This is a genomic window from Thermococcus sp. (assembly GCF_015523185.1).
Taxonomy (GTDB): domain Archaea; phylum Methanobacteriota_B; class Thermococci; order Thermococcales; family Thermococcaceae; genus Thermococcus.
On sequence record NZ_WAKV01000030.1, the window covers coordinates 1 to 48,478 of the forward strand.

Below are 48,478 nucleotides of genomic sequence, written 5' to 3' on the forward strand. Positions count from 1 at the left end.
AAGCGCGCCGCCGAGTACCTCGGCTATGAGGACGAGCCCTATGACGCTTTGCTCGACCTCTTCGAGGAGGGACTGACCACTAAAGAAGTCGAGAGGATGTTTGACAAGCTGGAGAAGGAGCTCAAGCCCCTCCTTGAGAAGATAATGGAAGAGGGCAAAGTTCCAAGGGAGCACCCGCTTGAGAAGGAGAGGTATGAGAAGGAGCAGATGGAGCGCGTTAACATATGGATTCTCAAGAAGTTCGGCTTTCCGCTTGGAGTCCGCTCAAGGCTCGACGTCTCCGCTCATCCATTCACGACAGAGTTCGGTATAAGAGACGTTAGGATAACCACCCGCTATGAAGGCTACGACTTCAGGAGGACGATTCTAAGTACGGTTCACGAGTTTGGGCATGCACTCTACGAGCTCCAGCAGGATGAGAGGTTCATGTTCACGCCGATAGCAGGTGGCGTTTCCCTTGGAATCCACGAGAGCCAGAGCCGCTTCTGGGAAAACATAATCGGAAGGAGTAGGGAGTTTGCTGAACTCATCTATCCCGTCCTCAAGGAGAACCTACCCTTCATGGCGAACTACACCCCTGAGGATGTGTACCTCTACTTCAATATAGTTAGGCCGGACTTCATAAGGACCGAGGCTGATGTAGTTACCTACAACTTCCACATACTGCTCCGCTTCAAGCTCGAGAGGATGATGCTCAACGAGGGCGTTAAGGCGAAGGACTTACCCGAGCTCTGGAACGAGGAGATGGAGCGTCTCCTAGGAATAAGGCCTAAGACCTACGCGGAGGGAATCCTCCAGGATATCCACTGGGCGCACGGAACGATAGGCTACTTCCCGACCTACAGCATAGGTACGCTCCTCGCGAGCCAGCTCTACTACCACATCAAGCGCGACATCCCGGACTTCGAGGAGAAGATAGCCAAGGCCGAGTTCGAGCCGATTAAGGCCTGGCTCAGGGAGAAGATACACCGGTGGGGAAGCATCTATCCGCCGAAGGAACTCCTAAAAAAGGCCATCGGCGAAGAATTAAACCCGGACTACTTCATCCGCTGGGTAAAGGAGAGGTACCTTTGATTTTCTTTTTCTATTATCTGTTGGGGCAATGCTTGAATATGATGCATGCACACAATATATTGGTGAGAGCATGGTAAAGACGATAACGATTTCTGATGATGTTTACAACGAACTCGTTCGAATTAAGGGTAAAAAATCCTTCAGCGAGCTCTTTAGAGAGCTTTTGCGGGAGAGAAAGGGAAACGTTGATGCCCTGCGTCGCCTCTATGGAATTCTGAGTGAAGAAGAGTACCTGGAAGCGAAGAGAAAGCTCAAAGATATCGAGGAGGAGTTTGAAAAATGGGGGCAGTCCTTGAGACAAACGTGATAATCGAGATTGCCAGGGGCAACCGTGAAGTCTTTGAAAAAGTCACTGCTCTGGACAACTCCTTTTGAATAACTGCTACAACAAAGTTCGAAATTCTTGTGGGAATGCCTAAGAAAGATGAGCTTATATGGCTTGAAACGCTGATTGAGCTTCCCTTTGATGGAAATGTGCTGAGATGGCGTCGTATCTTCATAAAAGGCTGATGAAGCATGGAACACCAATGTCATTCAGGGACCTTTTCATTGCTTCCATTGCCATTGTCAATGGCATGCCAATAATAACCTTGGACGAGGATTTCAAAGTTTTAAAGGAACTGGGGTTTGATGTTCACGTTATTTAGATTACTCAATCCACGCGACCGGTTCGACCTCTATAGCTACCACCCCGTACTTTTTCTCTTTCTCCTCTGAATAAAATCTCCTGTAGACCTTAACACCCTCTTCAATGCTCTTCACTCCGGGCAAAACGTTCTCAAGGCCCTCCTTTTCCAGCATTTCCCTGAAGGATGAGTAGACCCTCAGGTCCTTTACAACACACACCAGTTTGTTCTCGAAGACTATCTCATCTCCGGGTTTTATGGCCTGCCTCTTCTCATCGTACAAACGGCCCTCGATTTTCTTTTTTCCTTCTGCTATTGCCTTCAGGTACTCCTCTTGGAGACCCATCTTCCACCTCATAGTCTCACCTCACAGCAGGGCCTTAATCAGACTGGGGCTGACCTTTATGAGCTTTGCGAGAAGTTTTGGCCTCTTTAGGAGGGCCTTTGCGGTTCTGAGATGGTCGTCGAAGTCGGCCTGGGTTTCTATGACCTCCCTGGCCTCTTCGCTTCCGAGAACCTCAAAGATTCTCTCTATTGCATCTTGGTCGAGTCCCGTGAAGAGCCTCCTGAACTTAAGCCCAAAGCTTATCTGTCTTCTCACCCACGAGCAGTAGTCCCAGTACTTCTCGGGTTTCCCTTCGTAGAGGGCTTTTTTCAGGTTCTCGGCACATAGCATGCCATAAACTATTCCCCCGGCTGTCGTTGGCTTAATCTGGAGTGCTGAATCACCGACAAGTGCAACGTTTCCCTTAACCCAGGGCTTTCTCCATCCGAAACCAACCGGGCCGGCCTTGAACTCAAGTATCTTCGTTGGTTCTAGCCTTCTCAGTCTTAAAAACCTGCTCAGGGCTTCCATTTTTCCAAAGGTCCCAACCCTGGCAGTTTCCCCATCAATCGGGGTGACCCACGCGAAGAAGTCGGGCGTTATCTCTTTGTTGACCCATACCTCAACGTTTCTCCTATCGAAGCTCCCCAGAACTTCAACCTCGTAACCGCTCAGGAATTCTGCCCGGGTTTTGGTCCCGATGACCTTCGCCACGGTGCTGTTCACGCCGTCGGCTCCGATGTAGAAGTCTGCCTTAACCTCAAGCGTCTCCCCCATGTGCTGAAGAACGGCCTTTCCGTTCCTGAATCCTCTGAAGGTCGTGCTCATCAAATAATCAGCTCCTTTTTTCATAGCTCTCTTCGCCAGTTCCCTCTCTAGGGTCTTCCTGTCCACGAGGTAAGCCTGAGGACTCTTCCTCCCTATCGAAAAGCTCTGGATTCGTGAGTAAAATGTTGCACCGTATAGTTCGTTTAGAATGGCTTTTTTCGGCAGATTGAGTCTCTCGTAGTTTTCTGCCCCTATTATGCCGGTGCAGGCCTTTCCTCCGAAGGAGCTCTTTTTCTCGACAACGGCAACGCTGTAGTCCCTCGCGAGAAGGTTTGCCAGATAATTCCCAACGGGTCCGGCACCGATGATTAGGATGTTGTACCTCATCCTCACCCCTCGCCTGGAGTAGCTTTTAAACCCTAAAAACCTACCCTTTTCCGGTGGTTCCATGAAGGTTCTCGTTACAGGCTTCGAGCCTTTTGGCGGTGAAAAAATCAACCCCTCATGGGAGGCCGTGAAGGCCCTGCCCGATGAGCTCGGCGGTGCAACTCTCGTAAAGGTTCAGCTTCCAGTTTCCTTCAATGGAGTCAGGGAGCTCCTGCCGAGGCTCATAGTTAAGGAAAAGCCGGATTTCGTCCTCCTCACCGGCCAGGCTGGAGGAAGGCCCAACGTAACCGTGGAGAGAGTTGCGATAAACGTGATGGACTCAGAAATGCCGGACAACGACGGTTTCAAGCCGGAAGACGAGCCGATCTTTGAAGGGGCGCCGAGCGCTTACTTTGCTACCATACCTATAAAGCGCGTCGTCAAAACCCTTAGAGGGGCAGGGATTCCGGCCGGGGTGTCGAATACCGCCGGTACCTACGTCTGCAACACGGCGATGTTCACCGCTTTGCACACGGTAGCAGTATCTGGGATGGAAACGAAAGCGGGCTTTATCCACGTTCCCTTCAGCCATAACCAGGCCCTCGAAAAGCCAAGGCCATCTATGGCTCAGGAAACGATAAACCGTGCCATAGAGCTTTCCATTAGGTCACTCCTTGAATAGCTCGTTGAAGTCTATCTCGTAAACGACGGAACCGTTGAAGCTCTGGGCCTCTTTGAAGCGTGCTATCAGAGAGCTGAACGTCTCAACTAAGGCACCTCTAATTTCGCTCATTATTTTTTCGGCCTCTTCCCTCGTGCTCGCCTTGAAGATCTTTCCAGTCAGCTCGTTGAGGCTTAGCCCCTCGCCCATGACCTTAACCTTTGGGTCGAAGCCGTCAACTATCGTCTTCAGCTCCTCGTCCAGGTCGAGCTCCCTGACGCTTACCAGGTACTCCCCCGTCAGAATATCGTACTTTTTGTCAAAGACGAGGCGCATCTTCACACTATCACCCCGGGATTGAATATAACTCCGGTTCTAAATAACGGTTTTGGTGACCTAAACCTAAGGGTTAAAAAGATACCGTCCCTCAGTTTGCTAGAGGGTGGTGCTCATTCTCATAATCGGCCTTGACGTAATCGGCGAGAACCCGAGGCGCTTTGCAGTGGTGAGCTGGTACAACGGAAAACTTGAGCGAAAGGGCGAGTTCACTCTGTACAGGCTAATCCGGTTTATTCGCACTAAAAAGCCCGATATAGTGGCTATAGACAGCGTTACGGAACTTGGAGACGATTTGAGAATGTTTCTCAGGGCACTTCCCCCGGGAACCAAGCTCGTTCAGGTTACCGGAAGGCCCGGCGAACAGCGAAGTTTGCAGAGCCTCGCTAGGGAACACGGGATAAGAACGAGCGACCGCTTTGACCCATACGAGGAGGCGAAGCTTTCAGCCCTGCTCGCGAGCAAAGGTATAGGCTACGAGGTTCTGGCTTTTGAGGATGAAGTCATAGTGAAGGTTACCCGGGGAAGGAGCCATGGCAAAGGAGGTTGGAGTCAGGACCGCTACAGGAAGAGGGTGCACAACCTAGTGAGGGACAAGGTGAGAGAAATTGAAGACAGGCTGAGAAGAGCTGACATACCCTTTGACCTTGAGACCGAGGAAAAGGACTACGGCTTAGCCAGGGGCGAGTTCAGGGTTTACGCGAGCAGGGAAGAGCTGGCCGGTATCGTCAGGCCGATGCGCGGTGGGGACGTTGAGGTCAGGATTTATCCGGTGGAAAGGGCCGAGCTCGGTTTTGCCCCGCTCAAGGGAGAGGAGGCTATAAAGGAGCGGAAAAGCATTATAGTGGGCATAGACCCGGGGATAACAGTTGGAATAGCCGTCATCGACCTGAACGGGAACATAATCGCCCTCCACAGCGAGAGGAACATGCCCGTCGGCGAGATCTTCAGGTTCATAAGCGAGATTGGGCATCCGGTTATAGTTGCCACGGACGTTTCTCCGGCCCCGGGATTCGTCGAGAAGATAGCGCGCTCCTTTAAAGCCAACCTCTTCGTCCCGCGGGAGAGCCTCAGGGTTGATGAAAAGAACGAACTCCTCAGGAACCTTGGAATAAAGGTCGAGGATGACCACCAGAGGGACGCTCTGGCTGCAGCTTACAAGGCCTACCTCAGGCTCAAGCCGAAGCTTGAACACGTTGAGGCCAAGCTCCGCGAGGCCGGGCTGAGCAAGAGGGCCGATGAGGTTAAGGCTCTGGTCATTCAGGGCTACAACCTCGGCGAGGCGATGCAGAGGGTAACCGCTAGGCGGGAGGAGAGGAAGCCCGAACCCCAGACGGAGGAAACGACGAGCGTTGACATGAGGCCTTACCTTAGGAAAATCAGGGAGCTGGAGGAGCGGATAGAGCTCCTCGAGCGGGAGAACGAGGAGCTGAGGGGCATCATTAGGGAGCAGAGGAGAACCATCGAGAGGCTCGAAAGGAGAATAGCGGACTATGACGAGGAAGTGAGGAGAAAGGTCCTCCGCGAGAGGGAGCTTGAGGCGAAGGTGAAGCGCATCGAAGTCCTTGAGAAACAGCTGAAGGAAGCAAAGGCTGTAATAGAGCGCCTCAGCAGGGATTTGGTCAAGGTCAAGAGAATGAACGTGGTGGAGGTTCGCGGTAGTGCAGTACCTTTAAAGGTTCTTAGGACCCTGAGCTGGCGCGAGCTCGAGAGGATTGAGCGTGAGGTTGGTTTGAGACGGGGCGATGTCCTCTTCGTAATCAACCCAGCTGGAGCTGGAAAGGCCATAGCAGAGGAGCTTGTCGAGAAGGGGATAAGGGCTTTGATAACAGAGAAGTCCCTCCCGGAGCCCGTCAAAGAGGTTCTGAGAGATTCCCACGTGCCATTCTTCACGAGCGAGGAGCTCGACGTGAAGAGGGTTGACGAGTTTGCAGTTGTCGAGAGGGAGACCCTTGAGAGGGCCATCGGGGAACTGCTGGAACGCTGGAAGGAAGAGGACGAGGAGAGGGAAGCCGAGAGGTTCCTGAAACTTGTTGAGGAGTACAGGATTGAGCGCATTAAAGAACTCAGGAGAAAGGCAGAGGAGGAGTCTATAAACTAGGTATTTTTAACCCCCTGCTCTGGCTAACCTTAGCCTCTCCATGAAGCGTTCAATTTCCTCGGGAGTTCCCTCAATTAGGGTCCTGTTTAAGGTTATACCGTTCCTTTCGGTTTTTCCTAGGAGAACCAGCTCGACCTTTGCTTTACTCCTTTTCTTGAGTTCTTCGAGCTCTTCAATGCTTATCGGCGTCTCAATAACCCTCAAGAAGGAACCCCCACAGCGGGACGATTTTGATTCCATCAACCTTTTTCTCGGCATCCCACGTTACCAACACTGCCTTTTTCCAGTGGAAGAGCTTCCTTACCTTTTTCAACGCCCTGAGCTTGCGTTTCATGGTCTCGGGGTTTGAAACGTCGTAGCTAACCTGAATTAGCGTCTCTTCATCCGGCAGGACAAAGTCAATCTCCCAGTTGTCCCCAAGGGCGTAGTTCACCTCTTTTCCCCTCCTTAAGAGTTCAATGAACACTGTGTTTTCCATGAGCCTTCCGAAGTTCTCGCTGAACTTTATGCTCAGGAACGTTATGAAGGCGCTGTCAACGAAGTACACCTTTTTGGGATGCTGGATTCTCAGCTTGACTTTTGGGAAATAGACCTCAACTGGAAACGCGAAGTAGCACTGTGTACCGATACTTTATAAAAGTTGTTTAGTATGCTAAACAGGTGTTTATAAAGAGCTGTTCAGTGCAATGACCACCTCACTCAACCCTGAAGGTTATTCCCTTTTCCCTCGCTTTCCTCTCGACCTGAAGGCGGAACTGGCAGGCCTTGCATATCTCCCCTGTTGTAGGCTGTCCACATATCTTACAGCGGTTAAGTTCGCTGGTTTTCTTGGTGTATGTCTTCGCGATGAGCGGGAAGAGCTTGTCGTAGCTCCGCAGGATTTGATACTTCGTTCCCGGGTGTCTCTCCTCCATCTCGTTGAGCCAGTCCCTTATCTCCGCCCTGAATGCTTCAACTGCGTAGGGGCACTCGCTAAGGTCAACCTCAATGTTGTTCAGAACAGCGTAGAGGACTATCTCTTTCTCTGGAATCTCACGGAGGGGCTTTATCCTCGGAACTAACTCTGGGTGGATTTCCTCGTAATAGGGACCGGTTCTTCCGAGTCTGGCTATATCCCCGCGGAGAATGTTCATTATGAACATCTGGACTTCATCATCAAGGTTATGGCCTACCGCTAATTTATCCGCCCCGACGTCCTTGGCCGCGTAGTTTAAAAGCCACCTTCTCCAGACGCCACAGTAGGAACAGGCACCGACTCTTTCACCCTTCTCGAAGCTCCCCATTATCTCGACTGTCTCGTCCAATGTAAAGCCGATGTATTCCTTGAAGGAATAAATTCTGTGCTCTATGCCGAGTTTTTTCGCGTTCCTCTTCGCTATCTCCACACTCGGTGGTCTGTACCCGGCTATGCCCTCATCTATCGTTATAGCGACGAGCTCAAAGGGGAACTTCTCGCGGAGCTTTGCTAGGAGGTGCATCAGAACCACGCTGTCCTTCCCACCGGAAACTCCAACCGCTATCCTCTCGCCCTTTTCGATTAGGTGGTACTTCTTGACTGTTTCCTTGAACTTCTTCTCCACCATCTCGTTAAAGTGCTTGTGGCAGTAGTAGAGTCCGCTGTAGCGTGCGTGGTAAACCGCTGGCCTTTCGCACTTTGAACACTTTGACATGGGTTGCCTTACGAAAATGCTTTTAAAAAGATTGGGTCTTTTCCTTATCCGGGCGAGAGCATGGGGTACAAAGTGTTCAAAACTGGATTGTTACATCTTGACAGAATGCTGGGAGGGGGTATCATAGAGGATGGTACCCTGCTTGTGGTGTATTATACTGGCTCATATGGATGGGCTCTAGGCGTTGAAATATTTAAGTCGTTTCTGTCAAAAGGATGGTATGGTATTGTGGCTAACTACTCTTTACCCTATGGTTTGCTTAGAAAGTATGCAATGGCCGTTCGTTTTGCACTTCAAACCCTAGGCAAAGAGGAACGACTAGCTGTTATAGACGTCTTTGGTTCAGTTAACGGAATTCAGCCTAAAGAATCCTTTGTCTATTCCTTTGGTCAGATTGACGGGAGTACTTTTCTGCCCAAGATTCTCGCTCTCTATAAGAAGATGATAGAGGGGAGGCCAAAGAGGATAGGCATTACCGTAACTGTCGATGGTTTTGTTGAGATTTTTGGGGAAAATACTGGCATGAAGATTCTCAAAAGGAACATGGCTCTAAAGGAGAACTTTCCCCGTTCCAAGGGTGAGGAAGTTCTTAATATCTTCCTCGTGAACAGGGATAGAGTTTCCCCTAGGTTCCTATCGTGGCTCTCACAGTATGCGGAGCACATTGTTGAATTTAAGCCGACTTCACGGCCGGGTGTTGAGGAAATTCGAGTTGTTAAATCTCTTCTTCCGGACTTTGAGCCGTCAGGGGGGATATTCAAATTCAAAAAAGGAATGGTGGAGATACTTCCTACCTCGCGAGATTGAGTATGGCAGGTATGACGTTAACGGCCAGGAGGAACAGCCCGATTCCAATTGTGGCGTATCTAATGGGCTTGGCCACTTTCTCTGGCAGGTACTCCTTTATAACGTCGTCTAGCATTCTACCCCCGTCCAGTGGAACCAGCGGGAAGAGGTTCATGAGACCTATCCCGATGTTTAGGAGGTAAATCCAGTAGAGAGAGAAAAACAGTGGAAGTATAAGCCAGTCATGTCCAATCTTCGACTTCACGTGCTGGGTCGGTCTTATCCCTATGAAGCCCTTGCCAGGGTTTTCGGGATTTTCGGCCAGCGTGAGCTTGAGGTTCATCTCCTTTCCATTTCTAATAACGGTGAGGGTTATGGTTTCTCCGGGCTTCGTCTTGTTCATAAGCGATATAAACTCCTCCATTGTTTTAACGCTCTGTCCGTTTATTGCAACTATAACGTCTCCCTTGTGGAGGATGCCATCCGCCGGTGCGCCCTTGATGACCTCACTAACCCCTATACCATCGGGCACAAGGAGAGGGGTCACTGCGTAGCTGAGAATGAGGGCTGTTATTATTGCCGTCGTCACGTTCGCCATCGAACCGGCCCCGTAAACCCTGAGCCTGGAGCGCAAAGGAGCTTTTGAGAGCTTCTCCTCGTCTGGCTCCACAAAGGCTCCCGGTATTACGGCGAGTAGAACTAGGCCAACCGATTTGAGGGGAAGCTTTTCGGCCCTCGCTACAACACCGTGGCTCAACTCGTGGACGACCATAACCACGGCGAGGCCTATGAGGCCGTACCAGAGGGGAATCGTCACACCTGGTATTACCAGCTGAACCCCTGCGGGGCTCTTCTTCGTCTGGAGGGTCTTCAAAGCCGTCATGAGAAGGGCATAGAAGACGTAGACCATTCCCATGTAGCCGAGGGCTATCCCTATGTCACCATAAACCTTCCAGAACCGGGGGTTGAGCTTTGAAAGCCTGTCTATGAAGCCAAGGAGCCTCTTGGTCCTCCACATGGCGATTAGAAAGTCAACGCTTAACCCCTCTTCCTTTTCTATGGGCTCTCCCGTTTCGGGGTCTATCTCCTTCTTTCCGAACAGGGAGTAGAGAACGAGCCAGAAGACGGTTATCGCCATTATCACTATAACCGCGGTGCTCACCATGGTTCAACACCCTTTTTCCGCTGGGCTAATCTCATTAGATGGTCTTATAAACGTTAGCGGACAAATCCGTGGCGATGGAGAGTTTGAGAATAGCCTTCGTCTACGACGTTATCTACCCCTGGGTTAAGGGTGGAGTTGAAAAGAGAATCTACGAGCTCGCGGTTAGGTTAGCAAAGTCCCACGAGGTTCACGTTTACGGTTACAGGCACTGGGAAGGGAGTTCCGAAGTCGAGCGTGATGGGGTTTACTACCACGGCACGGTTCGCGTTAGTAATCTCTATTCTGGCGGAAGGCGTTCAATACTCCCCCCTTTACTCCACTCCATCTCCCTCGTTCCCCTGCTCAAAGGTGAGCGCTTTGATGTTATAGACTGTCAGGCGAGCCCGTATTTGCCGGCACACTCTCTTAGAGTTCTCGACAAAGAGAACGTCTTTATAACTTGGCACGAGTTCTGGGGGGGCTACTGGCTTGACTACCTCGGGTGGGCTGGTTTAATAGGGAGAACCATTGAGAGGGGCCTGTTCTCCTTCGAGAGGCACATCTCTGTTTCCCAAAAGACGAGGCTTGACCTAATCGGAGCGGGCCTTAGAAAGCCAATCTATCTTGTTCCCAACGGGATAGATATTAATCTGATTCGTTCGGTGAAGCCTGCTGAACTTAAATCTGACTTCATATTTGTCGGCAGGCTAATTCCGGAGAAGGGTGTTGATTTTCTACTAACTTCGTTGGCCCTCCTCAAAGGCGAATTTCCTGACTTTAGGGCTATCATTGTCGGCGACGGTCCGGAGAGAAGAAAACTTGAACTTCTTGCGCGGGAGTTGGGGATTAAGAAGAATGTTATCTTCACGGGCTTTCTGGAGGATTACCGGGATGTCCTCTCGCTTATGAAAGCCTCCAAAGTTTTCGCCTTTCCCTCAAGAAGGGAGGGATTCGGTCTTGTCGTTATGGAGGCGATGGCCTCTGGAATCCCAGTTGTTACAGTGGAACACCCGATGAACGCCTCGAAGTACCTTGTCGAGAACGGGAAGAACGGCTTTATCGTTGATAACAGTCCAAAAGCGTTCGCACAGGCTCTCCTCAGGGCATATGGGAGTTCCAGAAAGTTCGGCCTCTTTGCGAGGGAAAAAGCCAAACATTACGACTGGGGCGATGTTGTAAAGATGCTCCTCAGGGTCTATCGGGGTGAGGGCTGATGAGAATTTGCCTAATCGTCAGGCGCGTTAATACGAAAGCTGGGGGGATAGCGGTCTACACGAGAAACCTAATGAAGAGACTGGCGAAAGAGGGGCATGAGGTTGAACTTTCTCCTCCCGAGAGGCTCTTCTACCTTCTCTGGCAGTTTTTTAAAGTCCCCCTCTGGCTCGTTCGTTCTAGGTGTGACGTTTACCATGCCGTCGGCGTTATCGAGGGGATAGCGCTCCCCCTTCTCAAGCCAAAGACCGAGAAGAGGATAACCATCCACGACCTAATACCCCTGAAGCATCCGAGAAAGGGTCTAAAGGGTTTTCTGGAGAGGTTTTTCATCCGTCTCGGCCTCCTCTCGGCGAGAGGATACGACATTGTTTACGCCGTGTCCCATCTCACCAAGGTTGACCTTGTCCGCCTCGGAGGGATTTCAGAGGATAAAATCCGTGTTGTTCACCAGCCGATAGACGAGCGCTTTTTCACGGTTCCAAGGGGAGTGGGTAAGTTTAAGGAGCAGAGGACTTTCACGATAGGCTACATCTCAAGGATGGACTACCACAAGAGGCATGCTCTGCTCGTTGAGCTCTTCAAGCGCTGGAACAACCCGAGCGCTAGGTTACTCCTCGCCGGAACAGGGGAGGAGTTTGAGAGGGTTAGAGGGCTTGCTGAAGGCGACAAACGGATAAAACTCCTCGGTTTCGTCCCTGATGGGGAGCTGATTGAGTTCTACGACTCTCTGGACGTTTACGTTCATGCATCAAAGTACGAGGGCTGGGGACTGCCGATATTGGAAGCTTTGGCGAGGGGAAAGCCCGTTGTGGTTTTTGATGATGCGGAGATTCCAAATGAAGTAGCAACTTTTTGTTTGAGAATGTCTCCAATGAGTTTTAACTTGGAGCTTGAGAAACTTTTTGAAAACAGAAAACAAGCTAAAAAGCTCTCCATTTTAAAATCAAAAGCCTTGAGAACTCTTCTTCACTAATTTTCCTCTTGACATTATTTCTTTCTCTTATAGCTCTTGGAAGAGCTGAGAGAAGCATCAAATAACCCTCAGCAACTGCTTTTATTTTTCTTCTCAAGATAAAGTTGTAGAGGGCATATACAACGTTACCTAGAACGTATAGGGGAGCGTACTTCTTTGGAAGGTTAATTATTGCACAAAGCAGATGGCCCTTGAGGGAATGGGAAACTACCAAGTCACTGATTTCAAGTCCTTTTGTACTTTTTCCCCCATAATGATAAGCTACTGCAGAGGGTTCATAGATTAACTTTTCCCCTGCCCACCTTATTCTCGATGCTAAATCGGTGTCCTCATAATAAAGGAAAAATAGCCTGTCGTTGAATAATCCTGCTTTTTCAAGTGTCCGAGAAGAATAAAGAGAACATGCTGCACAGACTGTGGAGACTTCTTCCCGATTGTTGAACTCTCTAGACGGTTTAAACTTTCCCCTATCAAAGCTGTATCCGTTTTTTGAATATTCCCCACCCGCGCTGTCAATTAGATGGGGATTTCTCGCCCAAAGAATTTTGGGAGTAACAACACCTGCCTTGAGGGTTTCTGCACTCTCAACTAGTCTAGAAAGGGTTTTGGGAGCTACTAGGGCGTCATTATTGAGAAGAAGGATATAGTCCGGTTTAAGAACGGTAAGAGCGAATTTAATCCCAACGTTGTTTCCTCCACCGAACCCATAATTTTTTCTGTTTCTAATTAAAATAAGTCTTCTGTCTGGGTCTATCTTTCTATAGAGGGCCTTGTTGAACTTTCCTCTCTTGGCTTCTCCCTCCGACAGTTCAAAGATGTGGAGAGGTTTGTTGAGTGAGTTCATTGTAAGGTACTTGGAAGTTAGTCTTATGTTGCCTACTGAATACTCTTTTATTTTTTTAACTGATTCATCTGTGGACGCGTTATCAACAACTATAACGTCATAATCTTCAAAATTGGAGCGATGAACCGATTCTATTGCCTCGATTGTGGCTTGCCAGTTGTTCCAGTTTAATATAATAATTGAAACTCGTAATGGCATTGAATCACCGATATTATTATAAGTTTTCTATTCTAAAAGTCTGTTGGTGGCGGATTTAATGGACAATGCTGTAAAGTCAGGAAGAATAAATTTGTGCAAAATCATTTCATTTCCTGTTGTTCATGATTATCGGGGAAATCTGACCTTCATAGAACAATATAAGCACATCCCATTTGAGCTGAAACGGATATACTATCTTTACGATGTCCCTACGGGCGCCGTAAGGGGAGGTCATGCCCATATTTCATTAGAGCAAGTAATAATTGCAGTAAGTGGCAGTTTTGAAGTCGTGATTGATGATGGATACCGGAAAAAGAGTTTCTTCTTGAACAGGCCTCATTATGGGCTTTATATCCCTCCGGGAATGTGGAGAGAATTAGTAAACTTTTCATCTAATTCCGTTGCTTTAGTGTTGGCTTCTGAAATTTATGATGAGGACGATTACATCCGGGATTACGACACATTCAAGCGCATGGTCAGGGAGGGGGTTTGGGATGAGTCTGATAGGAGAGTTGCAAAAAAAATATCAAGACTATAACGAGCGCTTGGTAAGAATAAGAAAAAAACTTGAGCAAAAGGGAGTTTTTATTCATCCTAATGCTCTCGTTGAGAGTGAACACGTTGGAGAAGGAACAAGAATCTGGGCATTTGCTCATGTTCTTCCGGGTGCAAAAATTGGTAGAAATTGCAATATCTGTGACCATGTATTTGTGGAAAACGATGTTATTGTGGGTGACAATGTTACAATAAAAAATGGCGTTCAACTATGGGATGGGGTAAGAATAGAAGATAATGTATTCATTGGACCAAATGTAACCTTCACAAACGATTTACGGCCTCGGAGTAAAGTGTATCCTCCTAAATTCATCAAAACATACATAAAGGAGGGGGCAAGCATTGGAGCAAATGCTACCATAATATGTGGTGTGACAATTGGACGGTGGGCAATGATAGGTGCTGGCTCTGTTGTTACTAAGGATGTGCCGGACTATGCATTGGTTTATGGTGTTCCTGCAAGGTTACGGGGTTGGGTTTGCGAGTGCGGGAGAGATTTAGAGTTTAATGAAAAAGGATACGCAAAATGTGTCTGTGGAAAAGAATATAAAAAAATCATAGATGAAACTGGTAACGAAAAAGTGGTGAGAATGTTATGATACCGCTGGTAGACCTAAAACGGGAATACCGGGAGATTAAGGAGGAAATAGACCTTGCAATAGGCAGGGTTCTTGAGAGAGGATGGTTTATTTTAGGGGAAGAGCTTGTAGCTTTTGAAAGGGAGTTTGGCCAATACATTGGAACAAAGCATGTGATTGGTGTGAATTCTGGTTCAGATGCATTATATCTTGCTGTAAAAGCCCTAGGCATCGGAAAGGAAGATGAAGTTATAACGGTTTCTCATACTTTTATCTCAACTGTTGACGCTATTACGAGGAATGGTGCTAGACCGGTATTTGTTGATATAGATCCTGAGACATATACGATGGACGTATCCCAACTTGAGAATGCAATTACCGAAAGAACAAAGGCCATCATCCCGGTGCATATTTACGGTCATCCTGCTGACATGGCTCCTATAATGGAAATAGCAAATGATTATGGACTGTATGTGATAGAAGATGCAAGCCAGGCTCATGGAGCGGAGTATAAAGGAAAAAAAGTTGGTAGTATTGGGCATGTGTCTTGTTTTAGTTTCTATCCAACCAAAAACCTTGGGGCATATGGTGATGCCGGTGCGATAGCTACAAATGATGACGAACTTGCTGATAAATTGAGAATGATGAGAAACTATGGGTCGCCTCGGAAGTATTATCACGAGTTTGTGGGTGTTAATAGTAGACTCGATGAGATTCAAGCGGCTGTTTTGAGAGTGAAGCTGAAGTATCTGGATAAATGGAACCAAAGAAGAAGGAAAATCGCTCGGGTATATAAAGAGCTCTTAATAGATACAGATATAATCACGCCTATTGAAAAAGAATGGGCTAAACATGTTTACCATCTATATGTTGTTCAACATGACAAACGGGATGAACTTGAGAAGTGTCTCCTTAGTAAAGGTATACACGTTCAGATACATTACCCTGTTCCAGTTCATCTTCAACCTGCGTACACTAAGCTTGGTTTCAATGTTGAGCTACCCATTACAGAACGTGTGTCCCAAAGAATACTATCAATCCCAATGAGTCCTTGGCTTAGTGAGGAGGAAGTAAAATACGTCGCGGAGGCTATTAGGGGGTGTCTTGTTGCCAAGTAAACTCAAAGTCACTTGCATAATGCTTGCAAGAAATTTAGTTTCTCAGGGATATCCATTTTTAGAAGTAATTCTGTCTGTGCTTCCTTATTGTGATGAGCTGATGATATGTGAGGGTTATAGCGATGATGAAACTTATACAATCTTGAAAAAACTTCAAGAGATGCATGAGGATAAAGTTTTTATAGTTCGGAAGAAGTGGGTGTCAAATAAAAGAGTAAAATCTCATGTTTTTTCGGATCTCTTAAATAAGATTATAGAAGAAAGTTCTGGTGACTACATTTTAAAACTTGATCCTGACCATTTTTTTGAGAGGGATACAATAGAGTATTTATTGTTCCTAGCAAGTATGTACCGTAATATCAAGATTTTCTATGTTCCCTACCTCTATTTTGTTGGGAATTGGGTTATTAAGCCTGAACTATGGGCTCCTACTTTTTTCAAAAAAGATGACCATATTAGACTACTTGGGGATAGTGGCAGTGTGTTTTTTACCCCCTTAGGGATTTTGGAGAGTATAATAAAAAACATACGACATCCCTTGAATGTTTTAAAGTCAATTCATTACGCGTATGTGCCTAAACCTGTGCATCATTACTACGCAATTTTCCCAGGGAATTACATTAGAAGAATAGAGGAACACAAAAAGTTTTACAACAAACACAATTGGGCATACTATGATGAGATATTAAAAAGAATAAAAGGAATTAGAGATTGGGATACTTTCTGGAGAATTATAGCAAAGGAACTTGTTGAAAAGACATGGGAGTGGTACGGCCCTAGAAAGGTTACAAAGTACACTGGTGAGTTGCCAGCCCTTATAAAGCCTCTCTGGGGAGAGTGGAAATATCGTGTCAGATTTGAACTAATATCAAGCGAGGGTAGTGAGGATGGGGGAGCTACCTAACTTAATAGTTATCATATTAGATACCCTCAGGAAAGACTACGACATTCCTGTTAGAAATGTGTTGGAAAAGTTCGGATTTGTTTCCTATGAGCGGGCAATAGCTCCCGCCCCTTGGACTATTCCAAGTCATGCTTCAATGCTCACAGGACTGTACCCCGCTTTTCATGGGGCTCATGAAACAAAAAATAGAAAGATACCGAGTGTTAAACTCGATAAAAAGGACAATCTACTAACGTTTAAATTAAAGGAATTTGGATATAATACCGCTCTATTGACGTCTAACTTTTTCGTTCATCCTCATTTTGGCTTTGTTGGATTTGATAATGTCTATTATGTCCCACCAATACCTGAGATAAAGTTTTTGTCGGATTCAGATAGGGAAATACTTCGAAAAATTGTTCCGAATCAGAGCAACTTCCGGAATATATTTTTAGAGCTAGTGCGAAAGAACCACTACGGATTACTCTTAAAGGGCGGTGCTCAATACTTAATGCAGATATTTTATAAACATTTTTTTGCACTGTTTAAGCATTGGCCAACTGAAAAAGGAATATCACAAATTATATCTTACTTAAACAGGTATCTTTCCAAAAATAAGTCCGAGAATATGTTCATCTTTATAAATTCAATCGAAATGCATGAACCCTATCTCGTCAACGACAATTTAAAAATCCTATCTGATAACCTAAAGACGAATTCTTTGGACATGGGTCTAGTGACTGCATGGAGACAAAGGTATGTAACGGAATCTGAGTATCTTGGGAAAAAACTATTTGAGTTGCTTTCTGTTTTAAAAAAGCACAATGTCCTAGATAACTCTCTTGTTGTTGTAACGAGTGATCATGGTCAGTTGCTTGGAGAGCACGGTAGAATTGGTCATGGGAATTTTTTATATGATGAGCTATTAATGGTTCCTCTCTTTATAAAATATCCCCAATGGATGTCCCCTAACTTGGATAAAACAGTGGTTCAGGGCTCTTGGATTAGTTTAACGTCACTGAAATCCCTTATTACACACGTTGCTCTTGGTAAAATACCTTCAAAAAAGGTGCTGTTCTCTGATACTGTTTTTGCGGAGTCCTATGGGATTGCAGGGAGGGTCTCTATTAATTCAAAACGAGAAAAACTATTTGTCAAAAAACTCGAAAAGTATCGTATTGCAGTGTATCATAGAGCATTCAAGGCAATCTTTAACGTTAATGATTGGAAGTTTGAATACATTAAGCCGTATGACCCGACAACAGAGATTGATGATATCATTCTGAGACACATGAAAAGAGAAATTACAAAATTTTTGCGAGTGGTTACATCCACCAAGATATCCTCCATACGCTAGGATATCTCGTCCCTTGCGAGTATGGAAAGTAGTCTCCCTTTGAAGGGTTTTATAGCATCCTCATCCTTTATAGGATTGAGTTCATTTTTATCCCTATCAAGAGAGAATAACCATTCAACTTTGTCATCGGGGGCATGGAGTAATTTCCAATCCTTTACAATAAATGCCTTCTTTTCATAGCCATAACCAGTAGCCTCGCTAAGAAGGAACTTTTTTGGTCGTTTAAGAAGAGACCGCCCGTCTGTTTTGTATGGGAGCTCGACTTCCCATAAATCCATGATTGTGGAAAATACATCAACAAGGGAACGTCTTTTAATTTTAACATTTTCTATTGGCCCTTCAATTGCAAGGGGAACTTCTATAATCTCCCTGAAGACATTATGACCATGTCCTACGCCATAAATTCCTCTAGGGTCATAGAAGTATTTGGCTTCAAGTTTCGAATGTTCCCAGAACTCTTCCCCATGATCGGCCGTAAAAATAATGAGAGTATCCTTTAGCAATCCTGCCTTTTCAAGGCCATTATATAGTTCTTCAAACAGCCAGTCTACGTATCTGATAGTATTATCATATAGGAGAATTTTATTCTCCTTAAACCTTTCAAATTCCTCACCTTTTTGTTCTTCTATGCGCTGAAATGCCCATCTCTCAATGTTTGGTATGTTCTCAACTTCCCCAAAATAGTTCCTGAACTCCTTTGGGGGATTGAGAGGTTCGTGAGTATCTCCGAGATGGATATATGCAAAAAAGTTTTTGTTTTTTTCTTTTTTGGCCCATCTTAAAAAGTCATTTACCAACGTAATTCCCCTTGTTTCTCCTGGATAAATTTTTACAGGACTCCTTCCCCTCATAGGGAAGGACGCAACGTCTATGGAAGTCGCAAAATATACATCATAACTATTTAAGGCACTAATCTCTGGTATTGTTAAATACTTCCGTCTTATCCCTTTAATGTTCCTTGGATTATCAAAGTTTCTAAGCTTAGAGTGGATGTAGGCACCATGATTATGGGGATACATTCCGGTCATAATTGATGCAACAGAGGGGTGGGTCCAAGGTGCCGCGGATACTGCTTTTCCTTTTATCGAAAGAGAATTCAAAAAGGGAGTTGTATCTCGTTCATAGTTGTTGAGGCTAGTGTTTTTAAATCTCATGCAGTCCGCGACGACTATAATAACGTTGAATTTATTTCTTATCTTTACATTTATATCTTTAATATTTTTTATCCTGTTTCTAAATGCATTGTTGTATTCTCTCTCCTTTTTCATTTTATATCCAAGATGTAAGACTCTCTTTATTGGTTTAGCACGTAAGGCAAGATTTTTCACTGACATTGAATATATCCTCCTTGAGGTATCTTTTTAGACCATCTTTCCATGAGGGCATCTTGAGATTGAGCCTGTGGAGTTCCATGTTTTCAAGTGCCGAAAATTTTGGCCTCCTAGCTGGCCTGTTGAGCTCACTTGACTTTATGGGTTTTATCTTAACGTCCCATCCTAAGATTTCAAATATCGTTTTAGCGAACTCGTACCATGAGCAGTAGCCTTCGTTGACCATGTGATAGATTCCCCACTCAGGCGAGATTTTCAGAAACTCCTTCAGAGTCTTTGCAACGTCCATAGTATATGTTGGGCTCATGAACTGGTCGTTCACAATTTTCAGCTCATCTCCCAGCTTTGCTCTTTCAATAACCCAATTTACAAAGTTGCCACCCTTTCCCCTGGCTCCAGCCTTCCCGTACAGGCTTGCAACCCTGATAATATAGTACTTTTCGGAATAATTCCTCGTAAAAATCTCTCCGGCATACTTGCTGGTTCCATAGATGTTTATTGGATTTGGGGCGTCTTCCTCAGTATAAGGTTTTCTTTTCTTGCCGTCAAAGACGTAGTCTGTGCTGATGTAGACGTTGATGGCATCAATATCACGGGAAATCTTGGCAACGTTCAGCGCACCGATGGCGTTGACGGCAAAGGCCTTCTCCGGATAAAGTTCGGCGTCATCAACCCTCACATATGCGGCTGTGTTGATGATAATGTCAGGCTTCAGCTCTTTCAGCACCTTCATGGTCTCGGGAACAGTAACGTCTAAGTCTTTATGAGTCAGTGGGATAACATCAAAAGACGGGTCTTCTCCGAAGACTTCCACTAGATCTGTCCCAAGCTGACCGCTGGCGCCGATTATCGCAACCCTCATCTAATCACCTCAAAAGACCCATCCTCGCTTAATTGCCTCCTTTAGTGTTGGCCATTTCTTGTCTTTTTCCGAGACTATTGGATTATCAACGGGCCAGTTTATGCCTAACTCTGGGTCGTTCCAGATTATTCCGCCTTCATAATCTGGTGCATAGACGTTGTCCACCTTGTAGACTACTTCAGCAACGTCACTCAGCACAACGAAACCATGAGCGAAGCCCCTTGGAATGTAGAGCTGCCACTTGTTGTGCTCGGAGAGTATGACCTCTATATATTTGCCAAATGTTGGCGAGTCCCTTCTTAAATCCACGGCGACATCGTAGATAACCCCTCGTATGACTCTAACAATTTTGGCCTGAGCGTAGGGCTCGCGCTGGAAGTGGAGACCTCTTAAAACACCGTATTTCGAGCGAGAGTGATTGTCTTGAATGAATTCTCCTTTTATTCCAGCTTTCTCAAAATCAGGTTTTTTGTAAGTTTCCATAAAAAAGCCCCGGTCATCTTCAAAAACACGGGGTTTGATTAGGATAACATCTGGAATTTCAAGATGTCTGAACTTGAATGACACTTTCACCACCCTATTTTCCATGGTGTTGGGTGGAGAATCTTCTCGTTTACCAGTGGCCTCCACCACCATTCGTTTTCAAGATACCACCTGACCGTCTTCTCTATGCCTTCCTCGAAGCTATACCTTGGCCTCCACTTCAAATCCCTCGTTATCTTCCACGAATCGAGCGAGTACCTTAAATCGTGTCCGGGCCTGTCTTCAACAAACTCTATTAGCGACTCATCCTTTCCGAGGAGTTTGAGAATTGTTTTAACGACTTCAATGTTTGTCTTTTCATCTCCTGCAGAGATGTTGTAAATTTCCCTTGACTCGCCCCTGAGCAGAACGGCCTCGATTGCCCTCACGTGGTCTTCGACGTAGAGCCAGTCCCTCACGTTCTCCCCGGTGCCATAAATTGGGACTTTCAGCCCCATGCTGGCCCGTATAATTGTCTTGGGGATGAGCTTTTCCGGGAACTGGTAGGGGCCGTAGTTGTTTGTACAGCGTGTTATAGATGCGTTCAAGTTGTAGGTTCTCGTCCAGCCGAGAACAAGAACATCGCTTGCGGCTTTGGTTGCGGAGTAGGGTGAAGAGGGCATCAACGCGTCCTTTTCGGTGAATGAACCCTTCACAATGTCCCCATAAACCTCATCAGTGCTGATGTGGACAAATCTAACTTCTGGATTCTCCTTTCGTATTGCTTCGAGAATCGTATAAGTGCCGATTACATTGCTCCTCAGGAAGTGCTTGGGACTTGAAATGCTCCTGTCCACGTGGCTTTCGGCGGCGAAGTTCACGATAGCGTCAACCTTCTTCACGAGTTCCCTCATCAGCTCAAAGTCCGTTATATCCCCCTTAACAAAGGTGTACCTTGGGTCGTTCTCTATATCCTTCAGGTTCGCCGGATTTGAGCCATAGCCGAGCTTGTCAAGGTTTATTACTTCCCAGTCATCGTGTTTCTCAAGTATGTAGTGGATAAAGTTACTCCCTATGAAGCCCATTCCTCCTGTTACTAGGAGTTTCATTCTTCCACCTCACAGGATTATGCGCGAGTTATCGCCTACGACGAGCTTCTTTCCAAGTGGGTGGGTTTCACTCTTTAGGATCTTAACCCTTCTCCCGATAAGGCTCTCGACGATTCTACCTGCGTTTCGTATTTCAGTATCTTGAAGCACGATGGAATCTTCTATCTCGGTGTTCTCAATAACAACGTTGTCACCAATGCTCGTGTAGGGTCCTATGTAGGAGTTCTTTATCCTGACGTTCATTCCAATAACAACAGGACCCTTTATCACCGTGTTCTCGTCTATTATGGTGCCCTTGCCAATGACAACCCTTCCATGGATTCTGGCTTTAGTTTCAACTTCGATGTTAGTTTTTATGTCATCCAGTATGAGCCTGTTTGCCTCAAGTAAATCCTCTGGTTTTCCTGTGTCCTTCCACCAGCCAGTGACTTTTGTCCAGCCCACCTTGTAGCCGTGGTCTATGAGCCATTGGATTGCGTCGGTTATTTCAAGCTCGTTTCTCCATGAGGGTTTTATGCTTCTAACGGCCTTGTGAATAATGGGCTTGAAGAAGTATATACCAACCAGCGCAAGGTTACTAGGAGGAACCTTGGGTTTTTCAACGAGTCTCTTTATTGTTTTTCCATCTTCACTCAGCTCTGCAACACCGAACTGCTGGGGATTCGGAACCTCTGTAAGGAGTATGCTCGCGTCGTAGTTTCCTTTCTCAAAGTGTTCTTTGTGTTTGACTATGCCCTCCTTGAGGATGTTGTCTCCGAGGTACATGACGAAGTCTTCATCTCCAAGGAAATCCTTGGCGACCAGAATTGCATGTGCCAGGCCTTTGGGTTCGCCTTGGTAAATGAATTCTATTTTGGCGTCCCATTTTCTGCTTAAGACTGTTTTTTTAACCTGCTCTGCGTTGGGTCCGACGATGATTCCAATTTCATCTATTCCCGCTTCTATAACGTCCTCGATAGCGTAGAACAGGACTGGCTTGTTGGCGACGGGAATCAGTTGCTTCTGTTGGGAATAAGTTAGGGGTCTTAACCGAGTGCCGTAACCACCTGAAAGGATAAGAGCTTTCATGACTTTCCCCCCGAGTTATTTATCATTGGGTTATTTTGGAGATTCCTTGTTTATGTGATGTGGTTTCTACTAAAAACTTATCCTTCTTAATCAACTGCTAAACCTTTTAATGAGTCTTGCTATGAGACCTGCCCTTACGCCAAACTTTTTTTCAGCAAGTTTTATTATATCAACGTCAACTTTGTCGAAGGCTCCACTAACGAGAATAACTGCATAGAATGTAAGGGACACCAAAAACGTGTACATAACTGCGGAGAATATGCTCTCCGCTTTAAGGAAAAGTGCAACCCCTGTCATGGCGATTCCCGTTATGAGAATTTTTACGTAATTCTTCTCAAAGGGGTGTATCCCTCGATTGGCAAGCACTATGCTTTTATATATATTGGCGACAACATATGAAACTGCCGTGGCTATTGAGGCACCTACCATTCCATAGAGCGGTATCAAGATGTAGTTCAGAACTATGTTAAGCGTTGCCCCTATGAGGTTTCCCTTCATATCCTCACTAGGTTTCCCCATCGTGATTAGGGTTAACCCGTTGGGACCAACTATCGAGTGGAACATGAAGCCAACAGCCAGGATTATCATAGGTTTCCAGGCAGATACGTACTGTTCCCCGAAGAACGTCCTCAGAACAGGTATTGGGTAGGCAACTATGAGTATAAACAACGGGAACGTTAGAAGAACCACCCATTTTGTTATTGAAACGTAGAACTTTCTGATTTTTTCGATTTCACCCCTTGAGTAAAAACCCGTTGTAAGTGCGGTGTATATGACTGTAAAAGAGGCTAGAAACACTGGTATGAACCTCGTTATTGGGCCCGCGGCGTTGTAAATTCCGACTATTTTATCCCCCAAGAAGTGCCCGAGCATTAAAGTGTCGGTCCATGTCATTATGAATGCAACCAGATTGGAGGCCATGAGGGGTATTGAAAAGAGAACCAGGAGCTTGGCGAGTTCTTTTGAGAACATTAACCCTCCCGGCAGGATGTTTTTTCTGAGAAGGTCCTCCGTGAGAACTGTGAGAAGAATGAGATACGTCGTTAGGAATGCGATTGGAACGTAGGTTATTTTTCCTGCCACGAGGATTACGATAACAGTCAGGAGAAAGTACGTCAGCGGCATGCCTATCTTTCCGTAGAACAGAAATTCCCTGACCCTACCAAACCCTTGTGTTGTGGCTATCATTATATTAAAAACAGCGTTCAGGGGAAGTGCAAGGGCCAGAACTCCCAGCATTTCTGTGAAGAGCTCCCCTCCCCCGATGTACGCCGGTAAAATACCCTTTATAACCTCAAGAACCAGCAGGCCTCCGGTGGAAGTCAGGGTTATCAGAATCAGCCCCGTGGATATGAGCTCTGGCGTTTTTTCCCTTCTGGTGTTGAGAAAATAGGAGACCTGCCTCTGGATTCCCATGGGAAAGCCCAGCATGACAACAACGAGGGTTATCGTGAAAACGGTCATCGCCAAGTTGTAGGTTCCATACTCCTTGGGACCGAAATATCGGCCTATCACGGCCCTCACTAGAAATCCTAACACCGCCGAGACAACCATTCCAACCAATGCTATTGCCCCGCCTCTCGCGGCCCTTCCAAGCTCGGTTACAACCTCGTCGCTCATGTTCTCACCGTCACGTGAGCCTTTTGATTACTATTGCCAGCCCAATGAGGAGTATTATCAGATTAATGGCCTTTTTCAGTTTTTCCTTATCAACCCAGGCATTGACGTGCGTTCCGAGGTAGACTCCTGGGATGGTTCCAATGATAAGTGCTCCGGCTAGGAAGTAATCAACACTCCCCATACTCGCGTAGCTCAGGAAACTCATTGCCGACAACACCAGCCCATAGAGAATCGTCGTCCCGACGACTTCCTTGGGGTTAATACGTGCGATGTTCATAAGGGTGAAGCTGACTATTACCCCAGCCCCAACGGAGGTGAACTGAACCGTTAAACCAACGATGAAGCCGAGAAGATAAACGTAGGCCCACCTCGGCTTTACAGGAACCTTTATTTCTCCTTTCAGGATTCCCAGCGTTGCAGTTATTATTAGAATCGACCCGAGAACGAGCGTTAGGTAATGGTTGAGGATTTCCGTTGGAATGTGTCTCACGGCGTAGCTCCCTATGAGAACCGCCGGAACGCTTCCTGCAAGGAGCCGGAAGGCTATGTCCTTCCTCACGTGCCCCCTCTTCCCGTGGAAGAAAACTCCAAAGACCCTTGTGACGGTAGCGTAGAGCAAATCGGTTCCAACGGCCGTTAAGGGCTGGACGCCAAGAAAAATGAGGGTGGGCGTCATCAGCGAACCCCCGCCCACGCCGGTGAGACCTATGAGGAACCCAACGATGAAACCCAGAACGATGAACGTTATCACTAAACCACCTCACAGGTAACCGAGCTCCCTGACCTTCTCTATTACTGCATCTACCTCCTCCTCTGGTGTCATCTTTGAGCTGTCCACCTTTACCTCCGGGTTCTCAGGCTCCTCATAAACCCCGTCATAACCTGTTAGACCTCTAATTTCACCCTTGATGGCCTTTGCGTAGAGTCCCTTGGGGTCGCGCTGGATTCTGACCTCCAGGGGGGCGTAAACGTAGACTTCGATGAAATTCCCTATCTCCTTCCTCGCGTACTCGCGGACGGCTTTGTAGGGTGAGATTAACGAGACTATCGCTATAACCCCGTTCCTGCTGAGTAACTTTGCCATGTGGATGACAACTCGGTTGTGCAACTCTCTGGCCTCTCTGGAGAACCCAAGGTTCGGGTAGAGTGTCTTCCTGATTGTGTCGCCATCGAGTATTTCAACGCGGTAGCCCATCTCCTTTAATCTTTTTGCGAGTTTCACCGCTAGAGTTGTCTTTCCTGCACCGCTTGGGCCTGTAAGCCATATCGTGAAGCCTCTCTCAAGGTTCTTCATTTTTATCCCCAGTATTAAGCCCATTAAGGACTTAAAAAATTAAGGGACTCACGGGAGGATGCTTTGTCCCCTCAGCCTCTCCGCCTCCTCCCTCAGGCCAAAGAGGTTAAGTACTGTTGGTGCAACATCGTAGATTGTGAGCTGTGTCTGCTTCTTCTCATCTAATCCGGGCAGGTAGAGCGAGAATACGCCAACCTCTGAGTGGTTGGCATCATCTGGACCGGTATCGTTCTCCGGGAGATAGTTGCTCTCCCAGCCGACGGTTCCAGCGGCACGCCAGTTCAGGTTGTCGAAGTAGACCATTATGTCAGGCTTGCTACCCCTGGTGACAGGATAGATATCCTCTGGATAGTAAACTCTGTTGTCCCACTTCTCGCCGTTTGGCCCCCTAATTGAGCGTATAAGCTCAGCAACCTCGTCCCTTACCTCATCGAATTTGCTCTTCGGAACCTTTCCGAAGAGCTCCCTGCCCTTTACGTTGAGGAAAACTCTGGAGTAGTAGCCGCCCCATCCCCACGCCGTCGTTTCCTTCCAGTCCACCTTTATCTGCTCGAAGCGTTTAATCTTCCCGTCGTGGAGAACCTCCGGGTTCTTTACCTTCAGGAGACCCTCCTCGGCAAGCCACTGGTTGACGGCGAAGTTTCCGTGCATGGCCTTTATTCCGTGGTCTGAGACTATCATAACAGCGGTTTCGTCGAGGTCTATCAACTTCAGTGTCTTTCCGATTTCCCTGTCCAGAAGCTTCCAGTAGTCTGGAATAACGGTCTCGTATTTGTTCCCTTTTCCAGGATAGAGGTGGTGGTTCGGGTCGAAGTAGCGCCAGAAGGCGTGGTGAACCCTGTCGAGGCCAATCTCGACAAAGTGGAAGTAGTCCCACTCCTTCTCCTGAAGTAAGTATCTGATGACCTCAAACCTCTTCTCCGTCATCTCCCAGAGGCCTTCCTTGACTTCGTCTTTGGCCTCCTTTCTGAAGGGGACGTCGAAGATGTACTCGCCGACTAGACGTTCAATCTCACCCTTGAGCTCCTTCGGATAGGTGTAGTCCACGCTAGCATCGGGGGTTATAAAACAGCTGACGAGATGGCCTTTAATTGGCTTCGGTGGATAGGTTGGTGGGACGCCGACTATTATAGATTTCCTTCCTTTTTCGCCAAGATAATCCCAGAGGGTTGGTTCCTTCACCTTCTTACTGTGGGCAATCCAGTACTCGGTGTAGCTATAACCCCTTCTGTGTCGGAAGCCGTAGAGTCCTAGTTCACCCGGAGTCTTTCCTGTCACCATCACCATCCACATTGGAATCGTTATGGCCGGGATCCCTGTTTTCATAGGCCCATGAATCGAGCGCTCGATGAGCTTTCTGAGGTTCGGTAAATCATCGTAAAACTTCCCGAAGAGCAACTCCGGCGGAGCTGAATCGAGGCCTATGACGAAGAGCCTCTTTGTCTCGGCCATACCTTCCCTAACCTTCTCCTCAAACATCTTACCACCTCAGACGCTTTTCTATTGCATCCAAGACCATTTCAACTTTTTCTTTCTCGCAGATGCAACCGAGAACCTCTCTCTTTCCTCCAGCGTTGGTGCCAAGTTGTTTAACTTCCTTTATTATACTGGCCATGTCGATTCTCCCTGCAATTTCGGGCGAGACCCTGAAGTAGAGCTGTGCCTTCCCGTGGAAGTCCCCGTTTATTACGATTGCTCCCTGATATCCCTTCTCCCACACGAGCTTTCTCGCGACTTTGGAGATAATGTTGAAGGGACTTTCAAACCTGACGAGGACAAAGCCTTTTCTTTCCTCTACCCTGGACATTGCATCGTCAACGGCTTTTCTTATCGCCTCGACTTTTTTAACCCATGGTTCATACTCAAGGAGGTCCCTGACGTTGTTTTCAAGGAGGACCCCAACGGCTTCCTCCACGGCTCTCCTGTCCATTGTTATGTAGTTGGAGTCGATGAGCTCTACCACCCTCAGGGCCTCTTCCTCGGACAGGCCTTCCCTTTTGAGAAGTTCCCTGACTGTATTTAACCCAAAGGCTCTCTTCCCTATATCTCCCACAACTCCAAGGGCTGTCCACGCGTTGAATAACTCGAAAAGCTCCGAAACGACGAGGGAGCACGAGGGATAGTAGTTTCCTTCAAGAGAGGGGTTTATCTGTTTTACTAGGGGGTTCTTGATTCTCCCCTGATTATGGTGGTCGATGAAGAGCGTGGGGATTTTCACATTCTTAACTTCCCCGGGAACGTTGAAATCGAGGACGTAGAGCTTTTCGGCCCTGCCTATGGCCTCCCAGATTCTCTCATCGAACCTGAACTCACCTATTGGTGCGGTTAGGTTAGTGAACTCCTCCAGTTTGAGGGCCTTAATGAGAAGGGCCGTTGAGGTTATTCCATCGGTGTCCCAGTGGTGAATGATTAGGTTCACCTAACTCACCCCGCAAAAATATATAGAAAGTTACTCAACGAACGGATTCTCGAAGCTCCTAACGACCTCATAAACTTCAGGCCTCATCATATACCCTGGAGGTTGCTCGCCAGCCATTATCATCTTCCTGAGCTTGGTTCCGCTTATGTGGACGTGGAACTCCTCACTGTGGGGGCATATCTTTGCGTTAACCATTCCACCACACTTCTTGCAGTAGAAGGCCTCCCTGATGAACATTGGGGTTATGCCAAGGTCTGGGAAGTTGTCGAACATATCCCATGCTTCGTAGGGACCGTAGTAGTCGCCAACGCCGGCATGGTCTCTTCCCACTATGAAGTGAGTTGCACCCATGTTCTTCCTCATTATCGCATGGTGGATTGCCTCTCTGGGTCCGGCGTAACGCATCTCGTAGCGAACCGTCGCAAGTGTCGCGCTGTCCTTTGGATAGTAGTGCTTGAACAAAGCTTCGTAGGCCTTTATTATGACTTCATCCTTGTAGTCGCCCTTCTTCTTTCTGCCGAGGACGGGGTTTACAAAGAGCCCGTCAACGAATGTCAAGGCCGCTTTTTGGACGTACTCGTGGCCGAGGTGCGGAACGTTCCTCGTCTGGAAGGCCACTATAGTCTTCCAGCCGAGCTCCTTGAAGAGAACCCTAGTCTCCACGGGTCTGAGCGTGTACTTGGCGAAGGGGTTCGGAACCTCGTTAAGGAGCTCAATCTCACCGCCGACAAGATAATCCCCCATCTCCATTACCCTGGCAACGCCCGGGTGCTTTATATCATCTGTCTTGAAGACCTTAACTGCAAACTCCCTCTTGTCGTATTTGTAAATCTCCTCAACGTGCATCCTCGCTATGGGGATATCCTTGTGGTAGAGTAGTATCGCGTCGCCCTCCTCGAAGTTCGGTTTCTTCACGTCCAGAACTATCGGAATCGTCCAGGGCAGGTCGTTGCTCAGGCGCATATCATCTAGAACGCTCTGGAAGTCGTCGCTTGTCAGGAAGCCCTTGAGGGGAGAGTAAACACCGTGGGCTATGTTCTCAAGGTCTATGGCCCTACCGTGCTCAATCTCAACTCTGGGATACTCGTTCTGCTCGTTTAAAATCCTCTCGCGGGTTCTCTCGGCAACTATTCTCCTCACAAGCTTTCCACCATGGGGTTTTGAAACCATTCTACCACCTCAGTTTGAGTTAAAAAGAATAGGAATCAGTCAAGGTAGCCGAGGGCACGAAGCCTCTCCTTGACCTTCTCTTCCTCCTCCTCGCTGAAGACCTCTTCCTCTTCCTCCTCGAGGCTCGCCAAGACTTCTCTAAGGACGTAGGTGACGTACTCGTCAACACTGTCAAAACCAGCCTCTTCAACGCGTTCTTTTATCCTGTCGTAGAGGCTCTTGGGTATCTTAACTTCGACGAACTCTTCCATTGACATCACCGTTACCAATACATGTGTCAATTTTTAAAGAGTTATGCTTTCCCTTGAAACCTTTTTAAGTTCTGGCCTGAACTTATACAGCGCGATGATGAGTGATGGGCGAACCGAGTGGTGAGGAAGGAAAGGTGATCGCTGAGCAACCCTTTTAAGTTTCCCTTTCAACTTTTTCAGGGATGATGAGTTCAGCCTTGTCCGAGCTGTGACGAGGGAGTGACGGACTGACCGTTCTCCTTTTAAATTGGTCTAATTGAATTCGAAAACCTAATAACCTTCAGGGTGTAAAGGAAAATTAGAAAAGTTTAAATGTTTTGTGCATATGCACAAAAAGGTGGTAACATGGAGGAAATCTACAAGCCGATTTGGGTCAGCATAATCGGCAACGTTTTCCTCGCGGTCATAAAGCTTGTGGTCGGCCTCCTTTACTCAAGCATAGCCCTCATCTCAGACGGAGTTCACTCGCTCAGCGACGTAATAACGAGCGTTGCCGGGTACTTTGGTATAAAGATTGCATCAAAACCTCCAGACCGGGACCACCCCTTCGGGCACTCCCGATTTGAGCCCCTCGTGGCTTTCCTGATAGGTGAAGCCCTTCTGGTAGTTGCTTATGAGATTGGAAGGGACTCTCTGATGAGACTTCTCCACGGCGAAAGCATAGAGGTAAACGGAATAATGCTCGGGGTAACGGTTCTCTCGATAGTGGCCAAAGAGGCAATGTTCCGTTACTCCGTTTACGTTGGCAGAAAGCTCAACAGCCAGATTCTTATTGCAGATGCCTACCACCACAGGAGCGACGTTCTGAGTAGCGTCGCTGTTCTTATTGGCCTCGGCCTTCAGAAGTTTGGGTTCTCGAGGGGCGACGCCCTTGCCGGGTTAGTCGTGGCGGTATTCCTCGTCAAGGTCTCCTTTGAAATCATACTTGAGAACGTCGGCTACCTCACCGGGAGAGCACCACCCTTTGAACTCTGTGAGGAGATTAAGAAGCGTGCCCTCAGCGTTCCAAACGTCCTTGGAATCCACGACCTGAGGGCCCACTACGTCGGAAACAAACTCCACGTCGAGCTTCACGTTGAGGTTCCCTCGACACTCTCCCTTAAGGAGGCCCACGACGTAAGCGAGGAAGTGAAGAAGAGAATAGAGGAAATCCCTGAGGTTGACAGGGTCTTCGTGCACGTGGATATAAGGGGAGTTACAAAGTGAGGATCTCCTTTAAATCTTCCAGAAACTCCTCCAGATGCTCCCTCTTCACGTGGGGCATGATGACTATTCTGATGTAACCGCGATGGGCGCTTATGCCCCAGCCCTTCCTTTTAAGCTCTTTCTCAACGGCTTCAAGGTTCTCCGTTGAGAATGAGACGATGTTTAAAACCGGCTCCCGGATTAGCCTAACGCCGGGCATCTTCTTGAGCTCCCCTGCGAACCACCGGCTCAGCTCCATCGCCTCCCTTACGATTTCCTTGTATCCTTTAAAGCCGAGGTGCTTAATCATGGCCCACACCGCTAAGGCGTTCGCCCCGGGCCTTGTTCCAGTTATGGTCGCCTGCCATATCTTGCCCCCGGCGAGATAAGGGGCTAGAACGCTTATCGCGTCTACGTATCTCCTCTCGCGGAAGATTATTCCCCCGGCTGGAATAGGCACCATGCCCATCTTATGGGGGTCTATGGTTATGCTCTTTACCCCCTTGAGCCTGAAATCAAAGTCCGGAATCTCGTAGCCGAGGGCCTTTGCGAAGGGAATCACAAAACCACCGAAGGCGGCATCCACATGTAAGGGAAGGCCGTAGTCCAAAGCTAAATCGCTCAGGGCAGGGATGTCGTCAACGACGCCCAAACCGGTTGTTCCCGCTATGCCGACTATTCCAATTGTGTTGTCGGTGATTTTGTTTTCAACGTCCTTTACGTTGACCGTGTAATCTTTATTCAGCTCGGCCCAGATGAGCTTAACGCCGAGCATCTCGCCGGCTTTGATAAACGAGAAGTGCGCGCTCTTTGGCAGGATAAGTTCCGGCTTTTCGGCATCGCTCAGATTTCGAAAGGCCCTCACAGCTAGAATGTTCGCCTCCGTTCCGCCGGAGACTATGTGGCCATGGCCCTTCTCCAGGCCGAGAAGGTTAGCTAGCATGTCAATGGCCTCTTCCTCGACTTTTCTGCTTCCGGTGTGCAAACCCGGGTCGCCGAGGTTTCTGTCTATGAACTCGGTTATGATTTTAACGGCGAAGGGGTGAGGATACGTACACATTGAACCCAGGATTTTGCCAGAATCAAACGTTAAATCCTCCCTAGTTTTCCGCCTTAGCTCCTCAAGAACCGCCTCCTCGTCCGCGCCTTTCTCCGGGAACATGCTCTCACCTGGGGGGCGTTGGGTTCACTGAATTTAAGCCTTTGCCCTTTCGATGTATTTCTTAAAGAATATCGGCGTTGTGAGTGCGGTGAGCATTGAAACTGCCACGACACTCGCGAAGAGCGTCTGGTCTATTATCCCGCTCCTTAATCCGAAGGTCAGTATTGCCAGTTCGAGGCTTCCTCTACCGCCCATGCCTATTCCGACCGTTATCGAGTCCCTCCAGTCGAGGCCCGAGAGCTTGGCACCGAGCCCACAGCCGATTAACTTTCCAAGAACGGCCGAGGCATAAAGGAGGCCGATTAAAGTCAAATTGAGGTCGTGAACCGGTGGGTTGAAGACTAGGCCAACGTAGATGAAGAAGAGCGGTATGAAGAACTCCGTAAGAACCACCTGAAGGTCCTCGATGAGTTCGTTGAGCTTAATCCTCGTTACCACGAGTGGGTCCTTCCTCTCACGAAGTCTGCTTATCGTCAGTCCCGCCAGATAGGCTCCGATAATCTGGTTTAGGCCGACCCATTCGGCTATTATAGCGAGTGTAAAGGTCAGTATGAGTGTAAACGTGAAAAAGACATTGAGGTTCCTGACGATGGAGTAAAACCATCTGGCCCTCTTAAAGACCAGCTCCGAGACGAGGAGCGTTGAACCGATGAAGACAAATATTTTCACTGTCAAAACGCCGAAGGAAACGGGGTCAAGGCTTCCCTTCGTCATGCCCGTTATTATGCCTATCAGATAGACCGCCACGATGTCATCCACGAACGCTGCTCCCATCAGAATCGAAGAGACCTCTCTCTTTACCCTCTCCTTGACGAGAACACCGCTAGTGACTTCTATCGCGGTATTGCCCAGTGTCGCACCTATGAATATCGCCGCGGCGATGCCCTTGCCGAAGAAATACACCGTGAGGAAGCCAAAGAGGAAGGAAAAAGCAACCCCGAGAATCGCGACGAGAACTGCCTTCCCCGTGTTCTGGGCTATCGCCGAGAAGTTGCTGGTCAGGCCCATGTAGAGCATCATCATTATAAGCCCGAACTCGGCCAGAACCCTGAGCTCTTCCCCGGGTTCGACTATCCCGAGGGCGAAGGGGCCGAGAACGATTCCCGTGAGAACGTGGGCTATTATCGGGTGTATTTCAATCCTCTCGAAGGCCCATTCGAGGCTCTTGGCAACGACCAAAAGAAGGGCTAGATAGCCGAGGTACACTTCATCCCCTCCTGGCAAGGAGAACTCCCACAATCCAGAGCACCATGAGGAGAAGAGCCAGCAGTGAGGCCAGAGTTACAGCGCCCCTGCTGGTGCCGAACACTATCGGGATGGGCCCTATCATTATAACTCCTCCGCCCTCGACGTTCCCTTCGCTACTGAAGGCCGAAATCAGAGTCCCTATAAACACCAGCAGGAAGCCTATGAGTATCAGCGCTATCCCGGCTCCAATGAGAACTTCTCCCCTCATCGGGATTGAGTTCAGTCCTCTGTTTTTAAACTTTCCCACCGAAGGGTTTAAAGGCCCGTTTCCAACTCCCGACATGCTTGTAATCGTTGACCTTGACGATACTCTGTGCAACACTTGGGAGGCCGGAAAGAGGACCATGCTCTGGGCCGTTCCCTTTCTCCTAAAAAAGGTGAAGCTAAGGGCTCTCCTGTACCTTGTTACTGCTAGGTATAAACAACTAGAAAACTCTGAGAAGTTTCATATTCTTGACCTTCATGAGCTCGTCGAGGAGCTTTTCAGTAGGATATACCCGGGAATAAGCAGAAAAGAGCTTGATGAGCTTGTTTCCTTTGTGGAGGAGCATTTTTTCAGGCACCTTCGCCTTTACGAAGACGCTATCCCCTTCCTTGAAGGGCTCAAAGGAATGAATGCAAAAGTTGTTCTCGTGACCGATTCCTCAACTAACTGGCAGAGGAGGAAGATTGACGTCCTCGGCATCGGCGGTTACTTTGATGACGTGATAATAAGCGGTGAAACCGGTCACAGCAAGTTCGAGGACTACAACTTTCGGCTTGCACTCAACCGCTTTCCCGACGGGGAGGTCTACGTTGTTGGGGACAGGGACGAGACGGACATGGCCGGGGCGAGGGCCATCGGTGCAGTGGGGATACTCGTGAAGAGGGGCTACTTCAGTGGAAAAAAGGTTGAAAACGCTGATTACGTCGTTAGAAACCTCCATGAGGCTCTAGAGGTGATTGAGAGTGAGCATAAAAATAGAACTGAAGCGTAAGGCGCTCCATCTCACGGGGCTAACAGTTCCGGCCGTTTACCTTCTTCTGGGCAAAGCCTACACTCTCACCTTCATAGGCATTGCCTTTGCCCTCTTTGTAATCCTAGAACCCTTCCGCGTAATCGAGGAATGGAGGGATAAAATAAAGGAGAAACTCGACCTCTACGTCTCTCCTGAGGTCGTTGAGAAGATAGAGCTTCTCGAAAACCACATCAACGACATAACTCGCGAACACGAGCGGAACCGAGTCGCGGCGCACATCTACTTCGCGGCCGCCTCGTTCATAATCGTGTACTTCTTCCCTGAGAATGTTGCCATAGGTGCCATAGCCCTCGCGACACTCGGCGACGCCCTCGCTGCCATAATCGGGAAGACCTTTGGGAGGCACCGCTTTTCAAACGGCAAAAGCGTTGAGGGAAGCCTGGCGTACTTTCTCACTGGAATGGTGATTCTGACTCCGCTCGTTGGAATTCTTCCGGCGTTGATAGGCTCCCTTGCGGGAACAATAGCGGAGTTCTACAACCTGCCTCCAGATGATAACTTCTCCAACCAGCTTGCTGTGGCCCTGGCCGTCTATTTCCTCCACCTCTGAGGGGAAAAAGTTATATCACGTTTGGTGATACTACTCTGTTGGTGAAGGCGGTGAAGTTCATCTTCGGAATCCACAACCACCAGCTCCTTGGGAACTTCGGCTGGGTTTTTGAAAATGCTTACGAAAGGGCTTACAGGCCCTTCCTTGAGACCCTTGAGGAATACCCTAACATGAAGGTTGGCGTGCACTACTCCGGCCCGCTCCTTGAGTGGATTGCCGAACACAGACCCGAGCACATAGAGCTTTTGAGAGACCTCGTTAGAAGGGGCCAGCTAGAGATAATGGTTGCCGGTTTTTATGAGCCTGTTCTAGCCTCTATCCCCGAAGAGGACAGGATAGAGCAGATTAACCTCCTCAAGGGCTTCGCAAAAAGGCTCGGCTACGATTCAAAGGGCCTCTGGCTGACTGAACGCGTCTGGGAGCCGGAACTTGTGGGGGCCTTAAAAAAGGCAGGGATAGAGTACGTAATCGTTGATGACTACCATTTCCTCAGCGCCGGCCTGCCGAAGGAAGACCTTTACTGGCCGTACTACACAGAAAACAACGGTGAGAGCATAGCTGTCTTCCCGATTGACGAGAGACTGCGCTATTTGATTCCGTTCCGCTCCTTTAAGAGGACCCTTGAGTATCTCCACTCACTTGATGACGGCGATGAGAGCAAGGTCGCCGTTTTCCACGACGATGGGGAAAAGTTCGGGGTCTGGCCGGGAACCTACGAGTGGGTCCACGAAAAAGGCTGGCTGAGGGAGTTCTTCGATGAAGTTTCGAGCGACGAAAAAATAGAGGTTCTCCTCTACTCCGAGTATCTTTCGAAGTTCAGGCCGAGGGGGCTTGTCTACCTTCCGATAGCCTCTTACTTCGAGATGAGCGAGTGGTCTCTGCCGGCTGAACAGGCGAGGCTCTTCGTTGAGTTCGTGAACTGGTTGAGGGCTCGGGGCGTTTTTGAGCGCTACCGCGTCTTCGTCCGCGGTGGTATATGGAAGAACTTCTTCTTCAAGTATCCTGAGGGCAACTTCATGCACAAGAGGATGCTCATGGTGAGTAAACTCGTAAGAAACAACCCTAAGGCGAGGCGCTTCATTCTCAGGGCCCAGTGCAATGATGCTTACTGGCACGGCATTTTTGGGGGCATTTATCTCCCCCACCTCCGCAGGGCAGTGTGGGAGAACATCATAAGGGCCAACACTTTCGTTTCCACTGGAAGCTTTGTGGGGGATATTGACTTCGATGGCAGAGATGAGGTCTTCATCGAGGGCGAGAACTTTTACTACGTCTTCAAGCCGGGCCTCGGCGGTTCCCTCGTTGAACTCAGCTCAAAAAACAAGCTCGTTAACTATGCCGATACTTTAACGAGGTGCTACGAGCACTATCACTCCGTTGGAAGTGCCGTTCCAGAAGATACCGGGGAAGGTGTTGAGAGCATCCACGAGCTCTCTGAGGGCATACCTGAGGACGTAAGAAATGAGATTGCCTACGATTCAGTTAGGAGAACCCTTCTCCAGGACAGGTTTCTGAAGCCGAAAACAACCCTTGATGCTTTCAGACTGAATCGTTATGACTCCCTGATGGACTTCTCGAACAAGCCCTACGGTTATTCCCTTGAAGACGGAAAGCTGAGGCTCCGGAGAAGCGAAAGTGAGTTTTCGGTTGTTAAAACGTTTAAGCCCACCGATGAGGGTTTTGTAGTCGAGTACTCCGTTGCCGGGTGCGGAACCTTCGCTGTCGAGCTCAACGTAGCGGTCCACAGCGTAATGGAAAGTCCGGAGGAGCTTCACGGTTCCGGGATTGAGGTTAATGACAGATACGCCGTCGGCAGATTCTCCATCGAGCTCGATAGTGAGGCAAGGATATGGAAGTTCCCGGTAAAAACGCTGAGCAAAAGCGAAAGGGGATGGGACTTCATACAGCAGGGGGTGAGCTACACCTTCCTGTTTCCTGTTGAGGGGACACGGTCTTTTTCAGTAGCATTCAGAGAGCTCTAGGCTCGGATTGTAAGGCCCTCTGCGTCCCTTTTTATTGACTTGACGACCTTAAACTCTCCTATTCTTCCGTGGGAGGATACCCTTATGATTGTTGTCGCGATGTCCTCGATAAGGTTGAGGAGGTACCTGTGTTCTTCTCCGAGGAGGGGTGCTTTTATGAGATGTACTGTAAGTCTATCCCTGTTGCCAACGTACTCTGAGAGCAGACTGAGCGCCAAATGAACGCTCTTAGGTAGTACGTCCGATGTTACAAAGAGCTTCTCCACTCCCAGGGCAATGGTTAAAACCGGCGAGTTCTCCTTTAGGAATCTCTCATACGCCTCCTTGAACTTCCCAATTAAAATGACGGGCTCGGTCAAGTCGCTTATCCAGGCTATAACGTTTCCCCTTTTTACACGTCCTCCTACTTTTATCACATCGGTTGTGTCAAAACACTCACAGTCCAGACCGGCGAGCCTTGCCTTTGAAGTAAGTATGTGGAATGAATCGACGACGTCAACTATGAGCACGGTATAACCCTTCGAACGGCCCCAGCTCATAAGCTGGTGGAGTCCAAAGTACTGGTCTTTCAAATCCATTCTCTCCACGAGGACTATCTCCCCCAGTTGAAGTGAATCCCAGAGCTCTCTCATCAGGTCCCCTGTTGTCATTATAGTCTCCCTCCAAGCTGAGACTTATCATTTTTCTTTTTTTACATTTAGGTATATAAAAAATTCGAAATACCATCATCGCTGGAAATATGTCCGGGCCTCAGATAGGGTGGCCATCGTCACATTTCGGGGCCCGAAATTTTCATCATCGACTCACCCTGAAGTTTATCGGCTTCTCCAACCTCCAGAACCTGCAGAAGGAACAGACCTCACCGCTCGACGGCATGCCGCAGATTTTACACTCCCTTAGTTCTGCTTCATATAGTTCTGCCTCAAAGAGGTGCTTTTTCCTCAGGAAGCCCTTGACGAAGTTTATCTTCGTTCCGGGCCTCTTCTCCTCCATCTCGTTGAGTATCTCCTTGTACTCGATTGTCGTGGCACCCACTGCGTGGGGGCACTCCTCCATCATGTAGTCTATTCCGCTCGCCAAAGCGTATGCAACGACTTCCCTCTCTGTGACCTCGTAGAGCGGCTTGACCTTCTTCACGAGCTTGCCGTTGAACTGGCTCGGCGTTACGGGCCCCTGCTTCGCTAAATACTGAGTATTCCAGTGCATCATGTTGCTGAAGATGAAGCTCGCCTCGTCGTCGAGGTTGTGGCCGGTGGCAACGACGTCGAATCCGTTGTCGTAGGCGAACTTGTTGAAGATGTAGCGCTTCGTTAAGCCACAGTAGGAGCAGGTAGGTCTACGCGTCCTCACCTCGCCTATGCCCTTACCGAGCAGTTCCTTGACGCGGACGATGTGGAGAGGGGCACCTATCTTCTCGCACTGCCTCTTTGCATACTCCTCGCTCTTCTCACTGTACTTGCCAATGCCGAGGTTTATGTGGAGGCACTCGATGTTGTAGCCGAGCTTTTTAAGGATGTAGGCGGTAACGGCTGAGTCCTTTCCGCCCGAGACGACCACCAGAACCTTCTCATCAGGTTTCAGCATCTTGTATCTCTCTATCGTCCGCTTTACCTTTCTCTCAAAGTATTCCTTGAAGTGCTCCTCACAGAGGTACATTTTTGGGTAGTGGAGCTTGATAAAGGCTGGTTTATCACAGAACTTGCATTTCACGGGCATTTTCTCTCCACCGGAAATAGGGGAGGAGGGGGGCTTTTAACGTTAACCTTCTGGTTGACTTAACTTCGTCTCTTCCTAACAAAAAACATGGTGCCCACCACAATAATCACTATCAGTCCGGGTCCGCAGATGCTCTTTTTGCTGGAAGTTTGAGGTGAGGGCGATGTTTTGTTCGTTTTTTCAATGGTGTTCGTGGAAGAACGAGTGGTGCTCCCCTGGGCAGACGTTTGAGTCTTGGTTTCGTTCAAAGTGGTATTCTCCCGGGGGGCAGTTGACTTGCAGACCGTTACATTTACGATTTTAACACTCTTAGGAAACCAAAAAATGGGCACGGCGGTGTTTGGTGGGAGTCTGTTGAAAAAGTCCTCTAGAGTGGTGTTCATGTTCAGGTAGATCACGGTTACATTTCTTGTGTGATTTCCCCGTCTGAGAGTGAAATAAACTGGAAAGACGCTTGAATTTGCTAAAATAACAGATGGACAACATTCATGGGCCCAGCACCATGCGTTCTTGCTCATCGTGACACATATGTCATTCATCGGTGTTTCAATCTGCCAGCCGTTTATCACTGCGGTGGAGGTACCATTTTTTGAAAGTTGGGACCAGTTACGGCCAACTGGTTCAACGCAAAAATTCCTCTGGTTAAACTTATAGACCTTCTCGATACCCTCAGATGAATCCTGAGGGTAAGCCGTTATATTCAAATACCAGCTCCTGTTAACGAAAACTACCCCGTTATAGTCCACGAACGTTGAGTTCGTTGCTTTTGTAAAGTCCAAAGAGTATCGTCGAGAGCCGTTGAAATAGAGTAGAGATCCGCCTATGGGCGTCATGTCAAAGTCATAGCAAAAGCCAGCCTTGCACACGGGCGCATATTGGAAAAGTTGAAGATAAACGAAAGCATCACTTCCGCTTGATATAACGGAGTATTCAATCCTGTAAACGTAATCCTCTAATGGGCCATGCTTCAAGTCCACGTTGTTGCAGGTTTCGTTTGAGGCTTGAGCTGGAACAACGCTGAGAAGGAAAATTAGGGATATGAAAACGGCCTCAAACGTACGGTTCATTGAGTTCCCTCCGGCATTGCTCTTGGAGGGTGTCTATTACTTTGAAATCTGTGCTGAAGTAGTATGCTAAGTTTGATGGTTTCCATCCGATATCGCTTAGTGCTTTAACGTAATCCAGGGCGTAATCAATCGCCTTCTGTGGCTGGTGTTCCCTGCAGTGCTCATAACACTTTTCAAGGTTGCAGTCGCACTTCATGTTCTCAGGGCAATTATGTCCATTGTCACAGTTGCAGGGAATTCCCAGTATGGTCCTGTCGGCTTCCATTTCTATCGAAATTTCTGTGTTTGGGTTTTTAATGTTCCTTGGGAGTTCTTCATAAAACCAGCGGATCTTCTCGACTAACTTCTCGTATGAGTACGGAAACGTTTGTTTATGCCCGTTAATGTACTCAATACAGACACTGTTCTGATAGTAGTTAGGCTGAATGAACACATAGTCAAAATAACCACCAATATTGAGAATTCCATCGAAAGACTCCTCACGCAAGTAGGTTACACCCCTATCCCTAGTCGCCGGAATCCAAATTAGTTCCAGCCCATTGCTGTGAATGTAGTTGCTCATGTACTGGATGAACTCCTTCGTAACGTGGGCTCCATCGTAAGAGGTAGTCTGAAGGCAACTCTCGTAACTCCAGTAGAATCCAGTAGGGTCAGTGTTATCAACGCTTGGAACACCATCAATCCAGCCCTTGTAATATGAGTTCGCGCCAGAGTACTCAAACGGCATCTGCACTTGATCCCGTGGAAATCCCTCGGGGCGGCTAAAGGGTATTGTTATATACAATGGCATCCCGTATATGTGGTTGGATACCCATCTTGCAAATTCCCTTCCATCGTTGTATCCCGAATTATAAAATGGTCCGCTGTACTTAATCCCCTTCCCTTCTCCGCTGAGAACGACAACCCTATCGAAGCCCCTCTCCCTGAAGTCCTCGACGGTGGCTTTTCTATTTCCGACAGTCATCCGTGACTCGTAGTCAGAACCATTCCACCGAACCCACCACAAACCAAACTTCGACATAAAGAATCACCAATTTCAAGTAGTTAATTAATATATAAAAACCCTATGGTCAAACAAACACTCTTAAAACAAACAAAAAGTTCCAAAACAATCAAATGTAATAAAAAGTAAAGGATTACAACGCCCTTTCCATGAATTCAGATTCACGCTTCCATCCCCTCAATTTTCTCCTTCCAGTTCCCCGGCTTCCTGAAGTCCTTCTCAGCGTAGAGGCCCTCCTTCTTCAGTATCCCGCGAGCCGCAAGAAGGCCAGTTGCCGCGGCATTAACGATGTCCCTGCTCAAACCGGCGCCGTCTCCAGCGGCGAAAATTCCTTCGATACTAGTTTCGAGGTTCTCATCGACCTCGACTTTCATCGCGTAGTATTTTATCTCCGGTGCATAGAGTAGCGTATGGTCGCTCGCCACTCCAGGGAGAACGCGGTCGAGCTTCTCCAAGCCCTCGATGATGTTGGTGACAACGCGGTGGGGCAGGGCCATCGCTATGTCCCCTGGAGTTACGTTCTTCAGCGTCGGCTCGACGTCGCTCCTCCTTATCCTCGTCCATGTGCTCCTCCTCCCCCTCCTCAAATCTCCGAGGCGCTGGATTAGTGGCTTGCCCCCACCTATGGTCGTTGCCAGCTGGGCTATGCTCTTCCCGTAGGCCGTTGTGTCTTCCACTGGCTCCGTCAGCTCAATCCTGCTCAGGAAGGCGAAGTTAGTGTTGTTGCTCTTCTTCTCGTGCATCGAGTGGCCGTTAACACCGACGTAGCCGTCGTAGCGCTCCTCGACGACGAAACCGTTCGGGTTTGTGCAGAAGGTTCTCACAAAGTCGTCGTAGGTGTCGGTATAGATGTGGAACTTAGGGTCGTGGTTTATGCTCGTTATCGGCTCCATCACTATTGCCGGAACCTCTACCCTAACTCCAACGTCAATCGGCCCGTGCCTCGCTTTCAGCCCTATTTTTTGGGCAACCTCGTGGAACCAGTCAGCACCACCTCTGCCGGGGGCAACTATAATGTATCTCGCCTTAATCTCGAAGACGTCCTTTCCGCGCCTGACTTTAACCCATCCCTGGCTGAACTCCAGAGCTTTGGTCCATAGAAGGAACTTCACACCTTTGCTTTCCAGGTGCTTCTTTATGTCTTCTATAACCTCGGGCGTTCTGTCCGAGCCGATATGACGCTGAATTATCGGGATGAACTTTACTCCAGCCTGAGCCGCCCTCTGCTCCCAGTAGCGAACCTGCTCCTGCTTTCCCTTGAAGAGGTTCCCCGGGGCTTTGTGCTTCAGGAAAATCTGGTCTACTTCCCAGACGAGCTGCCAGGCGTAGTTTTCATCGCCCGTCAGCTCGCTTAAATCACCGCCTATGTCCGGGCGGAGGTTTATCGTTCCGTCGCTTAATCCACCGGCACCGCCGACGCCACTCATTATGTGGCAGGGCTTACACTCTATACAGTAGCCGAGCTCGAACATCGGACAGACGCGCTGTTTGACGTCACCACCTTCGTCGATGACGAGAACACTTAGCTTACTCTTTTCTGAAAGCTCGTAAGCCGCGAAAAGGCCGGCCGGTCCGGCACCGATAATCACAACGTCGTAGAACCTTCCTCTTCCTTCACCGGAAACCATATTTCCCTTACCGAGTTCTATGGCTTCGCCCTTAAAAAGCTTTTGGCAAGTTTTTGGTTAATTATGGGCTATCTTTATCTCAAGTTTAACTTGTCTATGCCAACAGCAGACCGAAGCCTTTAATACCTTCCGCGGGAACTTTCAAGGATGTGATACAATAGAGCGTCCACTGAGGGTTAAGGCCAAAAAGGCGAGGGTTCTTCACACGAAGAAAAAGCTTCTCCGAGCTCAAGTCTGAGATAGAAAAAACAAGCGAAGAAGTAGAAGAAGCCAAAAAGGCTCTTGAAAACTTAGCTGCGAGTGCTGAGGAAACCACAGCCAGTGCTCAGCAGGTCAGTGCGAGCGCCCAGGAGCAGGCTTCTGCTCTTGAGGAGGTTAAGAGGAATATCCTTGACCTTAGAAAGATAGTCAACGAGCTTAGGAGTGCTATTGATTTTATCCGGGTGGAGGGCTGAGATATGGAACCAGTACTAGAGATGGATGTTGTTGGAGAGCTTCTCAAGGGTAGCTTGGAAAATGGCTCTGTAACTTCCATTCTCTATGATGCATACTCTTTAGGATGGACACTTGGCTTTGAGGTCTTTAGGACATTATTGGATGGGGGCTTTTTTGGAGTTATTCACAACTACTCTCTCCCAGTTCCACGGCTTGTTTCTCGGGCTTTGTTTATGGGACTTAATATTACGGAGCTTTCTAAAAAGAACTCTCTGAGAATTGTTGATATCTTTGGATCTCGTTATAGCGTACCAATATCAGACCCCTATGTTATTAGAGTAGAAACCCCAGTGAAGACACGCTAACACCAAAAATTGAAAAGATATACCGGGAGAGTATTTACCTGGTTTCAGGGGATAGGGGTATAATAAAGCTAGTTTATACACTTGATGGAACGGTTGTAATGTTTGGAGAAAAGCCAACGCTCAGGCTTTTAAACTCAGAAGTCGCATTTCTCGCGAGAGAATCCATTAGTCATAGAATATCAGCAATAATTCTTCTTAACACTGATGTAGTTTCAGAGCGACTTGTTGCGTGGGTATCGAGTATCTCAGACACAATGGTTGCCTTCAGGTCAAGCATAAAAGAAGATGAACTAGTTGAGAGAATGATTATTCTAAAGACTCCTAGCCCTCATTTTGAACCTGTGACATATGAATTTAGGATATCCACTGAAAATGGAAAAGCTCATAATCTTCACTTTGAGAGGCTTAATTAGCTCGGCCAACCGAGTGCTCATCACGACTCAGCCAGTGCCGGTATCGTCATCGCCTTCCAAAGTTGGCATAGCTTTTTAAATCGCTTTCCCCAGCTCCAGTCATGAGCGAGCTTTCAACGATACTCAGCTCTGCACTGCTCATGCTCATCATGATAGACCCGAGCGATAAGATACTCCTGGTTACGTTTCTCCGCGAGGACTTCCACATAGAGGATATAAAGGCCCTTATAATCCGGGCGAACCTCATAGGTTTCCTCCTCCTCGCGAGTTTCGCCGTTGCGGGTCAGATAATCCTTCAGGAGATTTTTCACATCGATATAAGCGCCCTAAAGGTAGCTGGTGGCTTCGTTCTCTTCAAGATAGGCCTTGAGGCCCTCGAAGGCGGTGGAATGTTCACCCTCAAGAGGGAGAGGGACATACTGGCCTTAGCGGCAGTTCCGGTAGCGATGCCTCTCATAGCCGGTCCAGCAGCCATAACCGCGGTAATCACCCTCACAGCTGAATACGGCTACGTTGTTTCCCTCTCCGCTACGGCCATAGCGATAGCGCTCGTTGCCATCTCAATGTTCATAGCGCTCTACATGATGAAGTCCGTGAACAAAACTGCGCTAAGCGTTACAATCAGGATAATAGGCCTCTTCATAATGGCTATCGGGGCCCAGATGATGGTCGAGGGCGTCGTTGGAATCTACCTCCTCATGACTTCCGCCGGATGAACATCCAAAAGGCCGGGATAACCTTTTAACTTCTCCCTTCCCTCTTCCGAAAAGGTGAAAGGCATGAAGGTAGAACGCGTTAAGGGAACGAGGGATTTTCTTCCCGAGGAAATGGCGAAGAGAAGGTGGGTATTCGAGAGAATACGAGAGGTCTTTGAGCGTTACAACTTCACCGAGGTTCTCACTCCTACATTTGAATACACGGAGCTCTTCAAACTGAGGAGCGGTGAGGAGGTCGTCAAACAGCTCTACGCCTTCGTTGATAAAGGGGGAAGGGACATCTCCCTCAGGCCGGACATGACTTCGAGCGTCGCCCGCTTGTATGTCAACTCGTTCCAGACCGCTCCAAAGCCGATAAAGTGGTACTACATAGCCAACATGTTCCGCTACGAAGAACCTCAGAGCGGTCGCTTTAGGGAGTTCTGGCAGGCTGGAGTGGAGCTCATTGGTAGCGATAAAGTTGAGGCCGATGCGGAGGTTATAGCGCTCTTCGTTGAGAGCTACCTCGCGACCGGTTTAGAGGACTTCACGGTGAACATCGGTGACAGGATTTTACTCGACGAGTTCGCTAAGATGCTCAACGTTGAAGACGACATCGGACTTATGAGGCTTATAGACAAGAAAGACAAACTCTCCAGAGAGGAGTTTGTTAACGCCCTGAAGGACTTCGGGCTGGGCGATGAGGGTGTAGAGAAAGTGCTCTCGCTGATTGAAATCAAGGGAAATCCAGATGAAGTCCTTCCAAAGGCCGAAGAGCTTTTTAGGAGTGAAGAGGCTAGGGCCGAAATTAAGAGGCTCTACGAACTCGTTGACCTCCTCGATGCCTACGGCGTCTCAAGGTGGATTAAGATAGACCTCGGAATCGCTCGCGGTTTCGACTACTACACCAGCGTCGTGTTTGAGGCGATAGCGCCTAACGACCTTGGAATCGGCTCGATTGGTGGGGGTGGACGTTACGACAACCTCATAGAGGTCTTTGGTGGAAAACCGACTCCCGCAACTGGCTTTGCCATCGGCCTTGAGAGACTAATTCCAATTCTCGAGTGGAAGGGCCTTATTCCCGAGGTCAAGCTCAGGCCAGATGTTTATGTGATTCCCATCGGGGACGAGAAGGAAATCAAAAGGACTGCAGTTGAGGTTCTCTCCGCTTTGAGGAGGGCGGGAATCAAGGCCGACATCGAGCTGATGGGGAGGAAGCTCAGGAAAGCTTTGGACTACGCGGGCAGGCTTAAAGTACCTTACGTTGTCCTCGTCGGCAAGAGGGACCTTGAGAAGGGCAACGCCACAATCAGGGACATGGAGAGCGGGGAGCAGATTGTTGTGAAGAAGGAGGAAGTAGTCAGCGAACTCACGAGACTGCTGGGAGTTTAAAGCTTGAACTCCCTTGCCTTTCTTTTCATTCTCCACTCCTCGAGTTTCCTCACGAAGGGACACCGGGAGCGCCACCTTTGAAAGGCCCTCCTTATAACACCGCACACGCGAACCACCAGAGTTTATAATGGATAACCGTTAAAATCCTTTGTGTCATAGGGATGATGAGTCTGGAGCCCCCTGAGTAATGATGAGGTTTCGCGGGGCTGACCGGTATGAAGAGGCGCCTCTGTAAGGAATACATTCAGGAGATTGAGAGGCTCGAACGTTCAATCCGCGAGCTGGAGGAGGAGATAATCGAGCTAAGGATGCAGTTGAGGCTTAAGGTTGACGAGGCCAACAGACTGGCTATAGAAAACGAGAGCCTCAGGTACAAGCTTGAGTTAGCGAAAAGACGCGAGGCTTACCTCCTCGAGCTCCTTCAAAAGCTCAAGAGACCCCTGGTTATTGTTAATCCCGATGAGTTCGAGGACGTTAATGTTGATTTGAACCCTGACTTGAGGGAGTGAGAAAACCTTAATAGGACTCTCCCTTTTCTTAAGTCAGTTCAAAGGGGTGAAAGTTATGAGCATGGACATGACGACCAGAATGTTTAAGGAGGAGGGCTGGATTAGGAAGAAGTGCCCAAAGTGCGGTAAGTACTTCTGGACGCTCGACCCTGACAGGGAAACCTGTGGCGACCCGCCCTGTGACGAGTACCAGTTCATCGGAAAGCCCGGAATACCGAAGAAGTACACCCTAGATGAGATGCGCGAAAAGTTCCTCAGCTTCTTCGAGAAGCACGGCCATGGCAGGGTTAAGCGCTACCCCGTCCTTCCGCGCTGGAGGGACGATGTACTCCTCGTTGGCGCTTCAATCATGGACTTCCAGCCGTGGGTTATAAGCGGCGAAGCGGACCCACCGGCGAACCCTCTAACCATAAGCCAGCCTTCAATAAGGTTCACAGATATTGACAACGTCGGAATAACGGGAAGACACTTCACGATTTTTGAAATGATGGCGCATCACGCCTTTAATTATCCGGGCAAGCCAGTATACTGGATGGACGAGACGGTCGAGCTTGCCTTCGAGTTCTTCACCAAGGAGCTCAAAATGAAGGCTGAAGACATAACCTTCAAGGAGAACCCCTGGGCCGGTGGAGGAAACGCAGGACCGGCCTTCGAGGTGCTCTACCGCGGTTTAGAGGTGGCCACCCTCGTTTTCATGCAGTATAAGAAGGCCCCAGAAAATGCAGACCCGAGCCAAGTTGTCGAGATAAAGGGTGAAAAGTACGTTCCGATGGAGACGAAGGTCGTAGATACCGGCTACGGCCTTGAAAGGCTTGTGTGGATGAGCCACGGGACGCCAACGGCTTACGACGCTGTCTTAGGCTATGTCATTGAGCCACTCAAGAAGATGGCTGGAATAGAGAAGATAGACGAAAGAATCCTGATGGAGAACTCTAGATTGGCTGGAATGTTCGACATCGAGGACATGGGTGACCTGCGCTATTTAAGGGAGCAGGTGGCAAAGCGCGTCGGCATAACCGTCGAGGAGCTTGAGAAGGCTGTAAGACCCTACGAGCTCATCTACGCGATAGCGGACCACACCAAGGCCTTAACCTTCATGCTAGCGGATGGTGTCATTCCCTCCAATGTCAAGGCCGGTTACCTAGCGCGCCTGCTCATTAGAAAGAGCATAAGGCACCTCAGAGAGCTTGGCCTTGAGATACCGCTGAGTGAGATAGTTGCGATGCACATAAAGGAGCTTTCTCCAACTTTCCCCGAGTTCAAGGAGATGGAGGATGTGATTCTGGACATAATCAACGTCGAGGAGAAGCGCTACCAGGAGACGCTGAAGAGGGGAAGTGAGCTGGTGAAGAGGGAAATAGCGAAGCTCAAGAAGAAGGGCATCAACGAGCTCCCGCTGGAAAAACTCATACTCTTCTACGAGAGCCACGGCTTAACGCCAGAGATAGTGGCGGAAGTGGCCCAGAGGGAGGGCATCAAAGTTCACATACCGGACAACTTCTACACCCTCGTTGCCAAGCAGGCCGAGAAGACAGAAAAGAAAACAGCTGGAGAATACGTGGTGGACTTCGAGCTCCTCAAGGATTTGCCGGACACGAGGACGCTCTACTACGAGGACCCCTTCATGAGGGAGTTCGATGCGGAAGTGCTTAAAGTAATAGACAACTGGGTAGTGCTCAACCAGACAGCCTTCTATCCTGAAGGTGGCGGTCAGCCCTACGACACTGGAATTCTGGAGATCAACGGCGAGGAGGTCAAGGTGACCAACGTCCAGAAGGTCGGGAAGGTCATCCTGCACAAGGTCGAGAGACCGGAGCTCTTCAGGGAAGGGGCCAAAGTTCACGGTCGGCTCGACTGGGAGAGAAGAATCCAGCACATGCGCCACCACACGGGAACGCACGTCCTCATGGGCGCCTTAGTGAGGGTTCTCGGAAAGCACGTCTGGCAGGCAGGTTCACAACTCCACACCGACTGGGCTAGGCTTGATATAAGCCACTACAAGCGCATAACCGAGGAGGAACTGAGGGAAATTGAGCGCTTAGCGAACCGCGTCGTCATGGAGAACAGGAAGGTCACCTGGGAGTGGTTGCCAAGAACGGAGGCGGAAATGAAGTATGGCTTCAGGCTCTACCAGGGTGGAGTCGTTCCCGGAAGGGTTATCAGGGTTCTCAAGATAGAGGACTGGGATGTGCAAGCGTGCGGTGGAACGCATCTCCCCAACACTGGACTAATCGGCCCGATTAAGATTCTGAGAACGGAGCGCATACAAGACGGCGTTGAGCGTATCATATTTGCGGCTGGAGAGGCGGCTATAAATTGGATGCAGGAGACGGAGAGGCTCCTCAAGAGAACTGCCGAAATCTTCCGCGTTCCTCCGGAGAAAGTTCCAGAGACTGCCGAGAGGTTCTTCAACGAGTGGAAAGAGGCCAGAAAAGAGGTCGAAAAGCTAAGGAAAGAGCTGGCAAAGCTTCTCGTCTACGAGCTTGAGAACGAGGTCGAGAAGATTGGCGAGGTGGAGTTCATAGGCAAGGTCGTTGAAGGAACTATGGACGACCTCCGTGAGGCGGCCAACAGGCTCAGGAAGGATAAGCGCGTTATCGTTCTCATAAGCAGGGAAGGCCACTTCGTCGTGGCCGTTGGCGATGGCCTCGACATCAAGGCGGGCGAGCTTGCCAGGGTAATAACTTCCGTCGCCGGCGGTGGCGGAGGCGGAAGGAAAGAATTAGCTCAGGGCAGGATAAAGAACCCGCTGAAGGCCGAAGAGGCCATTGAAGAGGTGAAGAAGAGACTCGGCTGAGCTTCCCTTCTTTATCCTTTGGGGTGCCCAAAATCAAGGTCAAGACCCTAACACGGGAAATAGTTAATCTCACTCAAGAACTCGGCCTGAAAGCTGTTCCAGAGTATAGAACACCGGACGGAACGCGGATAGACGTGGCGATTCTGAA

At 48.5% G+C, this 48,478-nt stretch carries 50 protein-coding genes; 22 read left to right on the forward strand and 28 right to left on the reverse strand.

The features are described from left to right. A partial coding sequence (locus F7B33_RS03525) for a carboxypeptidase M32 (RefSeq protein ID WP_297073119.1) occupies nucleotides 1-1,074 on the forward strand: 1,074 nt, incomplete at its 5' end. Nucleotides 1,075-1,144: 70 nt separating this feature from the next. Next, on the forward strand, nucleotides 1,145-1,381 hold the full coding sequence (locus tag F7B33_RS03530; protein WP_297073120.1) for an antitoxin VapB family protein: 237 nt from the start codon (nucleotides 1,145-1,147) through the stop codon (nucleotides 1,379-1,381). 341 nt (nucleotides 1,382-1,722) lie between these two features. Here the strand turns inward: F7B33_RS03530 and F7B33_RS03535 are convergent, their stop codons facing one another. Both F7B33_RS03535 and F7B33_RS03540 read right to left on the reverse strand, forming a co-directional pair. Next, nucleotides 1,723-2,058, reverse strand: coding sequence for an ASCH domain-containing protein (locus F7B33_RS03535; RefSeq protein ID WP_297063316.1), 336 nt, complete (start codon nucleotides 2,056-2,058; stop codon nucleotides 1,723-1,725). A 9-nt stretch (nucleotides 2,059-2,067) separates the two neighbouring features. Next, nucleotides 2,068-3,180, reverse strand: a complete 1,113-nt coding sequence (locus F7B33_RS03540) for an NAD(P)/FAD-dependent oxidoreductase (protein ID WP_297073122.1) — start codon at nucleotides 3,178-3,180, stop codon at nucleotides 2,068-2,070. A 61-nt stretch (nucleotides 3,181-3,241) separates the two neighbouring features. Here F7B33_RS03540 and pcp point away from each other — a divergent pair, with 61 nt between their 5' ends. Beyond that, the gene (gene pcp, locus F7B33_RS03545; RefSeq protein WP_297063320.1) at nucleotides 3,242-3,841 is read left to right on the forward strand and encodes a pyroglutamyl-peptidase I; all 600 of its coding nucleotides are present in this window, start codon (nucleotides 3,242-3,244) and stop codon (nucleotides 3,839-3,841) included. On the opposite strand, the gene F7B33_RS03550 is transcribed toward pcp, so the two are convergent. Beyond that, entirely contained in the window at nucleotides 3,827-4,156 is a 330-nt protein-coding gene (locus F7B33_RS03550) for a hypothetical protein (protein WP_297063323.1), read from the reverse strand. The genes pcp and F7B33_RS03550 overlap by 15 nt on opposite strands. A gap of 109 nt (nucleotides 4,157-4,265) precedes the next feature. Here F7B33_RS03550 and F7B33_RS03555 point away from each other — a divergent pair, with 109 nt between their 5' ends. Further along, nucleotides 4,266-6,257: a DUF460 domain-containing protein gene (locus F7B33_RS03555; protein WP_297073125.1), complete on the forward strand. Its 1,992-nt coding sequence runs from the start codon at nucleotides 4,266-4,268 to the stop codon at nucleotides 6,255-6,257. Between the two features lie 6 nt (nucleotides 6,258-6,263). Here the strand turns inward: F7B33_RS03555 and F7B33_RS03560 are convergent, their stop codons facing one another. The 3 genes from F7B33_RS03560 to F7B33_RS03570 form a co-directional block, all read right to left on the reverse strand. Continuing rightward, nucleotides 6,264-6,461 (reverse strand): TIGR04140 family protein, encoded by a 198-nt coding sequence (locus tag F7B33_RS03560; RefSeq protein ID WP_297062884.1) that lies wholly within the window; start codon nucleotides 6,459-6,461, stop codon nucleotides 6,264-6,266. Next, nucleotides 6,448-6,885, reverse strand: coding sequence for a DUF4143 domain-containing protein (locus F7B33_RS03565; protein ID WP_297062886.1), 438 nt, complete (start codon nucleotides 6,883-6,885; stop codon nucleotides 6,448-6,450). Before F7B33_RS03565 ends, F7B33_RS03560 begins: the two co-directional genes overlap by 14 nt. Nucleotides 6,886-6,952: 67 nt before the next feature. Then, the gene (locus tag F7B33_RS03570; RefSeq protein ID WP_297062883.1) at nucleotides 6,953-7,927 is read right to left on the reverse strand and encodes a TIGR00269 family protein; all 975 of its coding nucleotides are present in this window, start codon (nucleotides 7,925-7,927) and stop codon (nucleotides 6,953-6,955) included. Between the two features lie 60 nt (nucleotides 7,928-7,987). On the opposite strand from F7B33_RS03570, the gene F7B33_RS03575 reads away from it, so the two are divergent. After that, entirely contained in the window at nucleotides 7,988-8,734 is a 747-nt protein-coding gene (locus F7B33_RS03575) for a hypothetical protein (protein ID WP_297073127.1), read from the forward strand. Here F7B33_RS03575 and F7B33_RS03580 read toward each other — a convergent pair. Continuing rightward, entirely contained in the window at nucleotides 8,718-9,878 is a 1,161-nt protein-coding gene (locus F7B33_RS03580; protein ID WP_297073128.1) for a site-2 protease family protein, read from the reverse strand. The two genes, F7B33_RS03575 and F7B33_RS03580, sit on opposite strands and share 17 nt — an antisense overlap. A 74-nt stretch (nucleotides 9,879-9,952) precedes the next feature. Here F7B33_RS03580 and F7B33_RS03585 point away from each other — a divergent pair, with 74 nt between their 5' ends. Both F7B33_RS03585 and F7B33_RS03590 read left to right on the forward strand, forming a co-directional pair. Then, on the forward strand, nucleotides 9,953-11,071 hold the full coding sequence (locus F7B33_RS03585) for a glycosyltransferase family 4 protein (protein WP_297073130.1): 1,119 nt from the start codon (nucleotides 9,953-9,955) through the stop codon (nucleotides 11,069-11,071). Further along, nucleotides 11,071-12,045, forward strand: coding sequence for a glycosyltransferase family 4 protein (locus tag F7B33_RS03590; protein ID WP_297073132.1), 975 nt, complete (start codon nucleotides 11,071-11,073; stop codon nucleotides 12,043-12,045). The genes F7B33_RS03585 and F7B33_RS03590 overlap by 1 nt, the downstream gene beginning before the upstream one ends. Here the strand turns inward: F7B33_RS03590 and F7B33_RS03595 are convergent. Continuing rightward, nucleotides 11,993-13,087, reverse strand: a complete 1,095-nt coding sequence (locus F7B33_RS03595) for a glycosyltransferase family 2 protein (RefSeq protein WP_297073135.1) — start codon at nucleotides 13,085-13,087, stop codon at nucleotides 11,993-11,995. The genes F7B33_RS03590 and F7B33_RS03595 overlap by 53 nt on opposite strands. Before the next feature lie 46 nt (nucleotides 13,088-13,133). On the opposite strand from F7B33_RS03595, the gene F7B33_RS03600 reads away from it, so the two are divergent. The 5 genes from F7B33_RS03600 to F7B33_RS03620 are packed head-to-tail and all read left to right on the forward strand — an operon-like array spanning nucleotide 13,134 to nucleotide 17,578. Then, nucleotides 13,134-13,625 carry an FdtA/QdtA family cupin domain-containing protein gene (locus F7B33_RS03600; RefSeq protein ID WP_297073136.1) on the forward strand — a complete coding sequence of 164 codons (492 nt, stop codon included), beginning with the start codon at nucleotides 13,134-13,136 and terminating at the stop codon, nucleotides 13,623-13,625. Next, nucleotides 13,582-14,241, forward strand: a complete 660-nt coding sequence (locus tag F7B33_RS03605) for an acyltransferase (RefSeq protein WP_297073138.1) — start codon at nucleotides 13,582-13,584, stop codon at nucleotides 14,239-14,241. Before F7B33_RS03600 ends, F7B33_RS03605 begins: the two co-directional genes overlap by 44 nt. Then, a complete protein-coding gene (locus tag F7B33_RS03610) occupies nucleotides 14,238-15,338 on the forward strand; it encodes a DegT/DnrJ/EryC1/StrS aminotransferase family protein (RefSeq protein ID WP_297073140.1) in 1,101 nt (366 codons plus the stop codon). The genes F7B33_RS03605 and F7B33_RS03610 overlap by 4 nt, the downstream gene beginning before the upstream one ends. Then, nucleotides 15,328-16,242, forward strand: coding sequence for a glycosyltransferase family A protein (locus F7B33_RS03615; protein WP_297073142.1), 915 nt, complete (start codon nucleotides 15,328-15,330; stop codon nucleotides 16,240-16,242). Before F7B33_RS03610 ends, F7B33_RS03615 begins: the two co-directional genes overlap by 11 nt. After that, nucleotides 16,226-17,578, forward strand: coding sequence for a sulfatase-like hydrolase/transferase (locus F7B33_RS03620; RefSeq protein WP_297073176.1), 1,353 nt, complete (start codon nucleotides 16,226-16,228; stop codon nucleotides 17,576-17,578). The genes F7B33_RS03615 and F7B33_RS03620 overlap by 17 nt, the downstream gene beginning before the upstream one ends. On the opposite strand, the gene F7B33_RS03625 is transcribed toward F7B33_RS03620, so the two are convergent. The 12 genes from F7B33_RS03625 to F7B33_RS03680 all read right to left on the reverse strand — a co-directional run bounded on the left by F7B33_RS03625 (nucleotide 17,575) and on the right by F7B33_RS03680 (nucleotide 29,170). Further along, nucleotides 17,575-18,846, reverse strand: coding sequence for a sulfatase (locus F7B33_RS03625; protein WP_297073144.1), 1,272 nt, complete (start codon nucleotides 18,844-18,846; stop codon nucleotides 17,575-17,577). The genes F7B33_RS03620 and F7B33_RS03625 overlap by 4 nt on opposite strands. A gap of 34 nt (nucleotides 18,847-18,880) precedes the next feature. Continuing rightward, nucleotides 18,881-19,771: a dTDP-4-dehydrorhamnose reductase gene (gene rfbD, locus F7B33_RS03630; RefSeq protein WP_297073146.1), complete on the reverse strand. Its 891-nt coding sequence runs from the start codon at nucleotides 19,769-19,771 to the stop codon at nucleotides 18,881-18,883. 9 nt (nucleotides 19,772-19,780) lie between these two features. Then, nucleotides 19,781-20,338, reverse strand: a complete 558-nt coding sequence (gene rfbC, locus F7B33_RS03635) for a dTDP-4-dehydrorhamnose 3,5-epimerase (protein WP_366927516.1) — start codon at nucleotides 20,336-20,338, stop codon at nucleotides 19,781-19,783. A gap of 2 nt (nucleotides 20,339-20,340) precedes the next feature. Beyond that, a complete protein-coding gene (rfbB, locus tag F7B33_RS03640; RefSeq protein ID WP_297073148.1) occupies nucleotides 20,341-21,342 on the reverse strand; it encodes a dTDP-glucose 4,6-dehydratase in 1,002 nt (333 codons plus the stop codon). A gap of 9 nt (nucleotides 21,343-21,351) precedes the next feature. Beyond that, nucleotides 21,352-22,410, reverse strand: coding sequence for a glucose-1-phosphate thymidylyltransferase (locus tag F7B33_RS03645; RefSeq protein ID WP_297073149.1), 1,059 nt, complete (start codon nucleotides 22,408-22,410; stop codon nucleotides 21,352-21,354). A 90-nt stretch (nucleotides 22,411-22,500) separates the two neighbouring features. Beyond that, nucleotides 22,501-24,030, reverse strand: coding sequence for a flippase (locus tag F7B33_RS03650; protein WP_297073151.1), 1,530 nt, complete (start codon nucleotides 24,028-24,030; stop codon nucleotides 22,501-22,503). Nucleotides 24,031-24,040: 10 nt separating this feature from the next. After that, nucleotides 24,041-24,781, reverse strand: a complete 741-nt coding sequence (locus F7B33_RS03655) for a sulfite exporter TauE/SafE family protein (protein WP_297073153.1) — start codon at nucleotides 24,779-24,781, stop codon at nucleotides 24,041-24,043. A 9-nt stretch (nucleotides 24,782-24,790) separates the two neighbouring features. After that, on the reverse strand, nucleotides 24,791-25,324 hold the full coding sequence (gene cysC / locus F7B33_RS03660) for an adenylyl-sulfate kinase (protein ID WP_297066191.1): 534 nt from the start codon (nucleotides 25,322-25,324) through the stop codon (nucleotides 24,791-24,793). 48 nt (nucleotides 25,325-25,372) lie between these two features. Beyond that, nucleotides 25,373-26,803 carry an alkaline phosphatase family protein gene (locus F7B33_RS03665; protein WP_297073155.1) on the reverse strand — a complete coding sequence of 477 codons (1,431 nt, stop codon included), beginning with the start codon at nucleotides 26,801-26,803 and terminating at the stop codon, nucleotides 25,373-25,375. Nucleotide 26,804: 1 nt separating this feature from the next. Continuing rightward, nucleotides 26,805-27,743, reverse strand: a complete 939-nt coding sequence (locus tag F7B33_RS03670) for a DHH family phosphoesterase (RefSeq protein WP_297066186.1) — start codon at nucleotides 27,741-27,743, stop codon at nucleotides 26,805-26,807. Between the two features lie 30 nt (nucleotides 27,744-27,773). Further along, nucleotides 27,774-28,913 (reverse strand): sulfate adenylyltransferase, encoded by a 1,140-nt coding sequence (gene sat / locus F7B33_RS03675; RefSeq protein ID WP_297066185.1) that lies wholly within the window; start codon nucleotides 28,911-28,913, stop codon nucleotides 27,774-27,776. A gap of 35 nt (nucleotides 28,914-28,948) precedes the next feature. Beyond that, nucleotides 28,949-29,170 (reverse strand): CopG family transcriptional regulator, encoded by a 222-nt coding sequence (locus F7B33_RS03680; protein WP_297066196.1) that lies wholly within the window; start codon nucleotides 29,168-29,170, stop codon nucleotides 28,949-28,951. 339 nt (nucleotides 29,171-29,509) lie between these two features. On the opposite strand from F7B33_RS03680, the gene F7B33_RS03685 reads away from it, so the two are divergent. Beyond that, nucleotides 29,510-30,370, forward strand: a complete 861-nt coding sequence (locus F7B33_RS03685; protein ID WP_297073157.1) for a cation diffusion facilitator family transporter — start codon at nucleotides 29,510-29,512, stop codon at nucleotides 30,368-30,370. Here F7B33_RS03685 and mfnA read toward each other — a convergent pair. From mfnA to F7B33_RS03700, 3 genes are read right to left on the reverse strand one after another with little or no spacing between them, the layout of a single operon-like run. Next, nucleotides 30,360-31,511, reverse strand: coding sequence for a tyrosine decarboxylase MfnA (mfnA, locus tag F7B33_RS03690; RefSeq protein WP_297066182.1), 1,152 nt, complete (start codon nucleotides 31,509-31,511; stop codon nucleotides 30,360-30,362). The genes F7B33_RS03685 and mfnA overlap by 11 nt on opposite strands. Nucleotides 31,512-31,544: 33 nt before the next feature. Next, nucleotides 31,545-32,717 carry a cation:proton antiporter gene (locus F7B33_RS03695; RefSeq protein ID WP_297066179.1) on the reverse strand — a complete coding sequence of 391 codons (1,173 nt, stop codon included), beginning with the start codon at nucleotides 32,715-32,717 and terminating at the stop codon, nucleotides 31,545-31,547. Nucleotide 32,718: 1 nt separating this feature from the next. Then, nucleotides 32,719-32,967 (reverse strand): TIGR00304 family protein, encoded by a 249-nt coding sequence (locus F7B33_RS03700; RefSeq protein WP_297066176.1) that lies wholly within the window; start codon nucleotides 32,965-32,967, stop codon nucleotides 32,719-32,721. Nucleotides 32,968-33,040: 73 nt separating this feature from the next. Here F7B33_RS03700 and F7B33_RS03705 point away from each other — a divergent pair, with 73 nt between their 5' ends. From F7B33_RS03705 to F7B33_RS03715, 3 genes are read left to right on the forward strand one after another with little or no spacing between them, the layout of a single operon-like run. Then, complete coding sequence (locus F7B33_RS03705; RefSeq protein WP_297073159.1) at nucleotides 33,041-33,736, forward strand: HAD family hydrolase; 696 nt, start codon at nucleotides 33,041-33,043, stop codon at nucleotides 33,734-33,736. Then, nucleotides 33,708-34,328 (forward strand): diacylglycerol/polyprenol kinase family protein, encoded by a 621-nt coding sequence (locus tag F7B33_RS03710; RefSeq protein ID WP_297073161.1) that lies wholly within the window; start codon nucleotides 33,708-33,710, stop codon nucleotides 34,326-34,328. Before F7B33_RS03705 ends, F7B33_RS03710 begins: the two co-directional genes overlap by 29 nt. Before the next feature lie 41 nt (nucleotides 34,329-34,369). After that, the gene (locus F7B33_RS03715) at nucleotides 34,370-36,310 is read left to right on the forward strand and encodes an alpha-amylase/4-alpha-glucanotransferase domain-containing protein (protein ID WP_297073163.1); all 1,941 of its coding nucleotides are present in this window, start codon (nucleotides 34,370-34,372) and stop codon (nucleotides 36,308-36,310) included. Here F7B33_RS03715 and F7B33_RS03720 read toward each other — a convergent pair. The 5 genes from F7B33_RS03720 to F7B33_RS03740 form a co-directional block, all read right to left on the reverse strand. After that, the gene (locus F7B33_RS03720) at nucleotides 36,307-36,942 is read right to left on the reverse strand and encodes a DUF257 family protein (RefSeq protein WP_297066164.1); all 636 of its coding nucleotides are present in this window, start codon (nucleotides 36,940-36,942) and stop codon (nucleotides 36,307-36,309) included. The genes F7B33_RS03715 and F7B33_RS03720 overlap by 4 nt on opposite strands. 163 nt (nucleotides 36,943-37,105) lie before the next feature. After that, a complete protein-coding gene (locus tag F7B33_RS03725) occupies nucleotides 37,106-38,026 on the reverse strand; it encodes a TIGR00269 family protein (protein WP_297073165.1) in 921 nt (306 codons plus the stop codon). 59 nt (nucleotides 38,027-38,085) lie between these two features. Next, nucleotides 38,086-39,093, reverse strand: a complete 1,008-nt coding sequence (locus F7B33_RS03730; protein WP_297073167.1) for a hypothetical protein — start codon at nucleotides 39,091-39,093, stop codon at nucleotides 38,086-38,088. After that, entirely contained in the window at nucleotides 39,077-40,114 is a 1,038-nt protein-coding gene (locus tag F7B33_RS03735; protein ID WP_297073170.1) for a DUF4855 domain-containing protein, read from the reverse strand. The genes F7B33_RS03730 and F7B33_RS03735 overlap by 17 nt, the downstream gene beginning before the upstream one ends. Before the next feature lie 143 nt (nucleotides 40,115-40,257). Further along, complete coding sequence (locus tag F7B33_RS03740) at nucleotides 40,258-41,724, reverse strand: NAD(P)/FAD-dependent oxidoreductase (RefSeq protein ID WP_297073172.1); 1,467 nt, start codon at nucleotides 41,722-41,724, stop codon at nucleotides 40,258-40,260. A gap of 458 nt (nucleotides 41,725-42,182) precedes the next feature. Here F7B33_RS03740 and F7B33_RS03745 point away from each other — a divergent pair, with 458 nt between their 5' ends. The 6 genes from F7B33_RS03745 (at nucleotide 42,183) to alaS (ending at nucleotide 48,330) form a co-directional block, all read left to right on the forward strand. Continuing rightward, nucleotides 42,183-42,524 (forward strand): hypothetical protein, encoded by a 342-nt coding sequence (locus F7B33_RS03745; protein WP_297064457.1) that lies wholly within the window; start codon nucleotides 42,183-42,185, stop codon nucleotides 42,522-42,524. Nucleotides 42,525-42,622: 98 nt separating this feature from the next. After that, on the forward strand, nucleotides 42,623-42,937 hold the full coding sequence (locus tag F7B33_RS03750) for a hypothetical protein (protein WP_297064454.1): 315 nt from the start codon (nucleotides 42,623-42,625) through the stop codon (nucleotides 42,935-42,937). A 101-nt stretch (nucleotides 42,938-43,038) separates the two neighbouring features. Beyond that, nucleotides 43,039-43,653 (forward strand): MarC family protein, encoded by a 615-nt coding sequence (locus tag F7B33_RS03755; RefSeq protein WP_297064451.1) that lies wholly within the window; start codon nucleotides 43,039-43,041, stop codon nucleotides 43,651-43,653. 63 nt (nucleotides 43,654-43,716) lie between these two features. Beyond that, on the forward strand, nucleotides 43,717-45,024 hold the full coding sequence (gene hisS, locus F7B33_RS03760; RefSeq protein WP_297073180.1) for a histidine--tRNA ligase: 1,308 nt from the start codon (nucleotides 43,717-43,719) through the stop codon (nucleotides 45,022-45,024). Between the two features lie 215 nt (nucleotides 45,025-45,239). Continuing rightward, nucleotides 45,240-45,533: a hypothetical protein gene (locus F7B33_RS03765; protein ID WP_297064448.1), complete on the forward strand. Its 294-nt coding sequence runs from the start codon at nucleotides 45,240-45,242 to the stop codon at nucleotides 45,531-45,533. Nucleotides 45,534-45,588: 55 nt separating this feature from the next. Next, nucleotides 45,589-48,330, forward strand: coding sequence for an alanine--tRNA ligase (gene alaS, locus F7B33_RS03770; RefSeq protein WP_297073174.1), 2,742 nt, complete (start codon nucleotides 45,589-45,591; stop codon nucleotides 48,328-48,330). Nucleotides 48,331-48,478 lie beyond the last annotated feature (148 nt).

Excerpts from the sequence above, each read along its gene's own strand:
- F7B33_RS03685 (WP_297073157.1), top strand. The coding sequence starts at position 29,510 with ATGGAGGAAATCTACAAGCCGATTTGGGTCAGCATAATCGGCAACGTT.
- F7B33_RS03610 (WP_297073140.1), top strand. The coding sequence starts at position 14,238 with ATGATACCGCTGGTAGACCTAAAACGGGAATACCGGGAGATTAAGGAG.
- F7B33_RS03750 (WP_297064454.1), top strand. The coding sequence starts at position 42,623 with ATGTTTGGAGAAAAGCCAACGCTCAGGCTTTTAAACTCAGAAGTCGCA.
- F7B33_RS03605 (WP_297073138.1), top strand. The coding sequence starts at position 13,582 with ATGAGTCTGATAGGAGAGTTGCAAAAAAAATATCAAGACTATAACGAG.
- F7B33_RS03595 (WP_297073135.1), bottom strand. The coding sequence starts at position 13,087 with ATGCCATTACGAGTTTCAATTATTATATTAAACTGGAACAACTGGCAA.
- F7B33_RS03720 (WP_297066164.1), bottom strand. The coding sequence starts at position 36,942 with ATGAGAGAGCTCTGGGATTCACTTCAACTGGGGGAGATAGTCCTCGTG.
- F7B33_RS03740 (WP_297073172.1), bottom strand. The coding sequence starts at position 41,724 with ATGGTTTCCGGTGAAGGAAGAGGAAGGTTCTACGACGTTGTGATTATC.
- F7B33_RS03540 (WP_297073122.1), bottom strand. The coding sequence starts at position 3,180 with ATGAGGTACAACATCCTAATCATCGGTGCCGGACCCGTTGGGAATTAT.
- F7B33_RS03585 (WP_297073130.1), top strand. The coding sequence starts at position 9,953 with ATGGAGAGTTTGAGAATAGCCTTCGTCTACGACGTTATCTACCCCTGG.
- F7B33_RS03730 (WP_297073167.1), bottom strand. The coding sequence starts at position 39,093 with ATGAACCGTACGTTTGAGGCCGTTTTCATATCCCTAATTTTCCTTCTC.
- F7B33_RS03590 (WP_297073132.1), top strand. The coding sequence starts at position 11,071 with ATGAGAATTTGCCTAATCGTCAGGCGCGTTAATACGAAAGCTGGGGGG.
- F7B33_RS03530 (WP_297073120.1), top strand. The coding sequence starts at position 1,145 with ATGGTAAAGACGATAACGATTTCTGATGATGTTTACAACGAACTCGTT.
- F7B33_RS03650 (WP_297073151.1), bottom strand. The coding sequence starts at position 24,030 with ATGAGCGACGAGGTTGTAACCGAGCTTGGAAGGGCCGCGAGAGGCGGG.
- F7B33_RS03645 (WP_297073149.1), bottom strand. The coding sequence starts at position 22,410 with ATGAAAGCTCTTATCCTTTCAGGTGGTTACGGCACTCGGTTAAGACCC.
- F7B33_RS03705 (WP_297073159.1), top strand. The coding sequence starts at position 33,041 with ATGCTTGTAATCGTTGACCTTGACGATACTCTGTGCAACACTTGGGAG.
- F7B33_RS03665 (WP_297073155.1), bottom strand. The coding sequence starts at position 26,803 with ATGTTTGAGGAGAAGGTTAGGGAAGGTATGGCCGAGACAAAGAGGCTC.
- rfbB (WP_297073148.1), bottom strand. The coding sequence starts at position 21,342 with ATGAAACTCCTAGTAACAGGAGGAATGGGCTTCATAGGGAGTAACTTT.
- F7B33_RS03625 (WP_297073144.1), bottom strand. The coding sequence starts at position 18,846 with ATGAAAAAGGAGAGAGAATACAACAATGCATTTAGAAACAGGATAAAA.
- mfnA (WP_297066182.1), bottom strand. The coding sequence starts at position 31,511 with ATGTTCCCGGAGAAAGGCGCGGACGAGGAGGCGGTTCTTGAGGAGCTA.
- F7B33_RS03550 (WP_297063323.1), bottom strand. The coding sequence starts at position 4,156 with ATGCGCCTCGTCTTTGACAAAAAGTACGATATTCTGACGGGGGAGTAC.
- alaS (WP_297073174.1), top strand. The coding sequence starts at position 45,589 with ATGAGCATGGACATGACGACCAGAATGTTTAAGGAGGAGGGCTGGATT.
- sat (WP_297066185.1), bottom strand. The coding sequence starts at position 28,913 with ATGGTTTCAAAACCCCATGGTGGAAAGCTTGTGAGGAGAATAGTTGCC.
- F7B33_RS03700 (WP_297066176.1), bottom strand. The coding sequence starts at position 32,967 with ATGAGGGGAGAAGTTCTCATTGGAGCCGGGATAGCGCTGATACTCATA.
- F7B33_RS03570 (WP_297062883.1), bottom strand. The coding sequence starts at position 7,927 with ATGTCAAAGTGTTCAAAGTGCGAAAGGCCAGCGGTTTACCACGCACGC.
- F7B33_RS03575 (WP_297073127.1), top strand. The coding sequence starts at position 7,988 with ATGGGGTACAAAGTGTTCAAAACTGGATTGTTACATCTTGACAGAATG.
- F7B33_RS03755 (WP_297064451.1), top strand. The coding sequence starts at position 43,039 with ATGAGCGAGCTTTCAACGATACTCAGCTCTGCACTGCTCATGCTCATC.
- cysC (WP_297066191.1), bottom strand. The coding sequence starts at position 25,324 with ATGAAGAACCTTGAGAGAGGCTTCACGATATGGCTTACAGGCCCAAGC.
- pcp (WP_297063320.1), top strand. The coding sequence starts at position 3,242 with ATGAAGGTTCTCGTTACAGGCTTCGAGCCTTTTGGCGGTGAAAAAATC.
- F7B33_RS03580 (WP_297073128.1), bottom strand. The coding sequence starts at position 9,878 with ATGGTGAGCACCGCGGTTATAGTGATAATGGCGATAACCGTCTTCTGG.
- F7B33_RS03765 (WP_297064448.1), top strand. The coding sequence starts at position 45,240 with ATGAAGAGGCGCCTCTGTAAGGAATACATTCAGGAGATTGAGAGGCTC.
- F7B33_RS03620 (WP_297073176.1), top strand. The coding sequence starts at position 16,226 with ATGGGGGAGCTACCTAACTTAATAGTTATCATATTAGATACCCTCAGG.
- rfbD (WP_297073146.1), bottom strand. The coding sequence starts at position 19,771 with ATGAGGGTTGCGATAATCGGCGCCAGCGGTCAGCTTGGGACAGATCTA.
- F7B33_RS03735 (WP_297073170.1), bottom strand. The coding sequence starts at position 40,114 with ATGTCGAAGTTTGGTTTGTGGTGGGTTCGGTGGAATGGTTCTGACTAC.
- F7B33_RS03535 (WP_297063316.1), bottom strand. The coding sequence starts at position 2,058 with ATGAGGTGGAAGATGGGTCTCCAAGAGGAGTACCTGAAGGCAATAGCA.
- F7B33_RS03745 (WP_297064457.1), top strand. The coding sequence starts at position 42,183 with ATGGAACCAGTACTAGAGATGGATGTTGTTGGAGAGCTTCTCAAGGGT.
- F7B33_RS03680 (WP_297066196.1), bottom strand. The coding sequence starts at position 29,170 with ATGTCAATGGAAGAGTTCGTCGAAGTTAAGATACCCAAGAGCCTCTAC.
- hisS (WP_297073180.1), top strand. The coding sequence starts at position 43,717 with ATGAAGGTAGAACGCGTTAAGGGAACGAGGGATTTTCTTCCCGAGGAA.
- F7B33_RS03725 (WP_297073165.1), bottom strand. The coding sequence starts at position 38,026 with ATGCCCGTGAAATGCAAGTTCTGTGATAAACCAGCCTTTATCAAGCTC.